The 55596-nt window shown below is 69.5% G+C and carries 51 protein-coding genes and 1 tRNA gene (1 of these 52 only partly in view); 21 read left to right on the top strand and 31 right to left on the bottom strand.

What is annotated here, in order from left to right; translation table 11 throughout:
• Positions 1 to 253, top strand: the 3' portion of a protein-coding gene (locus SLNSH_RS07865; RefSeq protein WP_106336134.1) for a hypothetical protein. It extends 245 nt beyond the left edge of the window; the window shows 253 of its 498 coding nt (coding positions 246-498); the start codon falls outside the window, past its left edge; it ends in the stop codon at positions 251 to 253.
• A 102-nt stretch (positions 254 to 355) separates the two neighbouring features.
• On the opposite strand, the gene SLNSH_RS07860 is transcribed toward SLNSH_RS07865, so the two are convergent.
• From SLNSH_RS07860 to SLNSH_RS07835, 6 genes are all read right to left on the bottom strand, one after another.
• Entirely contained in the window at positions 356 to 2152 is a 1797-nt protein-coding gene (locus SLNSH_RS07860; protein WP_106336133.1) for a gamma-glutamyltransferase family protein, read from the bottom strand.
• 24 nt (positions 2153 to 2176) lie between these two features.
• On the bottom strand, positions 2177 to 3055 hold the full coding sequence (locus SLNSH_RS07855; protein ID WP_106336132.1) for an ABC transporter permease: 879 nt from the start codon (positions 3053 to 3055) through the stop codon (positions 2177 to 2179).
• On the bottom strand, positions 3056 to 4000 hold the full coding sequence (locus SLNSH_RS07850) for an ABC transporter permease (RefSeq protein ID WP_106336131.1): 945 nt from the start codon (positions 3998 to 4000) through the stop codon (positions 3056 to 3058).
• A 276-nt stretch (positions 4001 to 4276) separates the two neighbouring features.
• Positions 4277 to 5812 carry an ABC transporter substrate-binding protein gene (locus SLNSH_RS07845; protein WP_106336130.1) on the bottom strand — a complete coding sequence of 512 codons (1536 nt, stop codon included), beginning with the start codon at positions 5810 to 5812 and terminating at the stop codon, positions 4277 to 4279.
• On the bottom strand, positions 5809 to 6948 hold the full coding sequence (locus SLNSH_RS07840) for an ABC transporter ATP-binding protein (RefSeq protein WP_106336129.1): 1140 nt from the start codon (positions 6946 to 6948) through the stop codon (positions 5809 to 5811). The genes SLNSH_RS07845 and SLNSH_RS07840 overlap by 4 nt, the downstream gene beginning before the upstream one ends.
• On the bottom strand, positions 6945 to 7973 hold the full coding sequence (locus tag SLNSH_RS07835; protein ID WP_106336258.1) for an ABC transporter ATP-binding protein: 1029 nt from the start codon (positions 7971 to 7973) through the stop codon (positions 6945 to 6947). The genes SLNSH_RS07840 and SLNSH_RS07835 overlap by 4 nt, the downstream gene beginning before the upstream one ends.
• Positions 7974 to 8175: 202 nt before the next feature.
• Here SLNSH_RS07835 and SLNSH_RS07830 point away from each other — a divergent pair, with 202 nt between their 5' ends.
• Entirely contained in the window at positions 8176 to 8505 is a 330-nt protein-coding gene (locus SLNSH_RS07830; RefSeq protein WP_106336128.1) for a hypothetical protein, read from the top strand.
• A gap of 30 nt (positions 8506 to 8535) precedes the next feature.
• On the opposite strand, the gene SLNSH_RS07825 is transcribed toward SLNSH_RS07830, so the two are convergent.
• The gene (locus SLNSH_RS07825; RefSeq protein ID WP_106336127.1) at positions 8536 to 9015 is read right to left on the bottom strand and encodes a Pycsar system effector family protein; all 480 of its coding nucleotides are present in this window, start codon (positions 9013 to 9015) and stop codon (positions 8536 to 8538) included.
• 217 nt (positions 9016 to 9232) lie between these two features.
• Here SLNSH_RS07825 and SLNSH_RS24850 point away from each other — a divergent pair, with 217 nt between their 5' ends.
• Positions 9233 to 9577, top strand: a complete 345-nt coding sequence (locus SLNSH_RS24850) for a hypothetical protein (protein ID WP_158266714.1) — start codon at positions 9233 to 9235, stop codon at positions 9575 to 9577.
• Positions 9578 to 9637: 60 nt separating this feature from the next.
• Here the strand turns inward: SLNSH_RS24850 and SLNSH_RS07815 are convergent, their stop codons facing one another.
• Positions 9638 to 11119 (bottom strand): MDR family MFS transporter, encoded by a 1482-nt coding sequence (locus tag SLNSH_RS07815; RefSeq protein WP_106336125.1) that lies wholly within the window; start codon positions 11117 to 11119, stop codon positions 9638 to 9640.
• A gap of 215 nt (positions 11120 to 11334) precedes the next feature.
• Positions 11335 to 12267, bottom strand: a complete 933-nt coding sequence (locus SLNSH_RS07810) for a histone deacetylase family protein (protein WP_106336124.1) — start codon at positions 12265 to 12267, stop codon at positions 11335 to 11337.
• Positions 12268 to 12506: 239 nt separating this feature from the next.
• Here SLNSH_RS07810 and SLNSH_RS07805 point away from each other — a divergent pair, with 239 nt between their 5' ends.
• Positions 12507 to 13094, top strand: a complete 588-nt coding sequence (locus SLNSH_RS07805; protein WP_106336123.1) for a L,D-transpeptidase — start codon at positions 12507 to 12509, stop codon at positions 13092 to 13094.
• A 140-nt stretch (positions 13095 to 13234) separates the two neighbouring features.
• On the opposite strand, the gene SLNSH_RS07800 is transcribed toward SLNSH_RS07805, so the two are convergent.
• The 3 genes from SLNSH_RS07800 to SLNSH_RS07790 form a co-directional block, all read right to left on the bottom strand.
• On the bottom strand, positions 13235 to 13453 hold the full coding sequence (locus SLNSH_RS07800) for a hypothetical protein (RefSeq protein WP_106336122.1): 219 nt from the start codon (positions 13451 to 13453) through the stop codon (positions 13235 to 13237).
• A 262-nt stretch (positions 13454 to 13715) separates the two neighbouring features.
• Entirely contained in the window at positions 13716 to 15095 is a 1380-nt protein-coding gene (locus SLNSH_RS07795) for an aspartate aminotransferase family protein (RefSeq protein ID WP_106336121.1), read from the bottom strand.
• Positions 15096 to 15298: 203 nt separating this feature from the next.
• On the bottom strand, positions 15299 to 16183 hold the full coding sequence (locus SLNSH_RS07790) for an ATP-binding protein (protein WP_106336120.1): 885 nt from the start codon (positions 16181 to 16183) through the stop codon (positions 15299 to 15301).
• Between the two features lie 320 nt (positions 16184 to 16503).
• Between SLNSH_RS07790 and yajC the strand changes: the two genes are divergently transcribed.
• The 5 genes from yajC (at position 16504) to SLNSH_RS07765 (ending at position 20823) form a co-directional block, all read left to right on the top strand.
• A complete protein-coding gene (gene yajC, locus SLNSH_RS07785) occupies positions 16504 to 16836 on the top strand; it encodes a preprotein translocase subunit YajC (protein WP_106336119.1) in 333 nt (110 codons plus the stop codon).
• Between the two features lie 120 nt (positions 16837 to 16956).
• Entirely contained in the window at positions 16957 to 18573 is a 1617-nt protein-coding gene (gene secD / locus SLNSH_RS07780) for a protein translocase subunit SecD (RefSeq protein ID WP_106336118.1), read from the top strand.
• A gap of 15 nt (positions 18574 to 18588) precedes the next feature.
• Positions 18589 to 19584 (top strand): protein translocase subunit SecF, encoded by a 996-nt coding sequence (secF, locus tag SLNSH_RS07775; protein WP_106336117.1) that lies wholly within the window; start codon positions 18589 to 18591, stop codon positions 19582 to 19584.
• Positions 19581 to 19967 (top strand): Mth938-like domain-containing protein, encoded by a 387-nt coding sequence (locus SLNSH_RS07770; RefSeq protein WP_106336116.1) that lies wholly within the window; start codon positions 19581 to 19583, stop codon positions 19965 to 19967. The genes secF and SLNSH_RS07770 overlap by 4 nt, the downstream gene beginning before the upstream one ends.
• 1 nt (position 19968) lies before the next feature.
• Entirely contained in the window at positions 19969 to 20823 is an 855-nt protein-coding gene (locus SLNSH_RS07765; RefSeq protein WP_106336115.1) for a phytoene/squalene synthase family protein, read from the top strand.
• Between the two features lie 33 nt (positions 20824 to 20856).
• Here SLNSH_RS07765 and trmFO read toward each other — a convergent pair whose 3' ends face one another.
• The 3 genes from trmFO to uvrA form a co-directional block, all read right to left on the bottom strand.
• A complete protein-coding gene (trmFO, locus tag SLNSH_RS07760) occupies positions 20857 to 22284 on the bottom strand; it encodes a methylenetetrahydrofolate--tRNA-(uracil(54)-C(5))-methyltransferase (FADH(2)-oxidizing) TrmFO (protein ID WP_106336114.1) in 1428 nt (475 codons plus the stop codon).
• A gap of 197 nt (positions 22285 to 22481) precedes the next feature.
• Positions 22482 to 22643 carry a DUF1127 domain-containing protein gene (locus SLNSH_RS07755; RefSeq protein ID WP_106336113.1) on the bottom strand — a complete coding sequence of 54 codons (162 nt, stop codon included), beginning with the start codon at positions 22641 to 22643 and terminating at the stop codon, positions 22482 to 22484.
• A gap of 481 nt (positions 22644 to 23124) precedes the next feature.
• Positions 23125 to 26070, bottom strand: coding sequence for an excinuclease ABC subunit UvrA (gene uvrA / locus SLNSH_RS07750; RefSeq protein WP_106336112.1), 2946 nt, complete (start codon positions 26068 to 26070; stop codon positions 23125 to 23127).
• Positions 26071 to 26392: 322 nt separating this feature from the next.
• Here uvrA and ssb point away from each other — a divergent pair, with 322 nt between their 5' ends.
• The 4 genes from ssb to SLNSH_RS07730 all read left to right on the top strand — a co-directional run bounded on the left by ssb (position 26393) and on the right by SLNSH_RS07730 (position 30491).
• Positions 26393 to 26920: a single-stranded DNA-binding protein gene (gene ssb, locus SLNSH_RS07745; RefSeq protein WP_106336111.1), complete on the top strand. Its 528-nt coding sequence runs from the start codon at positions 26393 to 26395 to the stop codon at positions 26918 to 26920.
• A gap of 239 nt (positions 26921 to 27159) precedes the next feature.
• Positions 27160 to 27981 (top strand): DUF2189 domain-containing protein, encoded by an 822-nt coding sequence (locus SLNSH_RS07740; RefSeq protein ID WP_106336110.1) that lies wholly within the window; start codon positions 27160 to 27162, stop codon positions 27979 to 27981.
• Between the two features lie 85 nt (positions 27982 to 28066).
• A complete protein-coding gene (locus SLNSH_RS07735) occupies positions 28067 to 29254 on the top strand; it encodes an E22 family MetX-like putative esterase (RefSeq protein ID WP_106336109.1) in 1188 nt (395 codons plus the stop codon).
• Positions 29255 to 29366: 112 nt separating this feature from the next.
• Positions 29367 to 30491 (top strand): M20 family metallopeptidase, encoded by a 1125-nt coding sequence (locus SLNSH_RS07730; RefSeq protein WP_106336108.1) that lies wholly within the window; start codon positions 29367 to 29369, stop codon positions 30489 to 30491.
• Between the two features lie 12 nt (positions 30492 to 30503).
• On the opposite strand, the gene SLNSH_RS07725 is transcribed toward SLNSH_RS07730, so the two are convergent.
• Positions 30504 to 31133, bottom strand: coding sequence for a MarC family protein (locus SLNSH_RS07725; protein WP_106336107.1), 630 nt, complete (start codon positions 31131 to 31133; stop codon positions 30504 to 30506).
• Positions 31134 to 31514: 381 nt separating this feature from the next.
• Between SLNSH_RS07725 and gyrA the strand changes: the two genes are divergently transcribed.
• Together gyrA and SLNSH_RS07715 are read left to right on the top strand one after the other, a co-directional pair.
• A complete protein-coding gene (gyrA, locus tag SLNSH_RS07720) occupies positions 31515 to 34247 on the top strand; it encodes a DNA gyrase subunit A (RefSeq protein ID WP_210202492.1) in 2733 nt (910 codons plus the stop codon).
• A gap of 149 nt (positions 34248 to 34396) precedes the next feature.
• A tRNA-Pro gene (locus SLNSH_RS07715) sits at positions 34397 to 34474 on the top strand.
• Between the two features lie 333 nt (positions 34475 to 34807).
• Here the strand turns inward: SLNSH_RS07715 and SLNSH_RS07710 are convergent.
• From SLNSH_RS07710 to SLNSH_RS07660, 11 genes are read right to left on the bottom strand one after another with little or no spacing between them, the layout of a single operon-like run.
• Positions 34808 to 36202, bottom strand: coding sequence for a dihydroorotase (locus SLNSH_RS07710; RefSeq protein WP_106336105.1), 1395 nt, complete (start codon positions 36200 to 36202; stop codon positions 34808 to 34810).
• Between the two features lie 13 nt (positions 36203 to 36215).
• On the bottom strand, positions 36216 to 37598 hold the full coding sequence (locus SLNSH_RS07705; protein ID WP_106336104.1) for an MmgE/PrpD family protein: 1383 nt from the start codon (positions 37596 to 37598) through the stop codon (positions 36216 to 36218).
• Positions 37595 to 38980, bottom strand: a complete 1386-nt coding sequence (locus SLNSH_RS07700; protein WP_245422131.1) for an FAD-dependent oxidoreductase — start codon at positions 38978 to 38980, stop codon at positions 37595 to 37597. Before SLNSH_RS07700 ends, SLNSH_RS07705 begins: the two co-directional genes overlap by 4 nt.
• Positions 38967 to 40364, bottom strand: coding sequence for an MmgE/PrpD family protein (locus SLNSH_RS07695; protein ID WP_106336102.1), 1398 nt, complete (start codon positions 40362 to 40364; stop codon positions 38967 to 38969). Before SLNSH_RS07695 ends, SLNSH_RS07700 begins: the two co-directional genes overlap by 14 nt.
• Positions 40364 to 41047, bottom strand: a complete 684-nt coding sequence (locus tag SLNSH_RS07690) for an ABC transporter ATP-binding protein (protein ID WP_106336101.1) — start codon at positions 41045 to 41047, stop codon at positions 40364 to 40366. Before SLNSH_RS07690 ends, SLNSH_RS07695 begins: the two co-directional genes overlap by 1 nt.
• Positions 41048 to 41051: 4 nt before the next feature.
• Positions 41052 to 41810: an ABC transporter ATP-binding protein gene (locus tag SLNSH_RS07685; protein ID WP_106336100.1), complete on the bottom strand. Its 759-nt coding sequence runs from the start codon at positions 41808 to 41810 to the stop codon at positions 41052 to 41054.
• Complete coding sequence (locus SLNSH_RS07680) at positions 41794 to 42687, bottom strand: branched-chain amino acid ABC transporter permease (RefSeq protein WP_106336099.1); 894 nt, start codon at positions 42685 to 42687, stop codon at positions 41794 to 41796. Before SLNSH_RS07680 ends, SLNSH_RS07685 begins: the two co-directional genes overlap by 17 nt.
• Before the next feature lie 4 nt (positions 42688 to 42691).
• Positions 42692 to 43642 (bottom strand): branched-chain amino acid ABC transporter permease, encoded by a 951-nt coding sequence (locus tag SLNSH_RS07675; RefSeq protein WP_106336098.1) that lies wholly within the window; start codon positions 43640 to 43642, stop codon positions 42692 to 42694.
• 55 nt (positions 43643 to 43697) lie between these two features.
• The gene (locus tag SLNSH_RS07670) at positions 43698 to 44858 is read right to left on the bottom strand and encodes an ABC transporter substrate-binding protein (protein WP_106336097.1); all 1161 of its coding nucleotides are present in this window, start codon (positions 44856 to 44858) and stop codon (positions 43698 to 43700) included.
• 34 nt (positions 44859 to 44892) lie between these two features.
• Positions 44893 to 45573, bottom strand: coding sequence for an isochorismatase family protein (locus SLNSH_RS07665; RefSeq protein WP_106336096.1), 681 nt, complete (start codon positions 45571 to 45573; stop codon positions 44893 to 44895).
• Positions 45574 to 45583: 10 nt separating this feature from the next.
• A complete protein-coding gene (locus tag SLNSH_RS07660) occupies positions 45584 to 46453 on the bottom strand; it encodes an isocitrate lyase/PEP mutase family protein (RefSeq protein ID WP_106336095.1) in 870 nt (289 codons plus the stop codon).
• Between the two features lie 186 nt (positions 46454 to 46639).
• On the opposite strand from SLNSH_RS07660, the gene SLNSH_RS07655 reads away from it, so the two are divergent.
• A complete protein-coding gene (locus tag SLNSH_RS07655; RefSeq protein WP_106336094.1) occupies positions 46640 to 47323 on the top strand; it encodes a GntR family transcriptional regulator in 684 nt (227 codons plus the stop codon).
• 24 nt (positions 47324 to 47347) lie between these two features.
• On the opposite strand, the gene SLNSH_RS07650 is transcribed toward SLNSH_RS07655, so the two are convergent.
• The gene (locus SLNSH_RS07650; protein WP_106336093.1) at positions 47348 to 47617 is read right to left on the bottom strand and encodes a PsiF family protein; all 270 of its coding nucleotides are present in this window, start codon (positions 47615 to 47617) and stop codon (positions 47348 to 47350) included.
• 257 nt (positions 47618 to 47874) lie between these two features.
• Here SLNSH_RS07650 and SLNSH_RS07645 point away from each other — a divergent pair, with 257 nt between their 5' ends.
• From SLNSH_RS07645 to SLNSH_RS07625, 5 genes are read left to right on the top strand one after another with little or no spacing between them, the layout of a single operon-like run.
• Entirely contained in the window at positions 47875 to 48423 is a 549-nt protein-coding gene (locus SLNSH_RS07645; RefSeq protein WP_106336092.1) for an RNA polymerase sigma factor, read from the top strand.
• Positions 48416 to 48835: a hypothetical protein gene (locus SLNSH_RS07640; protein WP_106336091.1), complete on the top strand. Its 420-nt coding sequence runs from the start codon at positions 48416 to 48418 to the stop codon at positions 48833 to 48835. The genes SLNSH_RS07645 and SLNSH_RS07640 overlap by 8 nt, the downstream gene beginning before the upstream one ends.
• A 20-nt stretch (positions 48836 to 48855) precedes the next feature.
• Positions 48856 to 49374: a periplasmic heavy metal sensor gene (locus SLNSH_RS07635; protein WP_158266713.1), complete on the top strand. Its 519-nt coding sequence runs from the start codon at positions 48856 to 48858 to the stop codon at positions 49372 to 49374.
• 59 nt (positions 49375 to 49433) lie between these two features.
• Complete coding sequence (locus SLNSH_RS07630; protein WP_106336089.1) at positions 49434 to 50876, top strand: DUF1800 domain-containing protein; 1443 nt, start codon at positions 49434 to 49436, stop codon at positions 50874 to 50876.
• Positions 50877 to 50878: 2 nt separating this feature from the next.
• A complete protein-coding gene (locus SLNSH_RS07625) occupies positions 50879 to 52096 on the top strand; it encodes a DUF1501 domain-containing protein (protein ID WP_106336088.1) in 1218 nt (405 codons plus the stop codon).
• A 66-nt stretch (positions 52097 to 52162) separates the two neighbouring features.
• Here SLNSH_RS07625 and SLNSH_RS07620 read toward each other — a convergent pair whose 3' ends face one another.
• The 3 genes from SLNSH_RS07620 to SLNSH_RS07610 all read right to left on the bottom strand — a co-directional run bounded on the left by SLNSH_RS07620 (position 52163) and on the right by SLNSH_RS07610 (position 55536).
• Positions 52163 to 53131: a M14 family metallopeptidase gene (locus tag SLNSH_RS07620; protein WP_106336087.1), complete on the bottom strand. Its 969-nt coding sequence runs from the start codon at positions 53129 to 53131 to the stop codon at positions 52163 to 52165.
• 84 nt (positions 53132 to 53215) lie between these two features.
• A complete protein-coding gene (locus SLNSH_RS07615) occupies positions 53216 to 54418 on the bottom strand; it encodes an NAD(P)/FAD-dependent oxidoreductase (protein ID WP_158266712.1) in 1203 nt (400 codons plus the stop codon).
• A 14-nt stretch (positions 54419 to 54432) separates the two neighbouring features.
• The gene (locus SLNSH_RS07610; protein ID WP_210202489.1) at positions 54433 to 55536 is read right to left on the bottom strand and encodes an oligopeptide/dipeptide ABC transporter ATP-binding protein; all 1104 of its coding nucleotides are present in this window, start codon (positions 55534 to 55536) and stop codon (positions 54433 to 54435) included.
• Positions 55537 to 55596 lie beyond the last annotated feature (60 nt).

Raw genomic sequence — 55596 nt, 5'->3', positions numbered from 1 at the left:
CGGCGTGGCTCGCGGCCCGCATTTGGCGATTGCGCTCGCCAGTCTGTTCACGCTGGCTTGGGCGGCTCTGATCACCGTCACCGCCACGTTCGGAGGCGCCTGCCCCTGCCGGGCGCTGGGCTGGGGTGATCCCGTCGTGCCGCTACGGGCCGTGGGCACCGATCGCCTCGTCGGACCGGTGCTGGTCCTCGCCAGCCTCGTGACGCTCGCGCTGGCGCGCAGGGCCGCCCGGAGGCGACATCCTTCGTCATGAGCGGCCGCTCGGCGGGCCGCCGGGTTACCCCTCTCCCACGCCAGAGGGAGAGGGCAGGGGGTGAGGGCTGGTTCCACCGCAGGGCCAGCGCAGGCCCGGCCCTCACCGCCCGATTGCGTAAGCCTGCATCAGCCGTGGCGTGGCGGCGGCGTGGAGGATGCCGTTCTCGTCCTTCTCGGCCGCAGTGAGGCGGCCGACGGTCCAGGGCTCTGCGACCTCGACGTCATGCCCGCGGCGCTTCAGGTCGGCGATCACGTCCTCGCCGACGTTCGCCTCCACCATCAGGTGTCCCGGTCGCGACTCGCGCGGGTAGAAGGACGAGGGGAAGTGCCCGGTGTGGAACAGGGGCAGGTCGATCGCCTCCTGCAGGTTGAGGCCATGGTGGACCCGGCGCAGGAACAGCGAGAGTTGCCATTGGTCCTGCTGGTCGCCGCCGGGCGTGCCGAACACCAGCGTCGGCCGGCCCTCATGCAGCGCCAGCGAGGGCGTCAGGGTCGTCCGTGGGCGTTTCTTCGGCGCCAGGCTGGTGGGCAGTCCCGGCTCAAGCCAGAACATCTGGGCGCGCGAGTTGAGCGGGAAGCCGAGCTCCGGGATGACCGGGGAGGACTGCAGCCAGCCGCCCGACGGCGTCGCCGAGATCATGTTCCCCCAGCGGTCGATCACGTCGATATGCACCGTGTCGCCGCGCTTGGCGGTGCGCAGGTGGGCCATGGTCGGCTCGCCGGCCCCGACCCCGGTGCCTCCGTCGCGGCGGCGCGCCAGGTTCTCCAGCGTGTGCTTCACCTGCTCCTCGAAGCCCGGCAGCACGGAAGGACGCAGTTCCTTGGAGGCCTTGTCGCCGATCAGCTTGCGCCGCTCATCCGCGTGGGCGTCGGACAGAAGCTGGTCGATCGGGACCTCGCTGAAGTTCGGATCGCCGTAGTAGGCCTCGCGATCGGCGTAGGCGAGCTTCATCGCCTCGGCCACGGTGTGGATGTAGTCGGCGCCCTTGGGGTCCATGGCGGCGATGTCGAAGCCCTTCAGGAGCGACAGCGCCTGGAGGAAGGCCGGGCCCTGGCCCCAGGGCCGCTGCTTGCACACGGTCCAGCCGTGATAATCGTAGCGCTGCGGCTCGTCGAAGCTCGCCTGCCACTCGGCCAAGTCCTGTCCCGTGAGCACCGCGCCGTTGCGCTGCCCGCTGGCGTCCATCACCTCCGTCGTGCGGCAGAAGCGGTCGATCGCCTCGGCCACGAAGCCCTTCATGAAGGCGTTGCGGGCGGCCTCGATCTCCTGCACCCGGTCGCCCCGGCCGGCCGACTCGGCCTCGTCCAGGATGCGCTGGTAGGTGATCGCCAGCATGGGGTTGCGGAACAGGGCTCGCGGCGTCGGGACGGCCCCGTTCGGCGTCCATGTGGCGGCAGACGTCGGCCATTCCTTGGCGAAGAACTCGGCCTGCGCGGCGATGGCTTCCGACACGCGCGGCAGCATCGGGTGCCCGTCTCGGGCGTAGCCGATCGCCGGGCCCAGGATGTCGCGCAACGGCAGGGAGCCGTGCTCGCGCAGCAGCAGCATCCAGCCGTCGAAGGCGCCCGGCACCACGGTGGCCAGCAGGCCGGAGCCGGGGATCATGTCGAGCCCGCGGCGCTTGTACTCCTCGATGGTGGCGGCGGCCGGCGTGACGCCCTGGCTGCACAGCACCTCCACCTTGCCGGTGCGCTTGGAATAGAACACCGCGGGCGCCTCGCCCGCCGGCCCGCACAGGTGCGGCTCCACGATCTGCAGCGTGAACGCGGTCGCCGCGCAGGCGTCGAAGGCGTTGCCGCCCTTCTCAAGCACGTTCATGCCGACCGCGGACGCGATCCAGTGGGTGGAGGTGACGACGCCGAAGGTCCCCAGGATCTCGGGGCGAGTGGTGAACATGGGGGTACGCCTTGCTTGTTGAACTCAGGTCTCGCGCGGGTCGAGCGCGTCGCGCAGCCCGTCGCCGAGAAGGTTGAACCCGAGCACCGTCAGGAAGATTCCGACGCCCGGGAACATGGACATCCACCACTGGCCCTGCTGGAGGAAGTTCTTGCCGGTGTTGAGCATGGACCCCCAGCTCGGCGCCGGCGGCTGCTGGCCAAGCCCCAGGAAAGAGAGGCTGGCCTCCGCGATGATGGCCTGGGCCATGATCAGTGTGGCCTGCACCAGGATCGGCGCGAAGATGTTGGGCACGATGTACTTGATGATGATCCAGCGATCCGGGAGGCCGATGGCGCGGGCGCCCTCGACATAGTCCTCTGTCTTCACCGCGAGCGCCTGCGCCCGGGTGAGCCGGGTGAAGATCGGGGCGGCCGCGATGCCGATGGCGATCATGGCGTTGGTCAGGCTCGCGCCCAGCACGCTGCCGAGCGCGATGGCGAGGATCAGGAACGGGCAGGCGAGCATCGCCTCCGTGCAGCGGGAAATCACCGCGTCGATCCAACCGCCGAAATAGCCGGCGATCAGACCCAAGGGGCCGCCGATGGAGACCGCGATGGTGACGGAAACGACCCCCGCCAGCAGGGAGGCGCGGGCGCCATAGATCACCCGGGCCAGCACGTCCCGGCCCAGGTCGTCGGTGCCGAACCAGTGCGACCACGACGGCGCCTTGCGCACCAGAGACCAGGACGTCTTCACGGGGTCGTCCGGGATGACGAAGGGCCCAACGAAGGCGATCAGCGCGAAGGCGACCACCAGCACGCCGCCCACCACCGCGGAGCGGTTGCGCAGCAGCTTGCCCCAGACCCGGCTGCGCGGGGCGGGAACGGCGGCCTGCTCGGCCGTGTCGAGCGCGAGCGTCATTCAGCGTGTCCTCAAGCGAGGGTTGAGGACGACATAGAGCACGTCCGCCAGGAGGTTAAGGGCGATGTAGCCGACCGCTGTGCACAGCACCACGCCCTGGACCACCGAGTAGTCGCGGTTGAACACGGCGTCCACGATCAGCTTGCCGAAGCCCGGGATGGTGAAGATCTGCTCCGTGAGCACCGCGCCGGCGAGCAGTTCGCCAAACAGCAGGGTGCCGATGGTCACCACCGGGATCAGCGCGTTGCGCAGCGCGTGCTTCAGGATCACCCGCGGCTCCAGCAGGCCCTTGGCGCGGGCCGTGCGGACGTAGTCCTGCCGCAGCACGCCCAGCATGGCGCTTCGCGTATGGCGCATCATGGAGGCGGCGAGCGCGTTGCCGAGCACGAAGGCCGGCATGATCATGGTTTTCAGGTTCTGGGACACGCTCTCGGACAGCGGCACATAGCCGGACGCCGGCAGCCAGTTGAGCTGCACGGAGATCAGGAAGATCAGCAGGATTCCGAGAAAGAAATTGGGAATGGACAGCCCCCACAGGGCCAGCGCCGTCGCGCCGTAGTCCCAGGCAGAGCCCTTCCGGACGGCCGCCATCACCCCGGCGGGAATTCCGATCAGCAGCGCGAAGCACATCGCCATGGCGGCGAGCTGAAGGGTGACGGGCAGCTTGTCCTTGATCAGCTGCATCACCGGCACGCCCGTGCGCAGCGAAACGCCCAGGTTGCCCTGAAGCGCCTGTCCGGCCCAGGCGAGGTACTGGATCGGCAGCGGGTCGTTGAGGTGGTACTTGGCCCGCAGGAGCTCGATCACCTGCGGATCGCGCTCCTCGCCGGCGAGCACCAGGATGGGATCGCCCGGCAGCAGCTTCTGCAGCGTGAACACGAAGATCGAAACGAGGATCACGGTCGGGATCGCGATCAGGATTCGCCGCCCGATGAAGCTCAGCATGGGCGGGCTCCCTGGCGCGCAGCGCAATCTTCCCTCGAGGGGGGTGGTCGGCCCGCAGGGCCGGGGTGGGGTGAGCGCCTGGCGTGGGGTGTGAAGGCCGCGGCCAAAGCTCGGGCGCGCCCTCGCCGGGCGCGGCGCCACTCCACCCCGCCGGCCTGCGGCCGTCGACCCTCCCCCTCAACGGGAGGGTGGGCTGCGGCTGCACAGCAGGCCCTCGCGGGCCTGCTCCTCAGCACGAGACAGGTGAAGGCTGGCATCGCGGCCATTCTCACGCGCTCACGACTTCTTGACGCCCGCGAGGCGGATCATGCCGTCCGGGTGGGGCTGAAAGCCCTGGAGGGACTTCTTCATCCCCCAGATCCAGCTCTCGTGGTAGATCACGATAATCGGCAGGTCCTTGGCCAGGATCTCCTCCGCCGCGTCGTAGCGCTTCTTGCGCTCGTTCGGGTCGGCGACCGTCCGGGCTTCGTCGAGCAGCTTGTCGACCTGCGGGTTGCAGTATTTCCAGTCGTTCAGGTTGCCCTTGCAGGTGACGAAACCGTAGATGTTGCCGTCCGGGTCCGGCCGGCCCGACCAGCCGTACTGGTTGGCCTGGAAGTTCCCCTTCGTGCCTTCGTCCAGCATGGTGGCGAACTCGGTCGCACGCAGCTTGATGTCGAATCCGGCCTCCTGGGCCATGGACTGGATCACCTGCATCACCGCTTGCGAGCGCGGGCTGTTGGACATGGTGACCTCGAACGACACCGGCGTCGGCACTCCCGCCTGCTTCAGGAGCGCCTTGGCCTTCTCGACGTCGCGCGGCGGGATCGGCACCTTGGCGTCGTAGTAGAAGTTCTTGGGCGAGAAATACTGGTTGCCCGGGCTGAACTGGCCCTCGAACACGACCTGGTTGAGGGCTTCGCGGTCCAGCGTAAGCTCGAAGGCCTGGCGCACGAGCGCGTTCTGGCCGAGCGGGTTCTTCGCCTTGTCGCCGTTGTTCAGGTTGATGTTGATGGCCTGATAGCCCAGCCCGACCGCCGATGCGGTCGCGAGATTGGCGTCGGACTTCGCCGTCTTCACGTCCGTGGGCTCCAGGCGCTCGATGATGTCGAGGTCGCCGGAGCGCAGGTTCGCGAGCCGGACAGTAGAGTCCGGGATCGGCAGATAGGTCACCTTGTCAAAGGAGTAGGCCTGCTTGTTCCAGTAGTCCTGGAACTTCTCCAGCACGATGCGGTCGTTCTGGACGCGCTCCACGAACTTGTACGGCCCCGAGCAGACCGGCTTCGAGGCGAGGTTCGCGCCCATCTCCTTGGCGGCCTTCGGCGACACCATCATGCCGGCGCGGTCGGAGAGCTGCGCCAGCACCGTGACGTCCGGCTTCTTGAGCACGAGCTTGATGGTCATCGGGTCGACGACCTCCACGCTCTGGACGCTGGAGATCTCGCTCTTGCGGCGGGACTCCGGCAAGGTCAACGCGCGCTCGATGTTGTACTTCGCCGCCTCGGCGTTGAAGGGCTCGCCGTCGTGGAACTTCACCCCCTCGCGCAGGTGGAAGGTGAGGGAGGTGTTGTCGGGCGCCCACTCCCAAGAGGTCGCCAGCTGCGGTGTGAACTTCAGGTCCGGCGTCACGTCCACCAGCTTGTCGCAGAGCGAGGTAAAGACGATGCGCCCCACGAACGTGCGCGCCTGGTGCGGATCGAGCGCGTCGGCGTCCTCGGCGAGGCCGATGCGAAGCTGCTGCTGGGCGTGCGCCGCAGTGGCGAGGCCGAGCAGGCCGGCCGCCAGCGCGGTCGCGCGTGCGAGGCCATGGAGCCCGCGGGTGGTGCTGGTCATGACGACTGTTCTCCCCTGGTGACGGCTTCCATCGTTGGCGTGGAAGCACGAAGGACGGCCTCGGGCCCTTGGGTGTCCCGGAGGGTCCTGAACTGTTTGTACAGCGCGAGGCGCCTCGCCTTGGCCGGACTGTCGGCCGCGCCGAGCGCGCGGCCGGCCGTTTCCGGCGGCAGATCCTCGAAGAAGTGGCAGGCCGCCATCCGGCCCGCGCCGGCGTCGCGCAAGGCCGGGACCTCGTCCACGCAGCGCTTCTGGGCGTAGGGGCAGCGGGTATGGAAACGGCAGCCGGACGGCGGGTTGGCCGGGCTCGGGATGTCCCCCTCGAGCAGCTTGCGCTCGGCGTGATGGCCGGGAACCGGAAGCGGAATCGCGCTGAGCAGGGCCCGCGTGTAGGGGTGCAGCGGTTCGGAGTAGAGCGGCCCCGTGGGGGCGACCTCCACGATCGAGCCCAGATACATGACGATCACGCGGTCGCTCATGTGCCGGATCACCGCCAGGTCATGGGCGATGATGATGAGCGTGAGGGCGAAGCGCTCCTTGAGGTCCTCCAGCAGGTTGATGACCTGGGCCTGGATGGACACGTCCAGCGCCGAGACCGGCTCGTCGCCGATCACCAGCTTCGGCGAGCTCGCGAGCGCCCGGGCGATGCCGATGCGCTGTCGCTGCCCACCGGAGAACTCATGCGGGTATCGGTCCGCCAGGTCCGGCCGCAGCCCCACCGTGCGCAGCAGTTCGAGCGTCTTCTCCCGCCTCTCCCTGGCGGAGCCCTCGCCGTGGAGCCACAGCGGCTCGCCCACGATGTCGGCCACGGTCATCCGGGGGTTGAGCGAGGAGAACGGATCCTGGAACACCATCTGCATGGCGCCGCGCAGCTTGCGCAGGCCGGTCTCGCCAAGAGCGCCGAGGTCCTGTCCTTCGAAGGTCACCGTCCCTGCGGTGGGCTCGATCAGCCGCATCAGCATGCGCCCGACCGTGGATTTGCCGCAGCCGGACTCGCCCACGATGGCGAGCGTCTCGCCCTTCTGCACGGCGAACGAGACGCCGTCCACGGCGCGTACGACCGTCGGTTTCGAGAACAGGCCGCCGCCCGTCTTGAAATATTTCTTGAGGCCCTCGGCCTGCAGGATCGCGCTCACGCGGCCTCCGTCACGTGCTGTTCGAGCGGCGCGCGGATGCAGGCGGCCTCGTGGCCCGGCGCGACCTCCAGAAGCGGCGGCTGCGCCTCCGTGCAGGCCGGGATGCAGAACGGGCAGCGCGGCGCGAACCGGCAGCCCTTGGGCATTCGCTCAGGCGCCGGCACGCTGCCCGGAATGGTCGCGAGCCGCTCCTCACGCCCGGACAGGGAGGGCAGGGACCCCATGAGCCCGATGGTGTAGGGATGTTGGGGATCGTCGAAGATGTCCTTCACCGAAGCGCGCTCGACGATGCGCCCGGCGTACATCACGGCGACTTCGTCCGCCACCTCGGCCACGACGCCGAGGTCGTGGGTGATCAGCAGCATGGCGGAGCCCGTCTCCTGCTGCAGCCGGCGGACCAGGGACAGGATCTGGGCCTGAATGGTGACGTCAAGCGCCGTGGTGGGTTCGTCCGCGATCAGCAGGCGCGGCCCGTTCACCAGGGCCATGGCGATCATGATGCGCTGGCGCATGCCGCCCGACAGCTGATGCGGATACTCGTCCAGCCGCTTCTCGGCCGCCGGAATGCGCACGCGCTTGAGCATCTCGAGCGCCTTGGCGCGCGCCTCCTCCGCCGTGCCGCCCTTGTGCCGCATCACCGCCTCGGCGATCTGGTCGCCGATGGTGAAGGCGGGGTTGAGGGACGTCATGGGCTCCTGGAAGATCATGGTCATCCGGTCGCCGCGCAGGTCGGCCCGGTCCCGCGCCGAGAGTGCGCGCAGATCCCGCCCTTCGAACAGGATCTCGCCTCGCGTGATTTCGAGCGGCGGCGAAGCGAGCAGCCCCATGATGGCCAGTGACGTCAGGCTCTTGCCGCAGCCGGACTCGCCCACGAGGCACAGGGTGCGGCCCTCGCTGAGCGAGAACGAGACATCCTGCACCAGACTGGTCTCGCGGCCGCGGCCCCGGAGCGCAATGCTCAGGCCCGCAACGGACAGGATTGGCTTCTGAGGCTCGGGCCGGGGGGACCCGGAAGGTGGGGGCATCCGCATGCTCTCTTTCGGCGGGAACCCCGCACTGGCATTTGTTGTGCCAGACTAGCCGCCGCAAGGTCCGGATCAAGCGGCTTCTTTGGCGCGCCCCGGATAATGCGCCGGATCAGGCGGAAGCCGGAATGAGCGTGTAGATTGTGACAGTCCGTCTCGGTACGGGTTCGTGCACGGCGCCGAAAACCGGAGAGTTGTTCCTATGGGCGACAAAGCGCGCAAGAAATTCGCAGAGTTGCATGAGGCCTACGAGAAGGCTCGAAGCGTCCGTGAGTTTTCGTCCGCTCTCGACCGGACGGCGGCGGTGGATGAAGCTGCGGTCTCGCTGGCCTCGGATGATGGCCTGTCCCGGGTCGAGGCGCAGCTCGCCGCGCTGGACGACGAGCGCAAGGCTCTCAGGAAGCTGGTGAAGTTCGCCCGGAAGAAGGCCGACAAGCTGGTCGCGGCCAAGCCCGCCAAGCCGGATGGCGCCGCAAAGCGCGCCAGGCCCGTCAAGGGCGGCGGCGCGCCCAAGAGCATTTCGGCCGCCTGAGCGGGCGCCTTTGGCGAGCCTGAACGCTCGTCAGAGCCCTTTGCCCAATCCGAGGGCGACCGCCCACGGAACGGCCGCGCACAGCAGGGCGAAGATCGAGCGCTTGAGCGACCGGAACTTGGACCTGAGGATCCGTGCGTTGGTATGGCACTGGGTCAGCAGGTCCTTGAGATAGGCCTCATCGTCCAGGGCGGCGACCTCGCTGCGGTATTGGTCGAGCGGCAGGTTCGCCACGGTCCCGAAGAAGAACAGCGACGGCGTCGACCGCATGCGCGGAAATTGCCCGCGCAGCAACTCCGTCAACACGGCCCCGAGTCCGATCACGGCGGCGGCCAGGGCCAGCGCGTAGGTCCACGTCCACTGCGAGGGCGAGGGGATCGACGCCGACAATGCGCCGACCATCGCGATAGTGATGCCCAGGACGGCCGAACTCCGGGAATCATGCCGGGCGATCCAGTCCAGCATGCGTTGCAGAGCTTTCTCGGCGCGCTCGATGTGCTGCTTGGTCATTTCTCGACTGGGGCGTGAGGAGAGATGGTTCAACCAAGCACAAGCGACAATCTCGCGCAAAGGCTGTGCTTGGCTATCCAAAGAAGATTTCGCCGAAATCCAATGCGCGTCGCCCACTGAGGCCCATGATCCTGATCATGTGACCGGGCTCGACCTTCGCCCATCGGAACACGCCTTGCCGGATGACGTTGGCTCCGTTCACCACGGGAGACATCGGATGCGCAAGACGATCACCATCACGGCCCTTGCCCTGGCGCTCGGCGCAATGACCGCCGCGCCCCTGGCCTACGCCCAGTCCGCGGGCGCCGGGGGAGGGGCTGGCGGCGGAGCGGCCGGGAGCGCCGGTGGAGGCGCGGCCGCGGGCGGGGCCGCTGGAGGCGGCGGCGTGAGCGGATCCGGGGCTGGCGGAATGGGCGCCGGAGCAGGCGTCGGAGGGCGCAGCGGAGCCGGCGAAACAACCGGCACGACGGTCGGCGGCAACTCTGCGAGCAGCGGCGACCAGAAGCTGCAGGGCGACCAGCGTTTTCTGCCGCCGGGCGGCAACCAGACGAAGCAGCAGTAGGCCAGGCTTACTCAGAACGACGCCCGGAGCTTCCGCCCCGGGCGTTTTCGCGTGCGCCGATCAGTCGGCGACTGGCGTCGGCGCGGCGCGTCCGCGCAGCGGCCGTTCCTCCATGACGACCAGGAACAGCAGCGCCACCGCAAGGGCTGCGGCCGCGGCCTCGAACATCGTCCGGAAGGCGGCGACGGCCGCCGGCGAATGCGGCGCGCTCTCGACGCCCGCGGCGGGGCCGTGCAGGCCGCCCACGATGCCGCCGGCGAGCAGGATGGCCCCGAAAACCGCGACCAGGAGGGACCCGCCGAGGCTTCGAAAGAAGTTCATGCTGGCGGTCGCCGTGCCGAGCTGGTGCAGCGGAACCGCGTTCTGGATGGCGACGGTGGTCACGGGCAGCAGGGTGCCGAGGCCGATGCTGATCACGGCGAAGATCACCTCCATCAGCGCGAAGGGAAGGCTCTCGCCCTCGATCGCCAGCAGCAGCGTGGCCGCTATGGCGACCACGAGCCCGCCCAGGGGCAGCCGCTTGTAGTGGACCACCTTGGCCATGGCCCGGCCCGATATGGTCGCGCCCGTCACAGTGCCGATCATCAGGGGAATCAGCGCCAGGCCTGAGTCGCTGGCCGAGAGACCTTGCACGATCTCCAGGTACACCGGCGTGTAGATGGTCAGGCCGATGAACGCGCCCATGCCGAAGCAGGCGGCCAGCGTCCCGTTGAGAACGACGCCGTTGGTGAACAGGGCCACCGGGATGAGCGGCTCGGACGCGGTCATCATCCGCAAGCCGAACGCGGCCCAGCCGACGGCGGCGGCCGCGAGCAGGCCCATGATCGGCGTGGAGGTCCAGGGGAAGCGGATGCCTCCCCAGTTCAGGGCCATCAGCAGGAGGGTCGTGGCCACGATCATCAGCACTGCGCCGAACACGTCCAGCGCATGCCGCCGGTTGTGCTGGGGCAGCCGCTTGAGCGCGCGGTTGACGCTGAGGAAGGCGAGCACGCCGAGCGGCAGGTTGATCCAGAAGATGATGGACCAGTGCAGGTGCTCGGCGAAGAAGCCGCCGAGCACGGGGCCGGCCAGGCTGGAGCTCACGAAGACGCTGGCGATATAGACCTGGTAGCGGCCCCGCTCCTTGGGGGGAACCATGTCGCCAATGATGGTCTGCGCCATGGAGATGAGTCCGCCGCCGCCCAGGCCCTGCAGGCCTCGGGCGAGGATGAGACCGAGCATGTTGGGCGCGAGCGCGCAGGCGGCCGAGCCGATCACGAACACGGTGATGCCCACCAGCATGGTCGGCCGCCGGCCGGCGATGTCGCTGACCTTGCCGTAGAGCGGGGTGATGGCCGTCGCCGTGACGAGATAGGCCGTGACGATCCAGGACAGCAACTCGGCGTCGCCGAGCTCCCGGCCAATGGTGGGCAATGCGGTGGCCACGATGGTCTGGTCCAACGCGGCCAGGAACATGGCGATAAGAATGCCGAAGATGATCCGGCGGATCTCTTCGTGGCTGAGGACGGGGCGCGTCAGCTCGGGGGCGGCGGCAACGTTCATGGCGTCGAGCAGCCTCGCACAAGCGGCCGGGCCGGATGCGGGCGGCTCCCTCTCGTAATGCGCGGGCCAAAAGGCCCGCTCGGGCGGGGGTCTCCGCGGCCAGGGGCCGCACAGGTGGAGGTGGAGCGGATGCGCGGATTGTCCACGCCTGCTTCCACCCTGTCATCTGCGCTTTGCGGGCGCCCGACCCGCGCCGGACGCTGCGGCGAGGCGCCTCAGCCGCCCCGCATCAGCGTCATGACGTGCGCCGCCGTGGAACGCGCCAGGCCCTCGAGGTCGTAGCCGCCCTCCAGGATCGACACGATCCGGCCATTGGCGAACCGGTCCGCCAGATCCATGAGCTGGGCCGTGGCCCAGCCATAGTCGGCCTCCACCAGGTTCAGGTTGGCCAGCGGATCGCGCACATGGGCGTCGAAACCCGCCGAGATAACGATCAGGTCCGGGCGGAACGCCTCGATCCGGGGCAGGATCGCGATCTCCATGGCCTCCCGGAACTCCGAGCCGCCGTCGCCCGCCCGCAGGGGCGCGTTGACGATCGTGTCGTGTTCGCCCCGCTCGTTCGCCGCGCCCGTGCCGGGATAGAGCGGCATCTCGTGCGTCGAGCAGTACATGACGCTGGGGTCGTTCCAGAAGATGTCCTGGGTGCCGTTGCCGTGGTGGACATCCCAGTCGACGACCGCGACGCGTTCGGCGCCGTGGATCTTCTGCGCGTGCCGCGCCGCGATGGCGGCGTTGTTGAAGAAGCAGAATCCCATCGCCTTGGTCTTCTCGGCGTGGTGCCCTGGCGGTCGGGACGCGGCGAAGGCGTTATTGACCTTCCCGGCCATCACCTCGTCCACCGCCAGGATGGCGCCGCCCACGCCACGGACCGCGGCCTCCCAGGTGCCGGAGGACATCGTCGTGTCCGCGTCGAGCTGGATCATGCCCTCCGTGGGCGCCGCGTCCTCGATCTCCCGGACATAATCTTCGGGATGGGCGAGGCAGAGCTGATCGAATGTCGCCGCCGGCGACGACTCACGCTGGAGCGGCTGGAAGCGCTCATGTTCAAGAATGCGTTCCACGACCCTCATGCGGTCGGGCCGCTCCGGATGGCCGAGGGGAGTCTGGTGTCGGACGAAACACGGATGTGAAATCAGCAGGGTGGACACGTCGCCTCCCGGAGCGTTTCTGGTTCCGGGCATTCTCCGCCGTCCGGACGCCCTCGTCCATCCTGCGATGAGCGGTCCCGCTGTTTGAGGCAGGTCATGGACGCCTCGCCCTCCACAGCAAACCGGTTTCACAATCGCGTGTAGTGCGGCTGCAGCATCACAGCGCAATCCGCCCGCATCTGCTAGGGCTGGCCCTCATCCGGCGCCGGGGGGCGCCCAAGATTCGGGTGGGATCTGCGATGCGGCTGACGACGTCGGTGGTCATGGTGGGGGCGGCGCTGGCGCTGGCGGGCTGCAAGTACGAGCCGGTCCCCGAGCCGTCCGTGAGCGCGAAGGACGCCGAATGGATGGCCATGGTGCCAAGCGCGGAGCTTTACCGCCCCTTCGAGCGCTACCGCATCGACGATCCCACGGGCGAGAAGCCCGGGACCATCGTGGTCGACACCAAGTCCCGCTTCCTCTACCTGGTCGAGCCCAACGGCAAGGCCATCCGCTACGGCGTGGCGGTGGGCGACGAGGCCTTCGGCTGGACCGGCGTCGCCACGATCCAGCGCAAGGCCGAGTGGCCTGACTGGAATCCCCCGGCCGAGATGGTGAAGCGCTGGCCGCACGTGCACCACACCAAGGGCGGCCCTGGCAATCCGCTGGGCGCCCGGGCTCTCTATCTGTTCGAGGGCAACAAGGACACGCTCTACCGCATCCACGGCACCAACGAGCCGGAGACGATCGGCAAGGCCGTGTCCTCCGGCTGCATCCGGATGCGCAACATCGACGTGGTCGATCTCTACAACCGCGTGCCCGTCGGCGCCCGTGTCGTGGTGAAGTGACGCGCGACCAAGGCGCGCGACTCACTGCAGGCACTCCCTCGTCACCGGGGGCGCTCGTCAGTGCTGAGCCGCCGGACGCCGGTCCGGCGACTTGCGCGAGGCCTCAGGCAAGCCGTAGCCCAGCCTGAAGGCGCGACGCCTCAGGCGACCTCGTCGTCCTTGTTCCTGAGAACCGCCGGCTCTTCCTTGGGGCAGGATTCGGCGCGCAGCGCCTCCTCCCTCTGAGACCGGCGCAACTGCGCCGTGGCGGCGGCGACCGCCTGGATTCCGATCGGCGAATAGAACGCGATGTCAGGAGGGCGGCGCGATGTGCTGGAAGTTTGCCCGCCCGAAGCGGCCTTGTGAGCTGCTGTGACCATGGGATCCTCGTGTGCCATTCCCGTCCCGCGGCCTTGCCGTCCAGGACGAATCCTCCCTAGCGCGGCTTTTGAGCCGGCCGGTGGCGACCGTATGGAGGAAGTTTGGCTTCCGTCATCGGTCGGACCAATCGTCACCGATTGACGGTGGCATGGTAAACGAACGGCTAAGGTCGGACCTGATCTCGCGCAGTGCGGCTGCGCACAGAAACGCCCTCCCCACCGGAGGCGGGGAGGGCGCTGGGCGTGGTCGGATGCGTCTAGGTCAGGCGTCGCGCAGGCCAGCCTGGCGGACATGATCCTCCAGCCGGTCGAGCGCACGGGTGAGCTTGGCGAACATCTCGTCCACCTCGTCCTGCTTGATGATCAGGGGCGGGCAGACCGCGACCGTGTCGGCCAGGTTGCGGACGATGAGCCCTTCCTCCTGGCACAGGCTGGTCGCCTTGGCCCCGACCGTCTTCTTGGCGTCGAACGCGCGCTTGGTGGCCTTGTCGGCCACGAGCTCGATGCCGGCCACGAGGCCCTTGCCGCGCACTTCGCCGACCAGAGGGTGCTGCCGAAGCGTGTCCAGGTGCTTCCAGAAGCCCGGGAGCAGCGACTGCACGTGCCCGATGATGTTGTCGCGCTGGTAGATCTCGATCGTCTTCACGCCGAGCGCCATGCCGACCGGGTGACCCGCATAGGTATTGCCGTGGCCGAAGGTGCCGATCTTGCGGCTCTCGTCCACCATAGCGGCGTAGATCTTCTCCGGGATCATCACCGCCGAGACGGGGAAGTAGGCGGACGTGATCGCCTTGGCGCAGGACATGGTGTCGGGACGCATGCCCATGGCCTCGGAGCCGAACATGGTTCCGAGCCGCCCGAAGCCCGTGATCACCTCGTCGGCGATGAACAGGACGTCATACTTGTCCAGGACCTTCTGGATCTTCTCGTAGTAGCCCGCCGGGGGCGTCGTGACGCCGCCGGCGCCGCCCACCGGCTCGGCGATGAAGGCCGCCACGGTCTCCGGTCCCTCGCGCAGGATCAGCTCCTCGAGCTCATCCGCGCAGCGGGTCGCGAACTCCTCCTCCGTCTCGCCGTCTTTGCCGAAGCGGTAGTAGTGCGGGCAGGAGGTGTGGAGGATGTTCTTGATGGGCAGGTCGAAGTCGGTGTGGTTCGCCGGCAGGCCGGTGAGCGAGGCCGAGGCCACCGTCACGCCGTGGTAGCCCTTGATCCGCGCGATGATCTTCTTCTTCTGCGGCCGGCCGATGGCGTTGTTGTAGTACCACATCAGCTTGACCTGGGTGTCGTTGGCGTCGGAGCCCGACGCCCCGAACAACACCTTCGAGACCGGCATGGGCGCGATCTCCTTCAGCTTCTCCGCGAGCTCGATGGCCGGGTCGTGGCTCTTGCCGCCGAAGATGTGGGTGAACGGCAGCTTCGCCATCTGCTCGCGCGCGGTCTCGACCAACTCCTCGTTGCTGTAGCCGAGCGACGTGCACCACAGCCCCGCCATGCCTTCGATATAGGCCTTGCCGTCGGTGTCGTAGACCCAAACGCCCTTGCCGTTTTCCAGAACCAGCGGGCCCGCTTCGCGAAAGCTCGCCAGGTTGGTGTAGGGGTGGATCAGGGTTTCGACGTCGCGCGTCTGCAGGTTCGTCAGCATGGCTCTTGTCACCGGTCAGGGTCAGGTGGCGGGCATCTTGAGGAGGTGGCCGGAACCCGTCAAAGACATTCGAACGGGCGAATGGCAGGCATGAGCCCAGCGGTGGGCGCCTGAACCGCACTCATGGGGTGAGCGGAGACGGCCGCAAGGTCCCGACGTCATCCCGGCCGGGGCGGCGAAGCTGAGAAGGGGATCCGGAGGCCTTACCCCAGCCGCTGCTCCAGCCGGCCGGCCAAATCCTGGATGAACTGCCAGGCCGTTCGGCCGGAGCGCGACGCCCGGGTGATGGACCACTCCAGGGCGTCGTGGTGCATGGCGTCCTTGTCTTCCACCCGAAGGCCGAAGTGCTCCGCGTAGCCATCCACCATGGCCAGGAACTCGTCCTGGCTGCACTTGTGGAAGCCGAGCCACAGGCCGAATCGGTCGGACAGCGAGACCTTCTCCTCCACGGCCTCGCCCGGGTTGATGGCCGTGGACCGCTCGTTCTCCATCATGTCGCGCGGCAGCAGGTGGCGCCGGTTGGACGTCGCATAGAACAGTACGTTCTCCGGCCGCCCCTCGATGCCGCCCTCCAGCACCGCCTTCAGCGACTTATAGGAGGTATCGTCCCCGTCGAAGGACAGGTCGTCGCAGAACACCACGAAGCGGAATGGCGCGCCGCGCACCATCTCCATGAGCACCGGCAGGGTGTCGATGTCCTCGCGGTGAATTTCGACCAGCTTCAGCGCCGCCTGGCCGGCCGGCCGATCAGCATTCACGGCGGCGTGCGCGGCTTTCACCAGCGACGACTTGCCCATGCCCCGAGCGCCCCACAGCAGGGCGTTGTTGGCCGGCAAGCCCCTGGCGAAGCGGACGGTGTTGTCGAGCAGGATGTCGCGGGCGCGGTCGATTCCCTTGAGCAGCACGAGTTCGACCCGGTTGACCTTCGGCACGGGCGCGAGCCCGGCCGGGGAGGGGCGCCATACGAACGCGTCCGCCGCGCCGAAATCGGGGTTTTCCGGCCGGGGCGGGGCCAGCCGCTCGAGGGCGTCGGCGATGCGGGCCAGGACGGAAAGGTCGGCGTCGGACGAGGGATGGGCGGCGGACATGGCGGCCTTCTTGAGGTTTAAGCGCGCGGCCTGCTTAGCGAAGTCCCCCCTTCGTGTCACGCCGCGGCGGCTCTTCTGGCGGCTCCCTCGCCGTTTCTCGTCACCTCGAGGAGCAGAGCGGCGAGGCGATCCAGAAGGGCGGGGCCGATCAGGCTCCTCCTGATTTGCTTCGCTACTCACGCAAGAACGGGGAAGAAGCGTCTCGGCCAAGGCCTCTCGCATTGCTTTCCGTGGGGCCGCGGCTATAGTCCGCGCCACTTTTTCCGGCTCCCCCCGCTCCAGCGGGATGCGGGGCCTTTCCTCGTGCGGAGGTTCTCCCCGTGATCACGCCCGCTTTCGCCCAGACCGCCGGCGCCACGCCTGGTGGCATGGACATGATTGTTCAGCTCGCGCCGTTCCTGCTGATCTTCGTGATCATGTACTTCCTCATCATCCGCCCGCAGCAGCGCCGCGCCAAGGAGCACCAGGACCTGCTGAAGAACGTTCGCCGCGGCGACACCGTGGTGCTGAACGGCGGCATCATCGGTCGCGTCACCAAGGCCGGCGACGACCCGGAGATGGAGATCGAGATCGCCGAGGGCGTGCGCGTTCGCGCCGTGAAGTCGATGATCGCGGAGGTCCGCGCCAAGGGCGAGCCCGTCAAGGCTGCCTGATTCTGCGCGCTGTCGTCGCGATCGCGCCGATTTTTTGGACATAAGGTGGCGCCGGCGCGCCGGAGTGATTAGCTCCGCTGAACGCGCGCCTTCGCCGCCCAGGAACAACGACCGGACACGATGCTCCGCTTCTCACGACTGAAGACCTTCGGGGTCATCCTCATCGCCGTGCTGGGCGTGCTTTTCGCAATGCCGAGCCTCCTGTCGGAGGGGACGCGCAAGAGCATCGAGCAGTCCATCCCAGGCTTCCTGCCGCGCTGGATCGTGCCCCACCAGGCCATCGTGCTGGGGCTCGACCTGCAGGGCGGCTCGCACGTGCTGCTGGAGGTGGACACCCAGGCGGTGCTGCGCGGCCAGGTGAACACCCTGCGCGACGACGTCCGTCGCCTCCTGCGTGAGGAGAAGATCTCGCTGGCCGGCGGCATCGGCGTCCAGGCGCGCGGCGTCACCGTCCGCGTGGCCGACCAGGCGGAGCGCCAGCGCCTTCTGCCCCGGCTCAACGAACTGGCGCAGCCGGTTGGCGGCATTGGCGGGCTCGGCGCCGGCGGCCAGCGGAGCATCGACATCTCCGAGCAGCCGGACGGCCTCATCACCATGACGGTCACGGACGCCGGCGTGAACGAGCGGGTCCGAAAGGCGATCACCCAGGCCATCGAGGTGCTGCGCCGCCGCGTCGACGCGCTGGGCACCACGGAGCCGAACATCCAGGCCCAGGGCCAGGACCGCATCCTCGTCCAGGTGCCGGGCCTGCAGGACCCGCGCAAGTTGAAGGAGATCCTGGGCACCACCGCCCAGCTCGAGTTCCGCCTCGTGGCCGATCCCGGCACCCCGCCGGGCGACGTCGAGCAGCTGTCCTCACAGGAAGAGGGCGGCGGCACGATCCCGGTCGAGAAGCGCGTCATGGTGCAGGGCGAGGATCTCATCGACGCCCAGCCCGGCTTCGACCAGCGGACCGGCGAGCCGATCGTGAACTTCAAGTTCAACATCCGCGGCGCCCAGCGCTTCGGCCAGGTGACGACCGAGAACGTCGGCCGGCCCTTCGCCATCGTGCTGGACAAGAAGGTGATCTCCGCGCCGCGGATCCTGCAGCCGATCACCGGCGGGCAGGGCCAGATCTCCGGCCGCTTCACGGTCGAGGCGGCGAACAACCTCGCCATCCTGTTGCGCGCCGGCGCCCTGCCGGCCCCGCTCACCATCGTGGAGGAGCGGACGGTCGGCCCAGGTCTCGGCCAGGACTCCATCGACGCCGGCAAGAAGGCCTCCTACGTCGCCACCGTGCTCGTCGTCGGCTTCATGTTCGTGAGCTACGGCCTGTTCGGCCTGTTCGCCAACATCGCCCTGGCCGTGCACGTCATCCTGATCTTCGCCCTGATGTCTCTCCTCGGCTCGACGCTGACATTGCCCGGCATCGCAGGCATCGTCCTCACGATCGGCACGGCCGTGGACTCCAACGTTCTGATCTACGAGCGCATCCGCGAGGAGGCGAGGGCGGGCAGGTCCATGATCTCGTCCCTGGAAGCGGGCTTCCAGCGCGCCTTCGCCACGATCATCGACTCCAACGTCACCATGTTCATCGCCGCCACGATTCTCTTCTTCCTGGGCTCCGGCCCGGTGAAGGGCTTCGCCGTGACCCTCATCCTCGGCATCGTCACGACCGTCGTCACGGCCGTGACGATGACCCGCATGATGATCGCCCTGTGGTACCGCTCGGCCAAGCCGACCCGGCTGCCGTTCTGATCGCAGGAGGAAACCATGAAGCTTCTGCGCATCATTCCGGACGACACCAAGTTCCCGTTCATGAGCTTCCGGCGGGTGAGCTTCCCGTTCTCGGCGGCTCTCTCGGTCATCGCCGTGCTCTGCTTCTTCTTCGTGAGCATGAACTTCGGCATCGACTTCACCGGCGGCACGCTCATCGAGATGCAGTCGAAGGCCGGCAAGACCGATATCGCGCAGGTGCGCGAGACGGCCTCCGGCCTGAACGTCGGCGAGGTCGAGGTCCAGGAGTTCGGGGAGAAGGGCGACGTCTCCATCCGCTTTGGTCTCCAGCCCGGCGCCAGCCAGCAGGAGCGCGAGAAGGCGCAGCAGGAAGCCCAGGCGCGCGTCCGCGCCGCCTTCGAGAAGGACTTCGACTTCCGCCGCGTCGAGGTGGTCGGCCCCCGCGTCTCGGGCGAATTGGTGCAGTCCGGCACGCTCGGCGTCGTGCTCTCCATCGTAGGCGTGCTGATCTATCTCTGGTTCCGCTTCGAGTGGGAATTCGCCGCCGGCGCGGTGATCGCCACCTTGCACGACCTGGTGCTCACCATCGGCTTCTTCGCGATCACCCAGATCGAGTTCAACATGACCTCGATCGCGGCGATCCTCACCATCGTGGGCTATTCGCTGAACGACACGGTCGTGGTGTTCGACCGAATCCGGGAGCTGCTGCGGCGCTACAAGAAGATGCCGATCGACCAGCTGCTGGACATCGCCATCAACTCCACGCTGTCGCGCACGATCATGACCTCCGTCACGACCACGCTGGCTCTTCTGGCCCTGGTGCTGTTCGGCGGGCAGGTGATCTCCAGCTTCTCGTGGGCGATGATCTTCGGCGTGGTGATCGGCACCTATTCGTCCATCTTCATCGCCGCCCCGGTGCTGATCTACCTGGGCCTGAAGGTGGGTTCCGAGCAGGCTGCGACCGCTGAGGTCGAGGCCAAGCCGGCTCCCAAGCGGGTTCGCGGCGCAGCCGCCCAGCGGCCCGCGCAATGAGCGAGGGCGCCCGATACCAGGGCTTCGTCCCCGGGCGCCACCTCATCGACGCCTACGGCGCCGGCGGTTTCCGCTTCGCCGACATGTCCCATCGCGGCTCCATCCTGGCGCTGCCCTCCGGGATCCGCGCCTGGAGCGTCACGAGCCCGGCTGAGTTCACCACGAGCGCCTTCGAGCCGGTCTTCGCCGAAGAGGAGCCGCCCGAGGTGCTGCTGATCGGCTGCGGCGTCGACATCGCCGCGCTGCCGGAACGCACCCGCTGGCGCTTCAAGGAGGCTCGCATCCGCATCGACGTGATGCAGACGGGCGCGGCGGCTCGGACCTACAACATCATGCTGGCCGAGAACCGCAGCGTCGGCGCCGCGCTGATCGCGGTGTCGTGAGATGAGCGCCGATGCCCCTGGCGAGGGCGGCGACTACGTCACGGACCTCGTGCGCCAGCACGACCGCGACCGCTATCTCTCGACGCTCTTCGCCCCGGAAGACAAGCGTCCGGCGCTCTTCGCCCTTTATGCGTTCAACGTCGAGGTGAGCCGGGTCCGCGAGATCGTCTCCGAGCCGCTGCCCGGCGAGATGCGTCTTCAATACTGGCGCGACCTGCTCCATGGCGACGCCATGGCGTTCAGCGGTCACCCTGTCGCGGAGGCGCTGGCCCGCGCCATCGCGCGCTACAACTGGCCACGGAAGGCGCTCCTCGACCTCATCGAAGCCCGCACCTTCGATCTCTACGACGACCCGATGCCCTCCGTCGCCGACCTGGAGGGCTATGCCGGCGAGACCTCTTCGGCCCTGATGCGCCTGGCGAGCCTGGCGCTGGCTGACGGCGCAGACCCCGGCGGCTCGGACGCGGTTGGCCACGCCGGCGTGGCCTACGCGCTGGCCGGCATTCTGCGCGCCTTGCCCTGGGCGGTGGGCCGCGGGCAGGTGTTCCTTCCGGTGGACCTGATGAACCGCCACGGCCTCACCCGCGAGAGCCTGCTGGCTCGCCAGGTCGGCGAACCGTTGCGCGCCGTGCTTGCGGACGTGAGGGCGCTTGCCCGCAGCCACATGGACGCGGCACGGCGTGCGGCGGAGAGCGCCCCGCCTGCCGTTCGCATGGCCATGACCCCGGCCGCCTTGGTGGAGCCCTACCTGGCTGCCTCCGAGCGCGCCGCCTCCGATCCGTTCCGAATGGCCGTGGACATCTCGCCACTCAGGCGAATCTGGACGCTCTGGCGGGCTTCGCGCCAGGCGCGCTGAAAGTTCGAAGCCCTGGCCGCCCGGGCCGGCGGATCACTCCGCCGCCACGCGGCCGCCCTCCTGCGCCGCCGCCCAGGTCTCCATGGCGACGCGCGCGCGGTCCGTGATGGCCATCTTGCGGGCGATCGCCTTGGCCGTGCCCTTCAGCTTCTTGCCGTCTTCGCCCTTGGGCGCCTCGGTCAGCGGGGGAAACAGCCCGAAATTGACGTTCATGGGCTGGAAGGAGCGCGGGCCCTCGTCGATGGTGGCGATGTGCCCGCCGGTGATGTGGTTCAGCAGCGCCCCCATGGCGGTGTCCGCCGGGGGCGGCGTCAGCGGCGACCCGAGCCGCTCCGCGGCGGCGAGCCGCCCGGCCAGCAGGCCCATGGCGGCGCTCTCCACATAGCCCTCGCAGCCGGTGATCTGCCCGGCGAAGCGCAGGCGCGGCTGGGCCTTGAGCCGCAGCGCCGGGTCCAGCACCACGGGGGAGTTCAGGTAGGTGTTGCGGTGCAGGCCGCCGAGGCGTGCGAACTCGGCGTTCTCCAGCCCCGGGATGGTGCGGAACAGCTCGACCTGGGCGCCGTGCTTCAGCTTCGTCTGGAAGCCGACCATGTTGTAGAGCGTGCCCAGGGCGTTGTCCTGGCGCAGCTGAACGATTGCGTAGCTCTTGGCCGCGGGCCCCTCCTTGTGCGGGTTCGTCAGGCCGAAGGGCTTCATCGGCCCATGCCGCAGCGTCTCCCGTCCGCGCTCGGCCATGACCTCGATCGGCAGGCAGCCGTCGAAATAGGGCGTGTTCAGCTCCCAGCCCTTGAAGGACGTCTTTTCGCCCGCCAGCAGGCCGTCCACGAAGGCCTCGTACTGCTCCCGGGTCATGGGGCAATTGATGTAGTCGGCCCCCGTGCCGCCCGGGCCGGCCTTGTCGTAGCGGGACTGGAACCACGCCACGTCCATGTCGATGCTGTCGCGGTGCACGATGGGCGCGATGGCGTCGAAGAAGGCGAGCGAGGTCTCGCCCGTGAGCTGCAGGATCGCCTCGGCCAGCGCCGGAGAGGTGAGGGGGCCCGTCGCGACGATCACCGAATCCCACTCGGCCGGCGGGAGCCCGGCGATCTCGCCGCGCTCGATCGTCACAAGCGGATGGGCGTCGAGCGCCTGGGTGACCGCCGCCGAAAAGGCGTCGCGGTCGACCGCCAGGGCGCCCCCGGCCGGCACCTGGTTGGCGTCGCCGCAGCGCATGACCAGCGAGCCGAGCCGCCGCATTTCCGCGTGCAGCAGCCCGACCGCGTTGGTGCGCGCGTCGTCGGACCGGAAGGAATTGGAGCAGACGAGTTCGGCCAGGCCGTCCGTCTTGTGGGCGTCGGTGCCGCGCACCGGCCGCATCTCGTGCAGCACCACGGGGACGCCGGCGTTGGCGATCTGCCAGGCGGCCTCGGACCCGGCGAGGCCGCCGCCGATGACGTGAATAGGAGAGAGCTTGCTCATGCGGCGGAACCTAGGGGCGGAGAGCCGCACACGCAACGGCCCGCATGGCGCCCCGGCCCACAAACGCAAAACGCCCGCCGGGAGGCGGGCGCCTGCGCTCGGGAGCGGCCTGGGAGGGGATCGGCCAGCTCCGGGAGAGCTCGGACGCAGGATCTGCGGCGGAAGGGAGGTTTCGCCGACGATCCTGCGGAGGAGGCTTACGCCTTGACGGCGTGCTTCTTGGCGATGAAGCGGATGTCGCCACGGGCGATACCGAGATCGCTCAGATCGCGGTCGGTGAGCTGGGACAGCTCACGCACCGTGGTGCGATAACGGGCCCAGTTGCGGAGGCGCTTGGAAATGGTGTTGACGGTCAGCATGACGGACTCCTGTGCGGTGCGGTAAGACGCTGGGCAGTCAGGAGAATTGCGTAGTCCTGGCGGCGCTTCGCGTCAGCGATTTGCTGCACCGCATATACGTCCGCGCCCCATGCGCTGCCAGCGGGGCTGCAACATGCCGGACCCTCTGTCAATGCATAGCAGCGGGAGGATTTGTTAAGAGATGCGCGAATCGTGCATGGCATAAAAGTAGCGCTTAAGCCGAAAATGCGGGCACGGCCCGGCGAAAAATTCGAAAAAACCGTTCCAACGCGCTAGAAAGGTGCGCAGGGGCCGCTGAAGTGCGGGAGAACACTAGCCCGTGCGTGCCTCCTGAAAAGGCAAACGGCGCCTCAGGTCGGTGAACCTGAAGCGCCGCTTGCTTCGCATCATGCTGAACAAATGCTTGCAGCTGGCGCATGCCGGCGCTGCGAGCCGAATTCGAGCGCCGGCTGTCCGCCAGGAGCGGCCCCGCGCGTCAGAGCTATTCCGCCGCCTGGCGCTTGGCTGCCTTGAGCGGGCGGCGCGCAAGCACTTCCTTGAGGAAGCGGCCTGTATGGCTCGCTTCGACCTTGACGATGTCCTCGGGCCGCCCCTGGGCCACGATGGTCCCGCCGCCATCGCCCCCCTCCGGGCCCATGTCGATGACCCAGTCCGCCGTCTTGATGACCTCGAGGTTGTGCTCGATGACCACCACGGTGTTGCCTTGGTCCACGAGCTCGTGCAGCACCTCGAGCAGCTTGGCCACGTCGTGGAAATGAAGACCGGTCGTCGGCTCATCCAGGATGTAGAGGGTGCGCCCGGTGGAGCGGCGTGACAGCTCCTTCGACAGCTTCACGCGCTGGGCCTCGCCGCCCGACAGCGTGGTCGCCTGCTGGCCGACCTTGACGTAGTCGAGCCCGACGCGCGCCAGCGTCTCCATCTTGTCCCGGATGGACGGCACGGCCTTGAACAGTTCGCCGGCCTCCTCGACGGTCATGTCCAGCACGTCGGCGATGGACTTCTCGCGGTACTTCACCTCGAGCGTCTCGCGGTCGTAGCGCTTGCCCTTGCAGACGTCGCAGGTGACGTAGACGTCCGGCAGGAAGTGCATCTCGATCTTGATGACGCCGTCGCCCTGGCAAGCCTCGCAGCGCCCGCCCTTGACGTTGAACGAGAAGCGCCCGGCCTGGTAGCCGCGCGCCTTGGCCTCCGGCAGGGCGGCGAACCACTCGCGGATGGGCGTGAAGGCGCCCGTGTAGGTGGCAGGGTTCGACCGCGGCGTGCGCCCGATCGGCGATTGGTCGATGTCGATCACCTTGTCCAGGTGCTCCAGGCCCTCGATGGTGTCGAAGGGAGCCGGGTGCTCCAGCGCGCCATTGAGCCGACGAGCGACGGCCTTGTAGAGCGTGTCGATCACGAGCGTGGACTTGCCCCCGCCGGACACGCCAGTGACGCAGGTGAAGGTGCCCAGCGGGATCTCGGCCGTCACGTCCTTGAGGTTGTTGCCCCGCGCTCCCGTGATCTTCAGGGTGCGCCCCTTCTGCGGCTTGCGCCGCTTGGGTGGCACGGGGACGGCGAGTTCGCCCGTCAGGTACTTGCCCGTAAGCGAGTTCTTGTCCGCCAGCACCTCCTTCGGCGTTCCCTGGCTGACGATCTGGCCGCCATGGATCCCGGCGCCGGGGCCCACGTCGACCACGTAGTCCGCCTGCAGAATGGCGTCCTCGTCGTGCTCCACCACGATGACGCTGTTGCCGAGGTCGCGCAGGCGCTTCAGCGTCTGCAGCAGCCGCTCGTTGTCGCGCTGGTGCAGGCCGATGGATGGCTCGTCGAGCACATAAAGAACGCCGGTCAGCCCGGAGCCGATCTGCGACGCAAGGCGGATGCGCTGGCTCTCGCCGCCGGACAGAGTGCCGGACGCGCGCGCCAGGGTCAGGTATTCGAGGCCGACATCCAGCAGGAAGGTGAGCCGCTCGCGGATCTCCTTCAGGATGCGCCCTGCGATCTCCGCCTGCTTGTCGTTGAGCGTCTCGGGCAGGGCGCCGAACCAGCCATGCGCATCCCGCACCGAGAGACGGGAGATCTCGCCGATGTGCTGCCCATCGAGCTTGACGGCGAGCGCCTCCGGCTTCAGCCGGTAGCCGTTGCAGGCCGCGCAAGGCGTCTCGGACATGAAGCGGGAGATCTCGTCGCGCGCCCAGTCGCTCTCGGTCTCCTTGTAGCGCCGCTCCATGTTGCGCACGACGCCCTCGAAGGGCTTGCGCACCTCGTAGGCGCGGAGGCCGTCGTCATAGGCGAAGCGGACGCTCTCCGACCCTGTCCCGTAGAGGATGACGTCCTTGGCCTTCTGCGGCAGGTCCTTCCACTTGGTCGTAAGCTTGAAGCCGTAGTGATCGGCCAGCGACGCCAGGGTCTGGCCGTAGTATGGCGAAGTGGACTTGGCCCAAGGCGCGATGGCCCCGCCGCGCAGCGTCACCGTTTCGTCCGGCACGATCAGCATGGGATCGACCGCCATCTCGTGGCCGATGCCGTCGCAGGTGGGGCAGGCGCCGAACGGGTTGTTGAACGAGAACAGTCGCGGCTCGATCTCCGGGATCGTGAAGCCGGACACCGGGCACGCGAACTTGGACGAGAAGATCAGCCGCCTGGGCTCGCCCTTGTCGTCCTTCTCGTCCGCGAACTCCATGACGGCGATGCCGTCGGCGAGCTCCAGCGCCGTTTCGAAGCTCTCGGCGAGGCGCGAGGCGATATCAGGCCGCACCACCAGGCGGTCCACCACCACGTCGATGTCGTGCTTGAACTTCTTGTCCAGCGCCGGCGCGTCGGCGATCTCGTGGAACTCGCCGTCGATCTTCACGCGCTGGAAGCCGCGCTTCAGGAAGTCGGCCAGCTCCTTGCGGTACTCGCCCTTGCGGCCGCGCACCACGGGCGCAAGGAGGTAGAGGCGCGTCTTCTCCGGCAGGGCCAGCACCCGGTCCACCATCTGGGACACGGTCTGGCTCTCGATCGGCAAACCGGTGGCGGGCGAGATCGGCACGCCCACGCGCGCCCAGAGCAGGCGCATGTAGTCGTAGATCTCGGTCACCGTGCCCACCGTGGAGCGCGGGTTCTTGGATGTCGTCTTCTGCTCGATGGAGATGGCGGGCGAGAGGCCGTCGATCTGGTCGACGTCCGGCTTCTGCATCATCTCCAGGAACTGGCGGGCGTAGGCCGACAGGCTCTCGACGTAGCGCCTCTGCCCCTCCGCGTAGATCGTGTCGAAGGCGAGGGAGGACTTGCCCGAGCCGGAGAGGCCCGTGAACACCACGAGCTTGTCCCGCGGAATCGTCAGGTCGACGTTCTTGAGATTGTGCTCGCGCGCGCCGCGGATGGCGATGACCCGCTGGTCCGGCCCCGCCCCCCTGGCGCGCTGCTCGCGGGCGCGGTCGAACATCTCGTCAATGGCGGCCATGCGGAAACCCTGATTCAGCAAAACACGCGCCGCCCGGGCCGAGCGCCCGACGCCAACCGCGATCCATGGAAGTCTGAACGCCACATGTAGTGCGCCCGGGCCCGAAACGACAGGGTCCGGTGGAACCCGGATCACGTCAGCCCCCGTGCAGCGGCCGCACTTGAGTCTGTAAACCGAACCTGCTAGGAACACAACAGGAACAAAGCCGCTTTAGCTTTCAATCGCGCTTCGGCGGCTCCGGTGTGGATAAGCCTTCCGGTCGTGGCGTTCCCCGGCCGCCGATGGTTTAAGGTCGCGCCAAATCGGAACGAGGAGCACCCCAATGGCGGGCAGCGTCAACAAGGTCATTTTGGTCGGCAACCTGGGGCGCGACCCTGAGGTCCGCCGGCTCAACTCGGGCGAGCCCGTCGTCAATTTCAGCGTCGCCACATCCGAGACCTGGCGCGACAAGGCTTCCGGCGAGCGCAAGGAGCGCACCGAGTGGCACAACGTCGTGATCTTCAACGAGAACCTCGCCAAGATCGCCGAGCAGTACCTAAAGAAGGGCTCCAAGGTGTATCTCGAGGGCCAGCTCCAGAACCGCAAATACACGGACAAAAATGGCGCCGAGCGCACGGCCACTGAGGTCGTGCTCCAGCGTTTTCGCGGCGAACTGACCCTGCTCGACGGCCGTGGCGGCGGCGGCGGTGGCGGCATGGGTGACGATGAAGGCTATGGCGGCTCCTCGGGCGGCTATGGCGGCGGCGGAAGCCGTGGCGGCGATTTCGGCAGGTCCTCCCCCATGGAGCGCCGCCCGGCGCCGTCCGGCGGCGGGCGCTCGACCGATCTCGACGACGACATCCCGTTCTAAGGCGGGCGAGGGGGCGCTCGCTCGCGCCTGAGCGGGTGACCGGCCGAGCCGGAACGTTCGGAGCTCAGCGACGCGCCGGGACATGGGGCGCCTGACCTGGCCTCCTCCGGAACGGGTGGACCCCGGCTTGATCCGGCCGCCCGTTCTGGCATGCTCCTCCCATCGGCGCGGGTTTCCCCCGGCGCGCGCCGGTCAAGACGAGGCCGGACCGCGCAAAGCGGCCGCTTTGGGGGAGCGCCATGACAGACGCCGATAGGGCGACCGATCTTCATTCGATTCCCGGGCCGGGCGCGGAGCGCAGGCCCGAACCGCAGGTCCGGCGCATCGCTTTCTCGGACATCGGCGAGGCGCTCGCCCAGGGTGTCCGCGACTTCCAGGCGGCGCCGCTCTACGGCCTCTTCTTCGGCGGCATTTACGCCGTCGGCGGGATGGTGATGGTGCTGGCGGCCCTGTCCTGGGGCATGGGCTATCTCGTCTATCCCCTGGCTGCCGGCTTTTCGCTGATCGGCCCCTTCGTGGCCGTCGGCCTCTATGAAGTCTCGCGGCGCCGCGAGGCGGGCCTGCCGCTGGCATGGGGCCCCATCCTGGGCGTGGTCTTCGCCCAGAGCCGGCGCGAGCTCGGCTGGATGGCCTTCGTCACGCTCTTCATCTTCATGATGTGGATGTACCAGATCAGGCTGCTCATCGCCCTGTTCTTCGGCTTCCAGACCTTCGCCATGGAGGAGTTCGTCCATGTGCTGCTGACCACCCCCGAGGGGTGGCTGTTTCTCGCCATTGGCCATGTCGACGGCGCCGTCCTGTCCGCGATCCTGTTCTCCCTGACGGCAGTGTCCTTCCCCCTGCTGCTGGACCGCGACGTCGACTTCATCACGGCGATGATCACCAGCGTGCGGGCGGTCACGACCAGCCCCGGCCCCATGCTCGCCTGGGCGGCGATCGTGGTGATCCTGCTGGTCGCGGCTTCGGCGCCCTTCTTCCTTGGGCTGTTCCTGGTCCTGCCGATCCTGGGCCACGCGACCTGGCGGCTCTACCGCCGGATTATCGTGCCGGAACCGACCTGAAGGGCGCAGAGAGGCGTTGGCGCCTGCCGCGAACCGGGCCATCCTGCGCGGAAGCCGCACAGACGGCCAGCAGGGAGAAATCGCGATGAGGCTGGGACGGATCGCGCGGGCGGCCACGCTTGCGCTGGCGCTGGTGGGCGCGGGCTTGGGCGGAGGCGGCGCTGCCGCCGAGGACCTCATCGTCCAGAAGAAGACCTTCGAGATGCCGTCCTTCACCACCCAGGGCGGCAGGACCATCAAGAACGTGAAGATCGGCTGGGAGAGCTACGGCGCCCTGAACGCCGATCGCTCCAACGCCATCCTGGTCACGCACTTCTTTTCGGGCACCAGCCACGCCGCGGGCAAGTACGCGCCGGGCGACAAGACGCCGGGCTATTGGGACGCCATCATCGGCCCGGGCAAGGCCATCGACACGAACAAGTTCTTCGTGATCGCCTCCGACACCCTGGTGAACCTCAACACCGGGGACCCGAAGGTCGTCACGACCGGTCCCGCCAGCATCGACCCTGACACGGGCAAGCCCTATGGCCTGAACTTCCCCGTGGTGTCCTTCCGCGACTTCGTCGAGGTCCAGAAGGCGCTTGTGGAGAGCCTGGGCATCAGCAAGCTCCATGCGGTGGCCGGCGCCTCCATGGGCGCGCTCCAGGCCTATGAGTGGGCGGCAGACTATCCCGACAAGGTGGGGCGCCTGATGGCCGTGATCGGGGCAGCCGACAGCGGCGCCTGGGGGATCGCCTGGCTCGATGTCTGGGCCTCGCCGATCCGCGTCGACCCCAAGTGGAACAACGGCGACTACTACGGCAAGGAGCCGCCCACGGAGGGGCTGAAGCAGGCGCTCAAGGTGGTGTCCCTCCACGCCAACCATTGGCTCTGGGCCGAGAAGACCTTTGGCCGGGCCTGGGCCGAGGAGGGCAAGGATCCGGCGGCCGCCATCGGCAACCGCTACAAGATCGAGCAGGGCCTCGAACAGTCCGCCACGGCCCGTGCGGCTGTTTCGGACGCCAACCACTTCCTCTACCTGGTCAAGGCCAACCAGCTCTTCATGGCGGCGCAAGGAGAGCGGCTGAAGGCGATCAAGGCGCCGACGCTGATCCTCTACTCTCCGACAGATCAGGTGTTCGACCAGTCCTTCGTGAAGGCCACGGCCGACATCATCCGTTCCGGCGGCGCGCCCGTCGAGACGGGCGAGATTGGCGGGAATTTCGGCCATCTCAACGGCGTGGTGGCCATGGCGCCGCTCTCCGACAAGGTCCGCGGCTTCATGGAGAAGTAACGGGGAGTCCCTGCTCCATCTCGGGCCGATTACCTCCCGGGTGTTGTATGCGGCGCGCCGCGGTGCTCTAAGAGCGCCACAAAAAGCGCCACAGCTCCCAGGAGGCCGCCCCATGTCCAATAACGCCCTCGAGTCCATGCTGGACGGGATCTCGCGCTGGGTCGCGATCGAGAGCCCCACCCATGACGCCGCGGGCGTGAACCGGATGATCGACGCCGTGGCGGCGGACGTCGCGGGCCTGCCCATCGCGGTCGAGCGCGTGCCGGGCAAGGACGGCCTGGGCGACAGCCTCATCCTGCGCGCCGGCGCCCGGACGGGCGGGCGCGGCGTCCTCGTCATGTCCCACGTGGACACGGTCCATCCGGTCGGCACGCTCGCCAAGGACCTGCCCATCCGCCGCGAGGGCGACAAGCTCTACGGCCCGGGCATCTACGACATGAAGGGCGGCGCGTACCTGGCGCTGGAAGGCTTCAAGCGCGCGGCCGCGTCCGGCGAGGCGCGGGCGCCGCTCACCTTCCTGTTCACGCCCGACGAGGAGATCGGCTCGCCGACCACGCGCGCGCTGATCGAGGACCTTGGGTGCCAGGCCTCGGCGGTGCTCGTCACCGAGCCCGCCCGCGACGGCGGCAAGATCGTCACCGCCCGCAAGGGCGTCGGCCGCTTCGACGTGCAGGTGGAGGGCCGCCCGGCCCACTCCGGTTCGCGCCACCAGGACGGCCGCAGCGCCATCCGGGAGGCGGCGCGGCAGATCCTCCTGGTGGAAGCTCTCACGGATTACGCCCGGGGCGTGACCACCACGGTCGGCATGATGGCCGGCGGCACCGCCGCGAACGTGATTCCGCAATTCGCCCGGTTCTCGGTCGACCTGCGCGTCGTGAACCCTGCCGATGGGGAGGAATTCACGGGCCGCATCAAGGGCCTCGCGCCGGTCGATCCGGATTGCCGCATCACCGTCGTCGGCGACATGAACCGGCCGCCCTACAACAAGACCGCGGAGGTTGCGGCGCTCTACGAGCAGGCGAGGGCGCTCGCGGCCGAGATCGGGGTCGACCTGCAGGACGTGCCCATGACGGGCGGCGGCAGCGACGGCAACTTCACGGCGGCGCTGGGCATCCCCACGCTCGACGGCCTGGGCATCGACGGCGACGGCGCCCACACGCTGCATGAGCACGCGCTGATCTCGTCCATCCTGCCGCGCACGGCGCTGATGGAGCGGCTTCTGACGCGCCTGGGGTGAGCGCGGGGCCCCCTATCCCGCCAGGATCGCCTTGACGCCGTCGGCCACGAACTGCACGGCCAGCGCCGCCAGGATCACGCCCAGCAGGCGTGAGAGCACGACGTTGCCGGTGACGCCGAGCAGCCGCGAGATCTGGCTGGCCGTATAGAACACGGCCAGGCACGACAGGCAGACGCCGACGATCACGGCCATGAGCAAGCCGAGCCGCACGGGGTCGCTCCCGGCGCGCCCGGCAAGCAGGATTGTGGCCGTAATGGCGCCGGGCCCCGCCATGAGCGGAATGGCGAGCGGGAAAGCCGCCACGTTGCGGATGTGGTCGAGCGTGATCGCCTTCTCGGCCGTATCGCCCTTCCGCTCGCCGCGCCCGCCGAACACCATCTCGAACGCGATCCAGAACAGCAGCAGCCCGCCCGCGATCCTGAAGGCGGGGAGGGTGATGCCCAGCGCGTCGAGAAGCTTCGCGCCGGCGAGGCCCGACGCCCCCATGATCACGGCGGCGATGATGGAGGCGCGCACGCCGACTTGCCGCCGCTCCGCGTCGCTCATGCCGCGCGTCACGCCCAGGAACAGGGGCGCGAGCCCCGGCGGGTCCACGGTGACCAGGAGAGTGACCAGGGCGGAGGTGAGATAGTCGACGAGCATGGATGCACCCTAGGGCGCGCGGAGCCGCGCTGGCTAGCCGCGCCGCCCCCCGGAACGGCTTGCGCGCGCGCTTTCGCCCATGTTCATCCTCGGCTCGGCGCCGCGCTGCAGCAGACCCTCGCGGCGGCGCGAAAACCCCGAATCCGGGCCCGCCGCCCGCCACGGATCGGCCTTAATCTCACCTTTCCGCTAAGGCGTTGATCCGGTTGCGCTATTTGGGCGCGTAAAACGCCCGGTCAGGGTGGTCTCCGAACCCGGAATCGTTTAAGAGAAAGCACACGAAAACGATTATCGGACAGCACCTTGGCCGACCAAGAGAACAACGTCCCCGCCGGCGGCGGCGAGGGCCAGGACATCCGCCCTGTCTCCATCGCGGATGAGATGAAGCGCAGCTACCTCGATTACGCGATGAGCGTGATCGTGTCGCGCGCCCTGCCGGACGCCCGTGACGGCCTGAAGCCCGTGCACCGGCGCATTCTCTACTCGATGAACGAGAACGGGTATTTCCCGGACCGGCCCTACCGCAAGTCGGCGCGCGTGGTCGGCGACGTCATCGGTAAGTACCACCCGCACGGCGACCAGTCGATCTACGACGCGCTGGTGCGCATGGCGCAGGAATTCTCCATGCGCCTGCCCCTGGTGGATGGCCAGGGCAACTTCGGCTCCGTCGACGGCGACCCCGCGGCGGCCATGCGTTACACCGAGGTGCGTCTCGCCCGGCCGGCGATGACCCTGCTGGACGACCTCGACAAGGATACGATCGACTTCCAGCCCAACTACGACGGCTCCGAGAAGGAGCCCACGGTTCTGCCGGCCCGCTTCCCGAACCTGCTCGTGAACGGCGCCGGCGGCATCGCGGTGGGCATGGCCACCAACGTGCCGCCCCACAATCTGGGCGAGGTGATCGACGGCTGCATCGCCTATATCCAGGACCCCGAGATCACCGTCGAAGGCCTGATGGAGCACATCCACGGGCCCGACTTCCCCACCGGCGGCTCCATCCTGGGCAAGGCCGGCATCCGCAGCGCCTACCTGACCGGGCGCGGCTCCATCATCATGCGGGCCAAGACGACCACCGAGCAGATCCGCAAGGATCGCGAGGCGATCATCGTCACGGAGATCCCGTATCAGATCAACAAGGCGGTTCTGATCGAGAAGATCGCCGAGCTGGTGCGCGAGAAGCGGATCGAGGGCATCTCCGACCTGCGCGACGAGTCCGACCGCGACGGCATGCGCATCGTCATCGAGATCAAGCGCGACGCCATGGCGGATGTCGTGCTGAACCAGCTCTATCGCTACACCGCCCTGCAGACGAGCTTCGGCGCCAACATGGTGGCGCTGAACGGCGGCCGGCCCGAGACGCTGACGCTGCGCGACCTGATCGCCGCCTTCGTGGACTTCCGCGAGGAGGTGGTAAGCCGGCGCACGCGCTTCCTGCTCGGCAAGGCCCGCGACCGCGCCCACGTGCTGGTCGGCCTCGCCATCGCGGTGGCGAACATCGACGAAGTCATCCACACGATCCGCTCCTCCGCGGACGCGAACACGGCCCGCGAGGCCCTGATGTCGCGCAACTGGCCCGCGCAGGACGTGGCGCCGCTGATCGCGCTCATCGACGACCCGCGCCACCGGGTGTCGGAGGATGGCACCTACCGGCTGTCCGAGACCCAGGCCCGCGCCATCCTGGACCTGCGCCTGCAGCGCCTCACGGCTCTCGGCCGGGACGAGATCGCGGACGAGTTGAACAAGCTCGCGGCGGAGATCTCCGACTACCTCGACATCCTGCGCTCGCGCGAGCGCATCATGGGCATCGTCTCCACCGAGCTCGCCGAGGTGAAGGCGCTCTACGCCACGCCGCGCAAGACCACGCTGATCGAGTACGCCGAGTTCGACGACGAGGACCTGATCCAGCGCGAGGACATGGTCGTCACCGTGTCCCACGCCGGCTACATCAAGCGCGTGCCGCTCTCGACCTACCGGGCCCAGCGTCGCGGCGGCAAGGGCCGCTCCGGCATGCAGACCCGCGAGGAAGATTTCGTTTCCCGGCTGTTCGTGGCCTCCACGCACACGCCGGTGCTGTTCTTCTCGTCGCGTGGCCAGGTCTACAAGGAGAAGGTGTGGCGCCTTCCGCTCACCGCGCCCCAGGCGCGCGGCAAGGCGCTCATCAACATGCTGCCGCTGCAGGATGGCGAGCGCATCACCACCATCATGCCGCTGCCCGAGGACGAGGACGCCTGGGGCACGCTCGACGTCATGTTCGCGACCGCCTCCGGCGGCGTCCGGCGCAACAAGCTGTCGGATTTCGTGAACGTGAACCGGGCGGGCAAGATCGCCATGAAGCTGGACGAGGGCGACCATATCGTCGACGTCCAGATCTGCCGGGCGGACCAAGACGTCCTGCTCACCACCGCGCAGGGCCAGTGCATCCGCTTCTGCGTGGAGGACGTTCGCGTCTTCAAGGGCCGCGACTCCACCGGCGTGCGCGGCATCGCGCTGGGCAAGGCCGACACGGTCATCTCGCTCGCCATCCTCAACCACGTGGACGCCTCGGCCGAGGAGCGCGCCGCCTATCTCAAGATGCGCCGCGCGGTGCAGGGGGAAGGCGTCGGCGAGGACGGCGCCGTGGCGGACGACGAGGAGGCCGCCGCCCCGACCGCGTCCCTGTCGCAGGAGCGCTACGCCGAGCTTTCGGCGAAGGAGCAGGTCGTGCTCACCCTGTCGCAGCGGGGCTACGGCAAGCGCACGCTAGCCTACGAGATCCGCGTCACGAACCGCGGCGGCAAGGGCATCGTCGCCATGGTGGTGAACGACCGCAACGGGCCGCTGGTGGCCTCCTTCCCGGTCGAGCACTCGGACCAGATCATGCTGGTCACCGACGGCGGCCAGCTCATCCGCTGCCCGGTGGACGGCATCCGCATCGCCGGACGCGGCACGCAGGGCGTCATCGTGTTCAACACGGCCAAGGACGAGAAGGTCGTCTCCGTGGAGCGGATCTCGGACGAGGGCGAGGACGCGCCCAACGGCAACGGCCATGGCGAGGCCAATGGCGACGACTCCTTCCCGGGCCCGGACGCGCCCGATGTGGGCGGCGGCGCCGGCGCTCCGCCGGAGGCCTGAGGCCAGCATCCGAAACGGCCGGCGAATGCCGGCCGTTTCCATTTTTGTAAGAACCCTCAGCCACTTGGCGGGAATTCCGCAGGAAAGTCGCACAAACCCGTCGGAACCTGTTGCGCCCACCGCTGCGGCTGCGTATAAGCGCGCCAAGTCGGAGTGTAGCGCAGCCCGGTTAGCGCACTAGTCTGGGGGACTAGGGGTCGTGGGTTCGAATCCCGCCACTCCGACCATCACTTCCTTGGGTCATGGGCTGACCCAGGAACGCCGGCTCCAGGGGCCGACCCGCCAAGGGTGGCGTAGGTCCGAGGGGCCCAACTTCTCTCCTGACGATCGCCGATTGCACGCCGGCTCACGCCCGGCGATGGACGTTTGGCGCACCGAGCCCTTCTCGTATGGGCGGGTGATCCCTGCCGCGTATTCCACGCTGTCTGTCACGGGACCAAAGTGACCACGGAGACCCGGCCCAAGATGGCCGGATCGCCGAGGCTGCTCTGCCGGGAATGGCGAGGCTGCTCACGCGCCGTGCGGCGGATGTGCCGGGCGCGGCGCCCGCATGCGGCCTGCTAGCCTTCGAGCTTGCGCCTCACGTAACGACCCCAGCCGGTTGCGTCGTCGGCCAGCGCGCCGTCCCTGAGAACGGCCTTCCCGCGCACGAAGGCGTGCCGGACGGATCCCTTCAGGGTCTCGCCTTCGTAGATCGAGTATCCGGCGCTCGAGACCACATCCGCGCGCTCGACGGTCCAGGATGCGTCGGGGTCCACCACGGCGAGGTCGGCGTCCAGACCGGGCGCGATGGCTCCCTTGACGTGCCCGAGGCCCATCGCCCGCGCGGGATTGGTCGCGGTCAGCTCCGCGATACGCTCCAGCGACAGTCCGCGCTTGTGGTGGCCCTCGCTGATCAGCACCGGCAGCATGGTCTCCATTCCCGGGCAGCCGGGGGAGGCGGCCCAGATCCCGCCCTGCTTCGACGTGATGTCCCGGTGGACGTGGTCCGTGCCGACGGTGTCGATCTCGCCGTTGATGAGGCCCTGCCACAGGCGCTCGCGGTCGGCGGGTTCGCGCAGGGGCGGGTTGATCTTGCCGATGTCGCCGCCGCTCCAGGTGATGTCGTGGGTCAGGTAGTGGGGGCAGGTCTCGATGAACACCTTGGCGCCCGCCTGGCGGTGGCGCAGCGCCGCTTCCAGCGCCTCGGCCGAAGACGTGTGGACCACGTAGAGCGGGGCCCCGGCGCTGTGGGCGATGTAGGCAGCCCGCTGCACGGCGTCAGCCTCCACGAAAGGCGGGCGGGTCGCGTTCCAGGTGGCGAGGCCGCCCCAGCCTTCCGGGTCCTGGGCCTTCACGCGCTCGCGCAGCACCCAGGCGATCTCGATGGTTTCGGGGTGCGGGCAGACCATGCCGCCATTGGCCGCCGCCGCTTCGGCCAGCCGGAACAGGAAGCCGTCATCGATGTCGGGCAGCCCGAGGCGGGCGCCTTCCCCGCCACGGTTGTTCATGAAGATCTTGAAGCTGGGAGCGCCATACTCGCGGACATAGGACGGCACGCCTGCGAGTTGCTGCTCCGTCGAGATGATGAAGTGATAGCCGAAGTCGACGCGGGCGCCTTGCTCGGTGACGGAGACCACGTCGTCGAAGATCGTCTCGAAGGGCTCGCTGGCCATGAGGTAGGGGACGATGGTGGTCACGCCGCCCTTGGCCGCCGCGGCCGTCTCCCGGTCGGCGTCGCCCGGCTCGCGCGGACGGGAAATGTCTTTGCCGTGCCCGAGATGCAGGTGGACGTCGATCGCGCCGGGCATGACGACGAGACCCTTGGCCGACAGCGTCTCCTGGGCCGGCGCGGCTTCGCCCGGCGCCAGGATCGCGGCGATGCGGCCATCCCGGATGGCGATGTCGCAGGCCGTCCGGCCGCGGCCGGGCAGGATCGCCTCGCCGCCGCGGATCACCAGGTCGTAGTCGCTCATGGTCTCGTTCCTTTCACAGGGCGGGGGAGGGGCCGCGCAGCGCCGCGGTGACGGCGCGCAGGTCGGGCGCCTCGTCCAGGTGATCGATGGCCGCCTCCAGGGCGGCCACGGACTCCGCCGAAAGCGCCAGGCCGGCGTTGGCCCGGAACTTGGCCCGGACCGCGGCGTCTCCCGCCGGCCGGTTCCGGTTGCCGTAGACGTCGTCGATGCGGACGGTCCGGGTCTGGCCGTCAGCCGTGACGCAGACGATCTCGGCCTCGAAGGCCTGGGGGAAGCGATCTTCGGCCAGCGGCTCCCAGCGGATCCGCTGGGCCAACGCCAGTGCGGCAGGGTTCAGCGGGTCTTCGAACGTAGCGAGATCCACGCGCCCGTCCACCAGACGGGCCGCCACCGCCACCGGCAGGCTCCAGCGCGCGGCATGGCTTGTCGGTGGCGCGCTCTTCTCGCCCCACGGTTCGCACACGATCGGCGCTGCGCCGGCCGGGGCGCGGCACAGCAGGGTTTCGACCCGGTCCGCCCTGACCCCATCCTCGGCCAAGCGTCCGGCCGCCTCGATGAAGGGGTGCAGGTAATGGCAGCAGGGGTGGAACTTGAACGCGGCGTCCGGCAGACGCCAGTGCGTCCCCAAGTCGGCCAATTCGCTCCCGAAGGCGTCAGCCGCGTCGGGCGCGCCCGCGAAGCTCGTAAACAGGCCGAAGCGGCCCTCGAACGCCGTCTCGGGACCGCCCATGCCGGCTTTGGCGAACTGCGCCGCGATCACCCCGCCATGAGCCGCCCAGCCCGGGTGGAGCGATTTGACGGAAGAGCCATTGCTCAGGAACTCGAACACGCCCGAGCCCTGGCTGAGCGCGATTCCCAGGGCCGCGACGGACTGGTCTTCCGCGAGCCCGGAGAGTTCGGCCGCGATCAAGGCGGCGGCCATGGCCCCGCCCACGGAGGTGACCTGGAAGCCCCGCTGCTGGAAGCGCCCCCGGGCGGCGAGGCCGACCCGGATCAGCATCTCCCAGGCGCGGGCGTAGGAACCCAACATGGCGCCGCCGCTGGCGCCATGCGCTTCAGCCACGGCCAGCGCGGCAGGCGCGAGCACGGCGCTTCCGTGGACGATGCTCTCGGTGTGGGTGTCGTCAAACTCGAGGCTGTGGATCAGCCCGCCGTTGACGAGCGCCGCATCGGCGGCGCCTGCGCCCCGGCCCGCGCCGAACAGGGTGGCTGGCCCCCTGGCCGGGAGCCCGGCCGCAAAGGTGCGGTAGGCCTGGCCCTGCGCCCCCTGGGAGGCCGCGAGCCCGACGCCGATGGCGTCCAGCAGGTGCAGCCGCGCTGCGTGCGCGACGGCGTCCGGAAGGCGCGCCGCCCGCAGTTCGGCTGACCGTCGAACAAGCGTCCGCGACAGCGTCACCGCGTTTCCTCCTGGATCTCACGCGCCGCCGCGAGGGCGGCGAGGCGGCCCAGCGCGATGGCCGAAAGGAGGCCGTTGCCGGACGCGTAGCCGAGCGCCCCGGCGCGCCCGCTGATGCCCGCGGCTGCGCCGCCGCCCGCGAACAGGTTCGGCACGCGGCCGCCATCCGGCCGAAGCACGTGGGCGTCGCCGTCCACGCGCAGGCCGCCCTGGGTGTGGAACAGGCCCGGCACCACGCGCGCGATGAAGTAGGGCGCCTGCAGCGGCCCCAGCCCGAAGTCCTTCCGGCCCTGGGCGTCGGCGCCGGAACCAGAGGCGGCCGCGTTGTAGGCGGCGATCTCCGCCGCGAGCGCGTCAGCGTCGAGTCCGTAGAAGGCGGCGAGCGCCTCCGGACTCTCGGCCTTCTTCACGCCGCCGTAGTTGGCAAGCTCCAGGAACTCCTCCTCCTGGGCGGCGATGTCGAAGATCTTCTGGTCGAAGATGGCGTAGGCGCGCTGGCCATGCTCCAGCACCACGCGCGCGTAGCCCGAATAACCCAGGCTCTCGTCGCCGAAGCGGCGCCCGTCCTCGCCCACGAGAATCCCGCCCTTCTCGATCGTCGTCCAGGACAGGAGGCCGCCATGGGGGTCGGCCACCGCCGCGTAGCCCTGGTAGGCCTGCATGTTGGCGAAGCCGGCGCCGAGCTTCTCGCCCCAGATCACGGCTTCGCCCGTCGACCCGAGCGCGCCGAAGTACTGCGCGCCGGCGATCTCCGGGCAGAAGCGCCGGACCAGCTCCGGGTTCCCGGCGAAGCCGTTCACCGCCAGGATGACCTTGCGGGCCCGCAGCTCCGAGCGTGCGCCCTGGTTCTCCACGACCGCGCCGACCACGGCGCCGTCCTCGACGATGAGGTCGCGCACGGCGTTGCCGACCGCCACCGGGATCTCCCGGCGCTCCGCGGCGGCCAGCAGGTCGTCCACGAGGTCCTGGCCCCGGCGCGACACGGGCGCATGGAGGCGCGGGACGGAATGGCCGATGTGCTTGTAGGCGGTCACGAGCTTCAGGCGCGCGCCGACGTCGTCGACGAGCCACTCGACGGTCTCGGCCGACACCTCCGCCATCCGGCGCACCAGGGCGATGTCGTCCGTCTCCTTGGCGATGCCCATCAGGTCGCGCACATAGGTCTCGGGATCGTCCTTGATGCCGGCCTCGCGCTGGAAGCGGCTGTTGGCGGCCGGCACGGAGCCCGTGGACAGGGAGGAGTTGCCGCCGGGCCTGTCCATCTTCTCCAGGATGGCGGCGCTGACCCCGGCGTCGTGAGCCGCGATGGCCGCCGCGAGACCGCACGCGCCCGCGCCGATCACCAGAACATCCACATCCACCGCCATCTCACGCCGCTCCACTGATCATGTCCTGCACCACCGCCGGCCAGGGACGCCGCAAGGACGTCTCCCCGGCCACCGCGGCCGCCAGCGTCATCGCCATGCGCGGGAAGACGCCACACGTGTTCTCGGAAAGCTTCGCCAACAGGGTGGCGTCGTCGAAGGGCTGGTCGGCCCCGCCGCGGGCGCTTTCGCAGGCCGCGGTCCATTCCTCCCCGTCGCGGAACCGCCAGGTGACCCGCGCCGGCCGATCCTTGGGCCACTCGCCCACGGCCGTGTGCGGGAGGAGGCGCACCCGGGAGCGCAGCGCCGCAATGCGCGGCTCCGCCAGGGTGTCGTCCGCGAAGGCCCGGGCTCCGCCCGTTCCGAGCAGCGCCGTCGCGGCCACCGCGTGGGGCATGGAGAACTTCGCCGCGAGGCCCGTCTCGGGCGCGACATTGGTGAGGGTCAGGCCCTTGGGGTGGGTTTCGACGGCGAGTTCGGCGATGTCCGCCGCCGCGCGCCCGCTCCCTTCGAGGCGGTTCACGAGCTCGAGCGAGGCTTCCACCGCCGAGTGGGCGTACTGGCAGCAGGCGAAGACCTTGTGATAGCCGCCCGCGATGGCCCAGCGGCTCCCGAGCTCGTCCACAAGCGCCTCGGGGACAGCTTCCGCGCCCAGGCAGTTGACGAAGACGTCGTAGACGGTGGCGTCGATCCCCGCGATCCCGAAGCTCGCCCAGTCCGCCGAGCGCAGGCCGATCCAGGCGCCGGCCGCGGTCCAGGCGTTGCGCACCAGGGCGCCCTCCACGGCGTGGTTGTACGGTCCAGCGAAGCTCATGCTGGCGGCCCCGGACACGGCGCCGAGAAGGGCGCGCGCATCAAGGCCGCGGATCAGGCCCGCCCCGGCGGCGGCGCCCACGGTCGCAAAGGCCGCATGGGGGTGGACCCGCATGGAGCCGAACGGAAAGGCGAGCGCGCAACGCGCCGTGATCTCGTAGGCGAGCGCCACCGCGTTCAAGACGTCGCCCAGCGTGGCGGCCCGGCGCTCCGCCTCGGCCAGCAGGGCCGGGAGCAGGTAGGCCCCGGCATGGCAGGGCGCGGCCCGGAAACCCTCGTCCAGCTCGCACCAGGTCGCGGCCACGCCGTTCGCGGCGGCGGCCGAATAGCGGTCGAGCCGTGGCGCGCCATGGCGGAAGACGGTGGCCTCGCGGCTGGCGGAGTCCTGCTCGAAGGCGTTCTGGGCGAGCAGGACCTGCGGCTCGGCCGTGGCGGCCACCATGGCGCCGATGTCGTCCGCCAGCACCAGCGCCGCGCGCCGGCGCACGTGCTCGGGCAAGTCCTGGCCCAGCCGCCCGGCCGACCACTCGATGAGGCCGCGGAATGCCGCCGCCGTGCGCGCCCGGACGTCGTTCGTGTCGCTGTTCATCAGAACCATTCCCAGAGATCGGGCTTCTCGGCGAGCTCGCGCGCCTCGCCCTGGAAGACGGGCCGGCCTGACTTCAGGATCAGCGCCTGGTCGACCACCTTGAGGGTCGCGGGCACGTTCTGCTCGACGATGATCAGCCCGGTGCCGAAGGCCTCGCTGACCTTGAGCATCTGGGCCATGACATTGCGGACGATCACCGGGGCGAGGCCGGTGGAGGGCTCGTCCAGCAGCAGCCACTTGGGCTGGGTCATCAGCGCCATGCCGAGGGCCAGCATCTGCTGCTCACCGCCCGACATGGACCCGGCCCGTTGCGACCGGCGCTCGTCCAGCACGGGGAAGAGCTTCAGAACCTCGCGGACGAAATTCTGGTCGAACAGCAGTCCCGAGATATGGAGGTTCCGCTCGACGGAGAGGTTCGGGAACACGTTGTGTCCCTGCGGCACGAAGGCGATCCCGCGCCGAACGGTCTCGGGCACGCGCCCGGGCGGGACTTCCTCGCCCTGGAAGCGGATCTGCCCCTCCGCCGGGGCGTGCGCGCCCATGATGCAGCGCAGCAGCGTCGTCTTGCCCGCGCCGTTGTGCCCGAACACGCCCAGGCGCGCGCCCGGCTTGAGGGCGATGCTGACGTCGTGCAGCGCCGTGAGCGTGCCGTAGCGAGCCTTGATGTGGTCGATCTCGAGCATCGGCTCAGGTCCCGAAATAGAGTTCGGTCAGCCGGGGATCGGCGATGAGGTCGGCGACGGCGCCGCGCGCGAGCACGCGCCCGGCGAACATGAAGACCCCTTCGTCGCAGAGGTCCCGGATGAAGGCGACGTTGTGCTCCACCACGCACACCGCCACGCCGGAGGCGGCGAGGTCCCGCACCACGTTCTGGATCGTCTGGTAGGCCTGGCCCTCGACGCCCGCCATGGGTTCGTCGAGCAGCAGGCATCGCGCGTCGTTCATCAGCGCCCGCGCCACCCCGACGAGCTTCTGCTGGCCGAAGGTGAGCCCGCCCGCAGGCTTGTTCGCCACGTCCGCGAGGCCGGTTCGCTCCAGGATCTGGAGCGCCTTGCGGCGGGATTCGGCCTCGGCCTGTCGCACCACGCCGGGGAAGAAGGCCAGCCGCAGCAGGCTCTCGCCCGCATAGCGTCGCGGGGCGACCATCAGGTTGTCGAGCACGGAAAGGGAGGGGAACAGCCGCAGGTTCTGCCATGTCCTGCTGAGGCCGAGGCGCGCCCTCTGGTGCATCTTCATGCCGTCCAGCGGGCGGCCGTCCAGCCGCACGCTGCCGGCGTCCGGCCGGACCACGCCGGAGATGAGGTTGAACAGCGAGGTCTTGCCGGCGCCGTTCGGGCCGATGAGCCCCAGCACGCGCCCGGCCGTCAGCGTCAGGTCGATGCCGTCCGCGACCACGATGCCGCCGAAGCGCTTCTCCAGACCTCGGATTTCAACGACGGCCGACATCATGGGCCTCCTTCGCGCCGGTCCAGACGTCAGCGGCGGGGATCAGCCCCTGCGGGCGGATGAACATGAAGACGAGCACCAGGCCGGTGAACAGCAGCCCCTGCAGCGGGCCGAGCAGGCTCGGGGGGAGGTTCATGAAGGTGATGGCCTGCGGAAGCGCCTGCAGCATCACCGCGCCGACCACCGGTCCCCAGGTGGTGCGCAAGCCGCCGACCACCACCATCGTCAGGATGGCGGACGACTGCAGGATCTCGAACTGGTCCGGGGCGAGATAACGGAACTGGTGGGCATAGAGGGCCCCGGCGAACCCCGCCAGGCCGCAGCCGAGGGCGAAGCTGCCGACCTTCATGGCGACCGCGTTGCGGCCTAGCATGGAGAAGGCGAGCTCGTCGTCGCGCAGGGCGCTCATCGCCCGCCCATAGGCGCCGTGGGCGACCGCCCGCACCGCGAGGACGGACAGGGCGGCGACCACCACCACGATGACTGCGTAGACCCAGTGCGGCGTGGATGGCGCGAACGCGGCCGGGATGTTGGTGAGCCCGCCGGCGCCGCCGGTCCAGGACACGTTCTTGATGATCTCCAGCAGGCCGAGCTGGAAGCCTATGCTGGCGATCAGCAGGTAGTCGCCCGACACCCGCAGCGAGGGCAGCGCCAGCAGGATGGAGGCGGCCACAGCCAGGAGCGCCCCGGCGAGCATGGCCAGAGGCGCCGGCCATCCGAAGTCGCGGGCCAGCAGCGCCGAGCCATAGGCCCCGATGGCGTAGAACACCGGGTGGGCGATGGAGATCAGGCCGGCGTAGCCGATGACGAGATTGAAGCTCGAGGCCAGGACCACGTAGAGCCCGACCAGGATGATGATGGTGTAGAGGTATTCCATCGGCTCACACCTTCTGGGGGTCGGAGGTCGGCGAGGCGTCGAGCGTCGGGGTCGGCGTCTTGCGGGTCAGACGGCGCGAGCGCTGCGGCAGGCGGATGCCGTTCGGGAAGAACACGATCGCCAGGAACAGGAAGACGTAGAGAAGAAAGCCCTGCCATTCCGAGGGGATGAACAGCACGCTGGCGTTCTGTACGACGCCAAGCAGGAGGGCGGTGATGGCCGCGCCCCAGAGATTGCCGATGCCCCCGATGATCGTGGCCGCGATGGCGAACAGCATCAGCTCGATGGAGGTCGTCGGCTGCACCTGGGCGCGGGTTCCGTACAGGAACATCGCGAGCGCCACGAGCAGCGCGGAGATGACCATCGCGAACAGGAACACCCGCTCCTTGGCGATTCCGTAGAGCTCGGCCAGGTCCGGGTTGTCGGACACCGCCACCATGAACTGGCCCATGCGGGCAAAGCGCAGGAAGCCGAACAGGGCGGCGACGGCCAGGAGCATCGCTCCCACGGCCGGGAGATCCCATGCGCTCACCGCGATCCCGCCCACGAGGGTGACTGGCCAGAACAGGGAGGGGAAGATGGTGGCCGGCCAGGTCCCGAAGACCAGCATCGCGATATACGCGACGAGCTCCGAGATGATCAGCGTGAAGATGAACACGAACATCTGCGCGGCGCGACGCCGCCGCAGCGTGCGGAAGCCGAGGACCTCGATCAGGAGCGCGATGGCCAGAGAGCCGGCGAGCGCCGCCAGGAACCCGAGCCAGGAGGGCAGCCCTGCCAGCGCCACGGTGGCGTGGGCCGCGTAGAAGCTGACCGTCATCATCGCCGCCTGGGCGAAGTTGAAGACGCGATTGACCTTCAGGACGAGCGCGAACGCGAGCGCGAACAGCACGGCGTAGCTCGAGGTCGCGAGCGATGTCCAAAGGATCTGCGCGATGATATCGGCGGAAAGCATGGGTCCCTCCCCAGGGCCGGCGGCGAGCTTGTCCCGCCGCCGGTCGCGCGCGCGATCAGTTCACGACTGCGAGCTGGGTCCACTTCCCGTCCTTCACCTGCATCAGGTAGACGGGCTTGTTCACGGTGTGGTTCTCGTTGATCACGAGCTTGCCGGTGAGCGGCAGGTCGAAGCTCTTGATCGCCAGCATCTCCTTGCGGAAGTTCTCGCCGGTGATCGGGAGCTTCTTGTCGTCGAGCGACTTGAACACCGCCGCCATGATGTACGGGGCGTCATAGAGGTACTGGGTGTAGGGCAGGCCGTTCGGTTCGCGGCCCACTTCCTTGCGCCAGCGCTCGACATAATCGGCCACGGGCTTGGACTCGAGGCCGGGGGCCAAGGAGGTCGCGATCACGCCCTCGGCTGCCTTGCCGAGCTGCTCGATCAGCTTGGGATTGTACACCGCGGAATAGGAGCTGACCGGCTGCTGCAGGCCGAGCTGGCGCATCTGCGCGATGACCTGCGGAGTATCCGACACCAGCCCCTGGATGTGGATGATGTCAGGGTTCGCGGCGCGCACCTTCAGCAGGGAGCCGGTCCAGTCCGACGCCTTCGGGTCGTAGGCCTCGTAGGCGACGACCTGCCCGCCGGCCTTGGTGAAGACGTCGCGATAGATCTGGGCGGCGACCACCCCGGTCTCGTTGTTGATGTAGAGGACGGCGGCCTTCTTCTTGCCCAGGGTCGTGGCCGAGTAGTTGGCCACCGCGGTGATGTCGATGTCCGCAAGCGGGAAGGTGGTGTAGGTGTAGTCGCCGAGCTTGGCGATTTCGGCCGAGTTCGCGCCCACGGAGAGCTGGACGACCTTGTTGTCGTTGGCGACCGGCGCGATGGCCTTCACGACCGCCGACCAGGCGCTGATGAAGGCGGGCGTCTTGTCCACCGAGATCAGCCGGTTGGCCGACTGGATGCCCACTTGCGGGTCGGCCCGGGTGTCGAGCACCACCATCTCCAGCTTCTTGCCGTTCACGCCGCCGGCGGCGTTGATGGCGGCGACGCCCCATTCGGCGGCCTTCACCTGGTCCTGGCCATAGAGAGCCTGGCCGCCCGAGAGCGGCATGGCCAGGCCGAACTTGAACGTCTCCTGGGCCTGGGCGGCGCCGGCCGCGAGCCCCAGGGCAAGGAGACTGAACCCGGCGAGAGCCGCCCGGCGATGGATTGAGCGAGACATGAGTTTCATCGTTTTCCCTCCACAAACGGCTTGATTGTGTGGCTCAGCCGATCGCCCTGAGGGCGCTCAAGGCGTCGCTGGTCGGCATGACGTCCGCATATTTCGAGGCCATGTCGAAGAGGTTGACCGCGTGCGACGTGGCGGACCGGTCGTAGACGGCGTCTTCGGGCACCAGGACGCGGAAATTGTACGCGAAGGCGTCCACGACGCTGCCGCGCACGCAGCCGCTGGTGCTGCACCCGGTCACCACGAGCGTGTCCGCCCCGAGGTTGATGAGGTAGCTCGTGAGCGGCGTGCCGAAGAACGCCGAAGGATGCTTCTTCGGCAGCAGGATGTCCTGCTCGGCCGGGGCGATCTCCTCCACGAACTCGTAGCCCTTCGCCGCCACGTTCATGATGGCCGGCACCTTGTCGGAAAGGCGGCCCCTGTCGAACGACTGCTTGGGCGCCACATAGGGGTAGAGCACGGGCCAGCCCCGCTCGCGGAACACGTCGAGCACTTTGCGGATGTTGTGCACCGCATCCCAGGCGACCTCGCCGCAGGAGGTCGGATATTCCTTGATCGCCTCCCAGAACGGCATGGGGCGCGTGCCCACGGTGCGGTACTGGACGTCGATGATCAGAAGGGCAGGGCGGGAGCCCAGGCCGGTCGCGCGGCCGAAGCCCGCCGCGTTGTAGGCCCGCTGCTCTTCCTCGGAGATGATGCCGTCCCAGGGTCTCGCCATTGTTCGCTCCTCACGATCCCACGCGGTAGCGCTGCTCGCGCGCGTCCCACTCGTCCTTGGCCACGGCCCGCTGGCGTTCCTCGAAGGAGGCGAGCCGGTCGGCGACGGAGTCGAGCCGGCCCTCGGCCTTGAGCGCGCCCAGAACCTCGTAGGAGGCCCTCAAGGCGGCCTGCAGGGCAGCGTTGGCGTAGAGCACGATGGAGAAGCCCATTTCGGCGAGCTTCTCGCGGCCCGGATCGGGCGTGCGGCCGCCGAACACGATGTTGGCGACCTGCGGAACGCCGATCTCGCGCGGGATGCGCGCGAGCTGGTCCAGCGTCGTCGGGGCCTCCACGAAGGTGACGTCCGCGCCGGCCTCGACAAAGGCCTGCGCCCGCTCGATCGCGCGGTCGATGCCCTCCACGGCGGCGGCGTCCGTCCGGGCGATGATCTGCAGGTTCTGGTCGTGGCGCGAGTCTGCCGCCGCCTTGATCTTCTGGACCATCTCCTGGGTGGAGATGACGTCCTTGCCGTTGAAGTGCCCGCACTTCTTGGGGAAGACCTGGTCCTCGATCTGGATGCCCGCCGCGCCGGCGCGCTCGAGCACCCGGATCGTCCGGACCATGTTGACGGCGTTGCCGAACCCGGTGTCCGCATCCACGATCAGCGGCAGCGACACGCAATCCGCGATCGCCGCGACGGTGTCGGCGACCTCGGTGACGGTGGTCAGGCCGATGTCGGGGGCGCCCAGGCGCATGTTGGCGACGCCGGCGCCGGTCACGTAGACCACTTCGAAGCCGAGATCCTCGATCACGCGGGCGAACAGGCCGTTGGCGGCCCCAGGGACCGTCACCGCGTTCCGGCGGGCCAGGATGGCCTTCAGGCGTTCAGTCGATTTCATTGATCCTCCCACCCGCAGCATCGCCGTGCCGGGCCGATTGGGAGGCGAGCTTATCCCGCGTTGGTCAACTGTCAACAGTTTGCTATCATAGTCGGCGTGGGCCATTGTTCACGGCAGGGCGGCGGCGAGACCGCCCGGAGCAGGTCAGGGTGGAAACCGAGGCGATCTCTCGATAAGGGCTGCGCGATGAGCGTTCTCAATCCCATTGCAGGAACATCCCTCGCCAACGAGGCCTTCGGGAAGCTCGTCGAGGCGATCACGTCGGGCGAGTTCGAGCCGGGGGAGAAGCTGTCCGAAGCGGATCTGGCGCGAAAGCTCGGCATCAGCCGCGGCCCGCTGCGTGAAGCCCTGGGGCGGCTGGAAGGCCGTCTCGTCACCCGGACGCCACGGCTCGGGGTCAGGGTGATCCAGTTCAGCAAGGACGACCTGGAGCACCTGTTCCTGGTCCGGGAGGCCCTCGAGGGCATGGCCGCCCGCCTGGCGGCCGAAGTGATCACGGACTCGGAGCTGCGGAGCCTCGGGGACCTGCTGCGGCAGCACGCCAACCGGCCCGCGCTCGCCGCCGGCCAGGCCTACCGGCAGCACTCCCACGACGACGACTTCCACTTCGCCATCGTGCACGCGTCGCGCAGCGAGCGGATCGAGCGGCTGCTGCTGGACGAGGTGTACTACCAGCTCCGGATCCACAGGCTCCGGTCCAGCACCCGTCCCGGCCGCGCCAAGGCGGCCTGGCACGAGCACGCCGCGATCCTGGCCGCCATGGAGCAGCGCGACCCGGACGGCGCCGAGATCGCCATGCGCCGCCACATCCGCAACGCGAGGCTCAGCGCGACGGCCGCCCTGGACGGCGAGGGCCGGCCCAACCAGTAGGCCGGCGCCTCGCCGGCGACGCCCTCAGGCGCCGCGCATGCACTTGGACCGGAACGACTTGCGCGCCTTGCCGTGCAGGCCTTGCTGGTCGGCCTGGGCCGAGCATTCCTTCGACTTGGCCGACCGCTCGGCCTTGCCCGCCGGCGCCGCCGAGCGCTTCGCCGGGCCGCTGTTCTGCATCATGCTGCGGGATGCGCCGGCCTGGTTGGGGCTGGCCGTCGTGGCGCTCTGCGCCATGCCGAAGCCCGTCGCCGCGAGAAGGAGGCCGCCGGCCAGGAGAGCTGACTTAATCATCGCATGAACTCCGCGCGATTTGAGACGCCAAGCCAATGGCGAGCCTCGCTCTCCCGTTCCATCATGGCGCGCGGGACGAGGCCGACGGATTTCGCCGGCCGGACCGTTGAACGGCCATGAGCGACGTTCCGACCACGATCATGCCCGGCCGACGTCCGGTGGCCCGCCCCGACGATCCCGGCCCCGCGACCGAGAGCCTGCGGCGCCCCGCGGCGACTCGGGATCGCCATGGCTGATGACGACGGCGGGCTGCCCTGATGGTGGAGGATCCCGACGAGGACCTGGTCCGCGCGATTGGGCGCGGCGATGCGCGCGCCATGCGCAGGCTCGTCGAGCGCAAGCTGCCGCGCCTGCTGGCCCTCGCCCGCCGCATGCTGGCCGACTCCGCGGAGGCCGAGGACGTGGCCCAGGAGGCGTTTCTGCGGATCTGGCGCAACGCGGCGACCTGGAAGGCAGGCTCGGCGCGCTTCGACACATGGATCCATCGCGTGGCGATGAACCTCTGCTACGACCGCCTCCGGCGCCGCGCCGTTCGGACCGAGTCGGAGCATGCCCAGGAGCCGCCGCTCGCCCTGGAGGCGGAGCGCGACGATCCGGCCGAGGAGCGCCGGTCGCGAGTCGAGGGCGCGCTGCAGGCCATCGCTCCGCGCCAGCGGGAGGCCCTCGTGCTCGTCTACTACCAGGAGCTGTCGAACATCGAGGCCGCAGCGGCCATGGGGGTCAGCGTCGACGCGCTGGAGAGCCTGCTTGCGCGCGGGCGCCGGGCGCTCCACGCCATTCTGATCAGGGACCGGGACAATGACTGAACAAGCCGCGCCCATGGACATCGGGCGCTTCGGCGCCCTTGCAGAGGCCTATGGCGGCGCCATCGAGCGGTGGCCGGCCGAGCATCGCGACGACGCCCGCCGGCTCGCCGCCACGGAGGCGGGTCGAGCGATCCTGGGCCGGGCCTTGGCGCTCGACGCGGAGCTCGACCGCTACGCCGTGGACGCGCCCGCCGCGGCGCTGGTCGGCCGGGTGGTGGAGGCCGCTTCCGGCGGCCTGGCCCGCAAGCGCCGACGCCGGCTCTGGTGGGCTGCGCTGGGCTTCGCCGGCGTCGGCCTGGCCGGGGCCTTCGCCGGAGTCGCCGTCGCCACGGCCGTCCTGCCGCCGGCCTCGCCGGCCTTTGCGGACTTCGGGACCTGGACCGTCGGCGACGAAGCGGATGGGGCCCTCTGATGGCACGGGAGACCAGCGACATGGCGGAGCCCGCGGTGGACGAAGGCCGGAGCCGCGAGCGGACTGCCGGCTCGCGCCGAGAGAGGCGGTGGATCATCGTTCTTCTGGTGACCGCGATCTTCCAGGCTGGCCTGCTCGCAGGCGGCGCTTTCGTCTGGTGGCGGCAGGCGCACCGGGTCGGGCCCGGGGTCGGGCTCGCCCGGGCGGTGATGCTGACCGCAGACGCCCGGGGCCGGGAGGCTTTCCGGGCCAGCATGGCCGAGGGCCGCCGGCAATCGAGGCCGCAGGTCCGGGACGTGAGGGAGGCCCGGGCGGCGCTCGGTCGCGCGCTGGTTGATTCGAACGCGTCGGTCGCCACCGTGCAGGAGGCCCTGGCGCGCCTGCGCGGAGCCGAGGTCGCCCTGCGCGAGCGCCTGGAGCCGGAACTCGCCCAGGCCCTCGTGGCCCTGGGGCCGGAGGGCCGGCGGGAGCTCGCCGGCGCCCTCGTTCCGGCCAATCGGAGGGCGGGGCCGCCGCAGACCAAGATTCCCGGTCCTTGAGCGACGGAACGGCCGACCGGGTCCGTTCAACCAGAAGTCGCAATTCCGGATGGAAGCCGATGACACGCACTGACGACGCCCTCCGCCCCGCCCTGGCCATGTCGCGGTTCGGCCTGGGCGCCCGCCGCGGGCGCGGGCTGGACCTGCCCGGGGATCCGATCGACGCGCTGCGCGAGGAAATCCGCGCCGGGGCCGATCCCCTGTCGGACAATCCAGACCTCGCCCCCAGCGACGAAGTCCTGCGTCAGTTCTATGCCTTCCGCGAGGCCCGGAAGGAGGCGCGCGAGAGCGCGCAACAGGGCGGGGCGGGAAAGGCGTCGCCAGGCATGCGGCCGGACATGGCGGCAGGCAGCCCGGAGCGCGCCGGCGCGAAGGATCGCCCCGAAGGCCCCCCGCTGCCCCGGCGCATCTTCCTGGCCGAACTGGAAGCCCGGGCGGAGGGCGCCTGGCGCAGGCCGGGCGTCGGCTTCGCCGAGCGGATGGTCCTGTTCTGGAGCAACCACTTCGCCGTCTCCGCCGCCAAGGGGCCTGTAGTCCGCGTTCTCGCGGGCGCCTTCGAGCGGGAGGCGATCCGGCCCCACGTGTTCGGCCGGTTCGCCGACATGCTCATGACGGTGGAGACCCACCCGGCGATGCTGGTGTTCCTCGACAACCAGCGGTCCGTCGGCGCCAATTCGCCCGCCAGCCGGGGCGGCCGGAACGGTCTGAACGAGAACCTCGCCCGGGAGATCCTCGAACTCCACACCCTGGGGGTCGACGGCGGCTATACGCAAGGAGACGTGACCGCCCTGGCGCAGGCCATCACCGGATGGACCATCGTGGGGCCGCAGGGGCGGATGGGCGAGCCCGGCCGCTTCATGTTCAATCCCCGGGCGCACGAGCCGGGGGACAGGACGATCCTGGGCGTGCGTTACCCCGCTTCCGGGTTCGGGCAGGGCAGGGCGGCGCTGCTGGCGCTGGCGCGCCACCCCGCGACCGCCCGCCATGTCGCCACGAAACTCGCCCGCCACTTCGTCGCGGACGAGCCGCCGCAAGCCCTTGTCGACGCTCTCGCGGCGACCTACCGGAACACCGACGGGAACCTCGCCGCCGTGTCGGAGACGCTCGTGCGGCATGAGCTCGCCTGGGCTCCCGAGCGCGCCAAGGTGCGCTCGCCGCTGGAGTTCACCATCGCGCTCATGAGGGCCACCGACGCCCAGCCCAACGGGCAGCGCCTCGCGGGCGTGCTGGCCAGCATGGGCCAGCCGCTCTGGGCCCCGCCCGGGCCCAACGGGTTCTCCGACCTCGCGCCCGCCTGGGCTTCCGCCGAGGGGGTCAGCGCCCGCATGGACGTCGCCTCGCTCGTGGCCTCGCAGGCCAGCAGTGACGACCCCCGCGCGCTCGCCGAGACGCTCTTCGGGCCGCTTCTCTCCGCCCAGACCCGAGAGGCGGTCGCCCGCGCCGAAACGCGCCAGCAGGGCCTGGCCTTGCTGTTCCTTTCCCCCGAATTCCAGAGGCGCTGACCATGTCCTGCGAACTCATCACGCCGAGCCGCCGCGCCGTCCTGGGCGCGGCTGGGGCCCTCTTCGCCTGGGCTTCCATGCCGCGCTTCGCGTTCGCGGCAGGGAACAGGGACGCCCGCTTCGTGACGATCATTCTGCGCGGCGCGCTGGATGGACTCACTGCCGTGCCCCCGGTCGGAGACCCCGACTACGCGGACATGCGCCGTTCCATCGCCCTGTCGGCCTCCGGCGACAACGCGGCCCTCGCGCTCGACGGCTTCTTCGCCCTGCATCCCTCGATGCCGAATTTCGCGCGGCTCTACGGCAAGGGCGAGGCCGCGGTGGTGCACGCCGCGGCCACTTCCTACCGCGACCGCTCCCATTTCGATGGGCAGGATGTGCTCGAATCCGGCTACGAGCGTCCCGGGCGCACCGATTCCGGCTGGCTGAACCGCCTGCTCGCGACCGTGCCTGCCGGCGCCCGCGTGGATCCGGCCGCCGGGCTCCGGGGCGTTTCCGTGGGAGCGGCGGCCCCCCTGGTGATTCGTGGTCCCGCGCCTGTGCTCGGCTGGGCGCCGCCCATGCTCAGGCCCGCCCGCGCCGATCTCGCTCCCCGGCTGATGGACCTCTACGGCCAGACCGATCCCCTCCTGGCGAGGGCCCTGGGGGAAGCGGTTGAGACCGGCAAGGTCGCCTCGGGGCTCGACGTGAAGGCGCAGGGCGGCGCGGCCGATCCGGTCGGCATGGCCCAGATGGCCACGGGCGCGGCGCGGCTGATCGCCCGCCCGGAAGGGCCTCGCATCGCCGCACTGGCCTTCGAGGGCTGGGACACGCACGCCCAGGAGATCGGCCGGCTCGCGCGCCTCCTCGGCGGCCTGGACGGCGCGCTGGCCGCCTTCGAGCGGGAGCTCGGGCCGGCGTGGAAGGACACCGTGATCCTCGTCGCGACCGAGTTCGGCCGCACCGCGCGCGTGAACGGGACGGAGGGCACCGACCACGGGACCGGCACGACCGCCTTCCTGGCCGGCGGCGCGGTGAAGGGCGGACGCGTAATCGCCGACTGGCCCGGCCTGAAGGCCGCCCAGCTCAGGGACGGCCGCGACCTCGCGCCCACGACCGACCTGCGCGCCGTGGTCAAGGGCGTCGCCGTCGACCTCCTGGGCTGCTCGCCGGCGGCGCTGGGCGAGACCGTCTTCCCGGGATCGGGCGCCATCGCGCCGATGCGCGGGCTTGTCGCCTGACCACCTGCGGGACCCGCCAAGGGCCAGGCGCGGCCAGCGCCTGGCGGTTTGCTCCGGAGCCCCTCCTCAGCGGGAAAGGGGCGTGCCGACGTTGCCGATCAGCTGGCCCGGCATGACAAAGGCGTGCTCCGTCTGGCGCAGCACGTAGCCCGGCACGGGGCTCCGGACGGGCCGGGGCTGCGCATCCGCCCCGGCGACGGGGTGGATGCGGGCCACTACGGTCTCCGGGCTCACCTCGTCGCCCAGGCCGACCAGATGCTCGACCAGCCCCGGGGCGGAGGCGAGATATTGGCCCTCTGGGCCCGCCGTGACGTGGACGCCTGCAAAGGACGCGGGCGGCAGGGTCGGCTTCAGCACTCCGAAAGCGGCGAGGCCGCGCAGCAGTCCCTCTTCCATGATGCGGAGCTCGGCGCCCTGCATCCGTCCGCCGCCGCCTTCCACCTCGATGGAGGCGAGGTCCATCTCCTTGGCCGCGCCGCAAGCGGTCTCGCGGATCCCGTCCACGTGCTGGATGAACCGATAGCCCCAGGCCTCCATCAGGCGCGTGAGCGCCTCGGAGCCCACCTTGCTGGACGCCGTCGAGAAGCCGAAGACATGGGGGACGACGCTGACGTCCCGCCCGCCCGCGTGGACATCGATGAGCAGGTCGACGGCTGTGAACAGGTGTCGGGTCGCGAAGGCGGCCAGGCGCTCGGTCGGCGTGCCGTCCGTTTTGCCGGGAAATACCCGGTTCATGTTCTGCCCGTCGAAGGGCGAGAGGCGCCGGCCCTTCTCGGAGGCCGGAAAGTTGATGGAAGGCGCGATGATGATGCGCCCCGTCACCGCCTCCGGGGCGATCGACGCCGCGAGGCGGCGCAGCACGACCTGCGCCTCGTACTCGTCGCCGTGCACGCCGCCTAGCAGGAGGACGGACGGGCCCGCGCCGTTGTTGATGCAGCACAGGACGTCGCCGCTGACGCCGTCTAGGGCGCCGGTGATCGGCCCGAGGTCGTAATACGCCTTGCCCGGGCGCGCGGGGTCGAATTCGGAAAGCATGGTCCGCCTTTCAGGGCAGGTGAGGACGCGCGGCGCCCGGAGCCGGGCGCCGCTGGTCGAGGCTCTGGATCGAAGGTCGCGGCCTCAGGCCGCCCGGCTCACCACCGATGTGGCCAGCGCCGCGGCGGGCTGGTGGAAGCGCGCCGGCGAGAAGGGCTCCAGCGCCTCGGGCTTGGTTCCGGTCAGGATCCAGTCGGTGAACAGCTTGGTGAAGCCGAGCGAGATGGCGAAGCCGTGGCCCGACCAGGCGTAGCCGTAGAGCGTGTTGGAGAGCGCCTCCGTCTGGCCGATCAGGGGGATCACATCCGCCGCCACGGTCTCCACGCGCGACGCGTCCGCCTTGAGGAAGCTCGAGCTGTCGATGAACGGGAACGTCATGATGGCGTCGGTGATGTTCTGCGTCAGGGCGCTCAGCGAGCCCTTCCAGAGCCCGTCAGGCGTGTGGGCCACGTGGGCGCCGCCCGAGAGCATCAGCGTTCCGTCCGGAATCTGCTTCACGGCGAGCCTGCGGTGGGCGTGCGAGAGCAGGTGATTGACGGTCTTGTTCAGCGGGTTGGTCACGTAGAGCATCTGCGGCATCAGGTTCCACACGGGGCTGAACTCGTGCGGCCGGAAGATGGGCTTGAGCAGGTCCTGGGCGCCGGCGTTGGCCACGACGACGAGCTTGTCGCCCACGGGCACGACCTCGCCGCTGGCCAGCTTCACGCCCGTGGCGGCGCCGCGCGCATGGAGGATCTCGACGACCTTGGCCCCGGTGCGGATGGTCGCCCCGGCCTTGGCGGCCTCGCGGGCGAACTGCCGGGTGGCGAAGGTGTGGTCGCCCACGCCGTCGTTCGGGCAATGCACCGCGCCGATGATGCCGCTCGCCAGCTCCGGCTCGCGGGACAGCGTCTCTTCCCGACTCCAGATCTCCGAAGGCGCGCCGAGGCTCGACTGGGCGGCCGCCATGGCCTCCATGCGCCCGCGCACTTCGTGCTCGCGGTGGCCGTAGGGCACGTCGAACACCTTGATGCCGCCGATGCGGCGGTAGCCGACGCCGCCTTCGAACGTTTCCTGATAGTGCTTCCACAACTCGAGCGAGAGCGCGCAGACGGGCAGCTCCCGGAAGTCGCGGCCGTTGGCGCGCACGCCGCGCTCGCCCGGGCCGCCGGACGCGCCGCTGGCGATTTCGCCGGCCTCGAGCAGCGTCACCGACCGGCCGGCCGAGGCGAGCTGGTAGGCGAGGCTCGTTCCATAGATGCCGCCGCCGACGATCACGACCTCGGAGGCTTGGGTGGTGCTGGACATGGGATGAGACCCTTTCATGGTGAAGGCGGGGACCGGTGAGCCGCGGGCTCGTCGGCGAAATGGCAGCTGGCGACGCTCGACCCCCCGGGGGCGGGGCGCGGGGCGGGGATGTCTTCCACGCAGCGCCGGGGCAGGCGGCCGTCCGGCGTGGCGACGGCCAGCGCCGGCTCGCGCGCCGCGACGAGGCGGGCGGCCGGGCAGCGGGTGTGGAACGGGCAGCCGGAGGGGATCGCCAGCGGGCTGGGGATGGAGCCCTCCAGCACTGGCGCGGGCTCGCGGGTCCCGGCGGGCCCGTGGCCGGACGCGGCCATGAGGCTCTGCGTATAGGGGTGGCGCGGGGCGCCGCAGACCTCCGCTACCGGACCCTGCTCGACGAAGCGCCCGAGGTACATGACGCCCACGGCGTCGGCCATGTGCTCGACCAGGGCGAGGTCGTGGGTGATGATCACGAAGGTGAGCGCCAGGCGCTCCTTCAGGTCCATCAGGAGGTTGATGATCTGCGCCTGCACGGAGACGTCCAGCGCGCTCACGGGCTCGTCGAGCACGAGGATGTCGGGCTCGCAGATGATGGCGCGGGCGATGGCGGCGCGCTGGCGCTGGCCGCCCGAGAGTTCGTGCGGGTAGCGCGCCAGGTGGGCCGCGCTCAGGCCCACGAGCCCGACCGCCTCCGCAACGCGCGCCTCGCGCGCCTCACGGTCCGGGCGCAGCCCGTGAACGACGAGCGCCTCCGTGAGCGTCTGCCGCACGGTCATGCGCGGGTCCAGGGACGCGCGCGGGTCCTGGAGCACGAGCTGGATGCGCCGGCGCAGGCGGCGCAGGCCCGCGGCGTCCAGGTCCGCGAGCGCCTGCCCGTCCACGCGCACCTCGCCCGCGCTCGGGGGCAGGAGGCCCACGAGCAGGCGCGCGAGCGTGCTCTTGCCCGAGCCCGACTCGCCCACGATCGCGAACACGCTCCCGCGCGGCGCGCGGAAGGACACGCCGTCGACCGCGCGCGCGGTGGGCGCGGGGGCGCCGAAGAGGCGCGGGCGCCCGCCGAACCAGCGCGCGACGGCGCGCACGTCCACGGCCGCGTCCATGTCCGGGCCCGCGGGGGCGGGGGCGTCTGCGATCGCGCTCATGGGCGCTCCTCCGCGAAGGCGCAGGCGACCACGCGGCCGTCCACGGGCCGGGGCGCGGGC

This window comes from Alsobacter soli (assembly GCF_003004785.1).
GTDB classification, from domain to species: Bacteria; Pseudomonadota; Alphaproteobacteria; order Rhizobiales; family Beijerinckiaceae; genus Alsobacter; species Alsobacter soli.
The sequence above is the reverse complement of the archived record's forward strand: the minus strand, read 5'-3'. Positions and strand labels throughout refer to the sequence as shown.

Excerpts from the sequence above, each read along its gene's own strand:
- SLNSH_RS07860 (WP_106336133.1), bottom strand. The coding sequence starts at position 2,152 with ATGTTCACCACTCGCCCCGAGATCCTGGGGACCTTCGGCGTCGTCACC.
- SLNSH_RS07690 (WP_106336101.1), bottom strand. The coding sequence starts at position 41,047 with ATGCTCGAGATCGACCACATCAAGGCTCGCTACGGCACGCTCACGGCG.
- SLNSH_RS07805 (WP_106336123.1), top strand. The coding sequence starts at position 12,507 with ATGCGGCTGACGACGTCGGTGGTCATGGTGGGGGCGGCGCTGGCGCTG.
- secD (WP_106336118.1), top strand. The coding sequence starts at position 16,957 with ATGCTCCGCTTCTCACGACTGAAGACCTTCGGGGTCATCCTCATCGCC.
- SLNSH_RS07650 (WP_106336093.1), bottom strand. The coding sequence starts at position 47,617 with ATGATTAAGTCAGCTCTCCTGGCCGGCGGCCTCCTTCTCGCGGCGACG.
- SLNSH_RS07725 (WP_106336107.1), bottom strand. The coding sequence starts at position 31,133 with ATGCTCGTCGACTATCTCACCTCCGCCCTGGTCACTCTCCTGGTCACC.
- trmFO (WP_106336114.1), bottom strand. The coding sequence starts at position 22,284 with ATGAGCAAGCTCTCTCCTATTCACGTCATCGGCGGCGGCCTCGCCGGG.
- uvrA (WP_106336112.1), bottom strand. The coding sequence starts at position 26,070 with ATGGCCGCCATTGACGAGATGTTCGACCGCGCCCGCGAGCAGCGCGCC.
- SLNSH_RS07835 (WP_106336258.1), bottom strand. The coding sequence starts at position 7,973 with ATGCCCCCACCTTCCGGGTCCCCCCGGCCCGAGCCTCAGAAGCCAATC.
- SLNSH_RS07665 (WP_106336096.1), bottom strand. The coding sequence starts at position 45,573 with ATGGCGAGACCCTGGGACGGCATCATCTCCGAGGAAGAGCAGCGGGCC.
- SLNSH_RS07800 (WP_106336122.1), bottom strand. The coding sequence starts at position 13,453 with ATGGTCACAGCAGCTCACAAGGCCGCTTCGGGCGGGCAAACTTCCAGC.
- SLNSH_RS07815 (WP_106336125.1), bottom strand. The coding sequence starts at position 11,119 with ATGAACGTTGCCGCCGCCCCCGAGCTGACGCGCCCCGTCCTCAGCCAC.
- SLNSH_RS07765 (WP_106336115.1), top strand. The coding sequence starts at position 19,969 with ATGAGCGCCGATGCCCCTGGCGAGGGCGGCGACTACGTCACGGACCTC.
- SLNSH_RS07740 (WP_106336110.1), top strand. The coding sequence starts at position 27,160 with ATGACAGACGCCGATAGGGCGACCGATCTTCATTCGATTCCCGGGCCG.
- SLNSH_RS07850 (WP_106336131.1), bottom strand. The coding sequence starts at position 4,000 with ATGCTGAGCTTCATCGGGCGGCGAATCCTGATCGCGATCCCGACCGTG.
- SLNSH_RS07615 (WP_158266712.1), bottom strand. The coding sequence starts at position 54,418 with ATGTCCAGCACCACCCAAGCCTCCGAGGTCGTGATCGTCGGCGGCGGC.
- SLNSH_RS07625 (WP_106336088.1), top strand. The coding sequence starts at position 50,879 with ATGTCCTGCGAACTCATCACGCCGAGCCGCCGCGCCGTCCTGGGCGCG.
- SLNSH_RS07610 (WP_210202489.1), bottom strand. The coding sequence starts at position 55,536 with ATGAGCGCGATCGCAGACGCCCCCGCCCCCGCGGGCCCGGACATGGAC.
- SLNSH_RS07755 (WP_106336113.1), bottom strand. The coding sequence starts at position 22,643 with ATGCTGACCGTCAACACCATTTCCAAGCGCCTCCGCAACTGGGCCCGT.
- SLNSH_RS07855 (WP_106336132.1), bottom strand. The coding sequence starts at position 3,055 with ATGACGCTCGCGCTCGACACGGCCGAGCAGGCCGCCGTTCCCGCCCCG.
- SLNSH_RS07640 (WP_106336091.1), top strand. The coding sequence starts at position 48,416 with ATGACTGAACAAGCCGCGCCCATGGACATCGGGCGCTTCGGCGCCCTT.
- SLNSH_RS07710 (WP_106336105.1), bottom strand. The coding sequence starts at position 36,202 with ATGAGCGACTACGACCTGGTGATCCGCGGCGGCGAGGCGATCCTGCCC.
- SLNSH_RS07770 (WP_106336116.1), top strand. The coding sequence starts at position 19,581 with ATGAGCGAGGGCGCCCGATACCAGGGCTTCGTCCCCGGGCGCCACCTC.
- SLNSH_RS07680 (WP_106336099.1), bottom strand. The coding sequence starts at position 42,687 with ATGGAATACCTCTACACCATCATCATCCTGGTCGGGCTCTACGTGGTC.
- SLNSH_RS07685 (WP_106336100.1), bottom strand. The coding sequence starts at position 41,810 with ATGTCGGCCGTCGTTGAAATCCGAGGTCTGGAGAAGCGCTTCGGCGGC.
- SLNSH_RS07670 (WP_106336097.1), bottom strand. The coding sequence starts at position 44,858 with ATGAAACTCATGTCTCGCTCAATCCATCGCCGGGCGGCTCTCGCCGGG.
- SLNSH_RS07830 (WP_106336128.1), top strand. The coding sequence starts at position 8,176 with ATGGGCGACAAAGCGCGCAAGAAATTCGCAGAGTTGCATGAGGCCTAC.
- SLNSH_RS07675 (WP_106336098.1), bottom strand. The coding sequence starts at position 43,642 with ATGCTTTCCGCCGATATCATCGCGCAGATCCTTTGGACATCGCTCGCG.
- SLNSH_RS07730 (WP_106336108.1), top strand. The coding sequence starts at position 29,367 with ATGTCCAATAACGCCCTCGAGTCCATGCTGGACGGGATCTCGCGCTGG.
- ssb (WP_106336111.1), top strand. The coding sequence starts at position 26,393 with ATGGCGGGCAGCGTCAACAAGGTCATTTTGGTCGGCAACCTGGGGCGC.
- SLNSH_RS07845 (WP_106336130.1), bottom strand. The coding sequence starts at position 5,812 with ATGACCAGCACCACCCGCGGGCTCCATGGCCTCGCACGCGCGACCGCG.
- SLNSH_RS07635 (WP_158266713.1), top strand. The coding sequence starts at position 48,856 with ATGGCGGAGCCCGCGGTGGACGAAGGCCGGAGCCGCGAGCGGACTGCC.
- SLNSH_RS07825 (WP_106336127.1), bottom strand. The coding sequence starts at position 9,015 with ATGACCAAGCAGCACATCGAGCGCGCCGAGAAAGCTCTGCAACGCATG.
- SLNSH_RS07790 (WP_106336120.1), bottom strand. The coding sequence starts at position 16,183 with ATGTCCGCCGCCCATCCCTCGTCCGACGCCGACCTTTCCGTCCTGGCC.
- SLNSH_RS07735 (WP_106336109.1), top strand. The coding sequence starts at position 28,067 with ATGAGGCTGGGACGGATCGCGCGGGCGGCCACGCTTGCGCTGGCGCTG.
- SLNSH_RS07795 (WP_106336121.1), bottom strand. The coding sequence starts at position 15,095 with ATGCTGACGAACCTGCAGACGCGCGACGTCGAAACCCTGATCCACCCC.
- SLNSH_RS07655 (WP_106336094.1), top strand. The coding sequence starts at position 46,640 with ATGAGCGTTCTCAATCCCATTGCAGGAACATCCCTCGCCAACGAGGCC.
- gyrA (WP_210202492.1), top strand. The coding sequence starts at position 31,515 with ATGAAGCGCAGCTACCTCGATTACGCGATGAGCGTGATCGTGTCGCGC.
- SLNSH_RS07645 (WP_106336092.1), top strand. The coding sequence starts at position 47,875 with ATGGTGGAGGATCCCGACGAGGACCTGGTCCGCGCGATTGGGCGCGGC.
- SLNSH_RS07630 (WP_106336089.1), top strand. The coding sequence starts at position 49,434 with ATGACACGCACTGACGACGCCCTCCGCCCCGCCCTGGCCATGTCGCGG.
- SLNSH_RS07620 (WP_106336087.1), bottom strand. The coding sequence starts at position 53,131 with ATGCTTTCCGAATTCGACCCCGCGCGCCCGGGCAAGGCGTATTACGAC.
- secF (WP_106336117.1), top strand. The coding sequence starts at position 18,589 with ATGAAGCTTCTGCGCATCATTCCGGACGACACCAAGTTCCCGTTCATG.
- SLNSH_RS07695 (WP_106336102.1), bottom strand. The coding sequence starts at position 40,364 with ATGAACAGCGACACGAACGACGTCCGGGCGCGCACGGCGGCGGCATTC.
- SLNSH_RS07660 (WP_106336095.1), bottom strand. The coding sequence starts at position 46,453 with ATGAAATCGACTGAACGCCTGAAGGCCATCCTGGCCCGCCGGAACGCG.
- SLNSH_RS24850 (WP_158266714.1), top strand. The coding sequence starts at position 9,233 with ATGCGCAAGACGATCACCATCACGGCCCTTGCCCTGGCGCTCGGCGCA.